Origin of the sequence: Vibrio litoralis DSM 17657 (genome assembly GCF_000426765.1) — a bacterium.
In the GTDB taxonomy this organism is placed as follows: domain Bacteria; phylum Pseudomonadota; class Gammaproteobacteria; order Enterobacterales; family Vibrionaceae; genus Vibrio; species Vibrio litoralis.
Genome location: NZ_AUFZ01000016.1, coordinates 173,015 through 230,685, shown reverse-complemented (window position 1 = coordinate 230,685; position 57,671 = coordinate 173,015). Strand labels below are relative to the sequence as shown.

The 57,671-nt window shown below is 41.9% G+C and carries 37 protein-coding genes and 2 pseudogenes (2 of these 39 running past the window's edge); 18 read left to right on the top strand and 21 right to left on the bottom strand.

Annotated features, from left to right (window positions below; all coding sequences use genetic code 11):
• The 8 genes from nirB to K358_RS0104215 form a co-directional block, all read right to left on the bottom strand.
• Positions 1–833, bottom strand: the 5' end (the start) of a protein-coding gene (gene nirB, locus K358_RS18050; protein ID WP_051241177.1) for a nitrite reductase large subunit NirB. The gene continues 1,765 nt to the left of window position 1, outside the view; the window shows 833 of its 2,598 coding nt (coding positions 1–833); its start codon is at positions 831–833; the stop codon falls past the left edge of the window.
• A 10-nt stretch (positions 834–843) separates the two neighbouring features.
• Positions 844–1,722 (bottom strand): ABC transporter ATP-binding protein, encoded by an 879-nt coding sequence (locus K358_RS0104245; RefSeq protein WP_027695650.1) that lies wholly within the window; start codon positions 1,720–1,722, stop codon positions 844–846.
• Between the two features lie 160 nt (positions 1,723–1,882).
• Positions 1,883–2,887: an ABC transporter permease gene (locus tag K358_RS0104240; protein ID WP_051241176.1), complete on the bottom strand. Its 1,005-nt coding sequence runs from the start codon at positions 2,885–2,887 to the stop codon at positions 1,883–1,885.
• 56 nt (positions 2,888–2,943) lie between these two features.
• Entirely contained in the window at positions 2,944–4,308 is a 1,365-nt protein-coding gene (locus K358_RS0104235; RefSeq protein ID WP_027695648.1) for a CmpA/NrtA family ABC transporter substrate-binding protein, read from the bottom strand.
• Positions 4,309–4,614: 306 nt separating this feature from the next.
• Complete coding sequence (locus tag K358_RS0104230) at positions 4,615–5,226, bottom strand: ANTAR domain-containing response regulator (RefSeq protein WP_051241173.1); 612 nt, start codon at positions 5,224–5,226, stop codon at positions 4,615–4,617.
• Between the two features lie 99 nt (positions 5,227–5,325).
• Positions 5,326–6,201, bottom strand: a complete 876-nt coding sequence (gene cobA / locus K358_RS18045; RefSeq protein WP_051241172.1) for a uroporphyrinogen-III C-methyltransferase — start codon at positions 6,199–6,201, stop codon at positions 5,326–5,328.
• A gap of 36 nt (positions 6,202–6,237) precedes the next feature.
• Complete coding sequence (locus K358_RS0104220) at positions 6,238–9,000, bottom strand: molybdopterin-dependent oxidoreductase (RefSeq protein WP_027695646.1); 2,763 nt, start codon at positions 8,998–9,000, stop codon at positions 6,238–6,240.
• Positions 9,001–9,354: 354 nt separating this feature from the next.
• Positions 9,355–23,349: a T1SS-143 repeat domain-containing protein gene (locus K358_RS0104215; protein ID WP_027695645.1), complete on the bottom strand. Its 13,995-nt coding sequence runs from the start codon at positions 23,347–23,349 to the stop codon at positions 9,355–9,357.
• A 453-nt stretch (positions 23,350–23,802) separates the two neighbouring features.
• Here K358_RS0104215 and K358_RS0104210 point away from each other — a divergent pair, with 453 nt between their 5' ends.
• Positions 23,803–25,191 carry an HlyD family type I secretion periplasmic adaptor subunit gene (locus K358_RS0104210; RefSeq protein WP_027695644.1) on the top strand — a complete coding sequence of 463 codons (1,389 nt, stop codon included), beginning with the start codon at positions 23,803–23,805 and terminating at the stop codon, positions 25,189–25,191.
• Positions 25,192–25,193: 2 nt separating this feature from the next.
• Entirely contained in the window at positions 25,194–27,299 is a 2,106-nt protein-coding gene (locus K358_RS0104205; protein ID WP_027695643.1) for a type I secretion system permease/ATPase, read from the top strand.
• A 12-nt stretch (positions 27,300–27,311) separates the two neighbouring features.
• On the opposite strand, the gene K358_RS0104200 is transcribed toward K358_RS0104205, so the two are convergent.
• Together K358_RS0104200 and K358_RS0104195 are read right to left on the bottom strand one after the other, a co-directional pair.
• Positions 27,312–27,710 (bottom strand): YgiW/YdeI family stress tolerance OB fold protein, encoded by a 399-nt coding sequence (locus K358_RS0104200; protein WP_027695642.1) that lies wholly within the window; start codon positions 27,708–27,710, stop codon positions 27,312–27,314.
• 123 nt (positions 27,711–27,833) lie between these two features.
• On the bottom strand, positions 27,834–29,045 hold the full coding sequence (locus K358_RS0104195; RefSeq protein WP_027695641.1) for a XylR family transcriptional regulator: 1,212 nt from the start codon (positions 29,043–29,045) through the stop codon (positions 27,834–27,836).
• 171 nt (positions 29,046–29,216) lie between these two features.
• Here K358_RS0104195 and xylB point away from each other — a divergent pair, with 171 nt between their 5' ends.
• Positions 29,217–30,668, top strand: a complete 1,452-nt coding sequence (gene xylB / locus K358_RS0104190; RefSeq protein ID WP_027695640.1) for a xylulokinase — start codon at positions 29,217–29,219, stop codon at positions 30,666–30,668.
• Between the two features lie 73 nt (positions 30,669–30,741).
• Here xylB and K358_RS0104185 read toward each other — a convergent pair whose 3' ends face one another.
• Complete coding sequence (locus tag K358_RS0104185) at positions 30,742–31,050, bottom strand: MFS transporter (RefSeq protein ID WP_083962742.1); 309 nt, start codon at positions 31,048–31,050, stop codon at positions 30,742–30,744.
• 65 nt (positions 31,051–31,115) lie between these two features.
• Between K358_RS0104185 and xylA the strand changes: the two genes are divergently transcribed.
• The 3 genes from xylA (at position 31,116) to K358_RS0104170 (ending at position 36,437) form a co-directional block, all read left to right on the top strand.
• Positions 31,116–32,435 (top strand): xylose isomerase, encoded by a 1,320-nt coding sequence (gene xylA, locus K358_RS0104180; protein ID WP_038149668.1) that lies wholly within the window; start codon positions 31,116–31,118, stop codon positions 32,433–32,435.
• 216 nt (positions 32,436–32,651) lie between these two features.
• Entirely contained in the window at positions 32,652–34,979 is a 2,328-nt protein-coding gene (yicI, locus tag K358_RS18040; RefSeq protein WP_051241170.1) for an alpha-xylosidase, read from the top strand.
• 12 nt (positions 34,980–34,991) lie between these two features.
• Entirely contained in the window at positions 34,992–36,437 is a 1,446-nt protein-coding gene (locus K358_RS0104170) for a glycoside-pentoside-hexuronide (GPH):cation symporter (RefSeq protein WP_038149666.1), read from the top strand.
• Between the two features lie 39 nt (positions 36,438–36,476).
• Here K358_RS0104170 and K358_RS19335 read toward each other — a convergent pair.
• A pseudogene (locus K358_RS19335) lies at positions 36,477–36,608 on the bottom strand (IS1595 family transposase); the annotation flags it as partial.
• Positions 36,609–36,746: 138 nt separating this feature from the next.
• On the opposite strand from K358_RS19335, the gene K358_RS0104165 reads away from it, so the two are divergent.
• From K358_RS0104165 to K358_RS0104125, 9 genes are all read left to right on the top strand, one after another.
• Positions 36,747–38,144, top strand: coding sequence for an MFS transporter (locus K358_RS0104165; protein ID WP_027695636.1), 1,398 nt, complete (start codon positions 36,747–36,749; stop codon positions 38,142–38,144).
• Between the two features lie 9 nt (positions 38,145–38,153).
• Positions 38,154–39,092 carry a glycoside hydrolase family 43 protein gene (locus tag K358_RS0104160; RefSeq protein ID WP_027695635.1) on the top strand — a complete coding sequence of 313 codons (939 nt, stop codon included), beginning with the start codon at positions 38,154–38,156 and terminating at the stop codon, positions 39,090–39,092.
• 64 nt (positions 39,093–39,156) lie between these two features.
• On the top strand, positions 39,157–40,254 hold the full coding sequence (gene galM, locus K358_RS0104155) for a galactose-1-epimerase (protein WP_038149665.1): 1,098 nt from the start codon (positions 39,157–39,159) through the stop codon (positions 40,252–40,254).
• Positions 40,254–40,808 carry a sugar O-acetyltransferase gene (locus K358_RS0104150; RefSeq protein WP_211232230.1) on the top strand — a complete coding sequence of 185 codons (555 nt, stop codon included), beginning with the start codon at positions 40,254–40,256 and terminating at the stop codon, positions 40,806–40,808. Before galM ends, K358_RS0104150 begins: the two co-directional genes overlap by 1 nt.
• 337 nt (positions 40,809–41,145) lie before the next feature.
• Entirely contained in the window at positions 41,146–42,123 is a 978-nt protein-coding gene (locus tag K358_RS0104145) for a substrate-binding domain-containing protein (protein WP_027695632.1), read from the top strand.
• Between the two features lie 66 nt (positions 42,124–42,189).
• Positions 42,190–43,668 carry a sugar ABC transporter ATP-binding protein gene (locus K358_RS0104140; RefSeq protein ID WP_027695631.1) on the top strand — a complete coding sequence of 493 codons (1,479 nt, stop codon included), beginning with the start codon at positions 42,190–42,192 and terminating at the stop codon, positions 43,666–43,668.
• A complete protein-coding gene (locus tag K358_RS0104135) occupies positions 43,661–44,662 on the top strand; it encodes an ABC transporter permease (protein ID WP_156888681.1) in 1,002 nt (333 codons plus the stop codon). Before K358_RS0104140 ends, K358_RS0104135 begins: the two co-directional genes overlap by 8 nt.
• On the top strand, positions 44,643–45,650 hold the full coding sequence (locus tag K358_RS0104130) for an ABC transporter permease (protein ID WP_027695629.1): 1,008 nt from the start codon (positions 44,643–44,645) through the stop codon (positions 45,648–45,650). The genes K358_RS0104135 and K358_RS0104130 overlap by 20 nt, the downstream gene beginning before the upstream one ends.
• A gap of 95 nt (positions 45,651–45,745) precedes the next feature.
• Positions 45,746–46,738 carry a metal-dependent hydrolase gene (locus tag K358_RS0104125; RefSeq protein ID WP_027695628.1) on the top strand — a complete coding sequence of 331 codons (993 nt, stop codon included), beginning with the start codon at positions 45,746–45,748 and terminating at the stop codon, positions 46,736–46,738.
• A 52-nt stretch (positions 46,739–46,790) separates the two neighbouring features.
• On the opposite strand, the gene K358_RS0104120 is transcribed toward K358_RS0104125, so the two are convergent.
• Positions 46,791–47,144, bottom strand: coding sequence for an MmcQ/YjbR family DNA-binding protein (locus tag K358_RS0104120; protein WP_027695627.1), 354 nt, complete (start codon positions 47,142–47,144; stop codon positions 46,791–46,793).
• 34 nt (positions 47,145–47,178) lie between these two features.
• On the opposite strand from K358_RS0104120, the pseudogene K358_RS19560 reads away from it, so the two are divergent.
• Positions 47,179–47,320: pseudogene (locus K358_RS19560) on the top strand (IS110 family transposase); the annotation flags it as partial.
• 35 nt (positions 47,321–47,355) lie between these two features.
• Here K358_RS19560 and K358_RS0104115 read toward each other — a convergent pair.
• The 8 genes from K358_RS0104115 to K358_RS0104080 all read right to left on the bottom strand — a co-directional run bounded on the left by K358_RS0104115 (position 47,356) and on the right by K358_RS0104080 (position 55,763).
• Positions 47,356–47,760: a DUF1801 domain-containing protein gene (locus K358_RS0104115; RefSeq protein WP_027695626.1), complete on the bottom strand. Its 405-nt coding sequence runs from the start codon at positions 47,758–47,760 to the stop codon at positions 47,356–47,358.
• A 29-nt stretch (positions 47,761–47,789) separates the two neighbouring features.
• Positions 47,790–48,263, bottom strand: a complete 474-nt coding sequence (locus tag K358_RS0104110; RefSeq protein ID WP_027695625.1) for a GNAT family N-acetyltransferase — start codon at positions 48,261–48,263, stop codon at positions 47,790–47,792.
• A 695-nt stretch (positions 48,264–48,958) separates the two neighbouring features.
• Positions 48,959–49,807 (bottom strand): arabinose operon transcriptional regulator AraC, encoded by an 849-nt coding sequence (araC, locus tag K358_RS0104105; protein ID WP_244875223.1) that lies wholly within the window; start codon positions 49,805–49,807, stop codon positions 48,959–48,961.
• Positions 49,808–49,833: 26 nt separating this feature from the next.
• Positions 49,834–50,664, bottom strand: a complete 831-nt coding sequence (locus tag K358_RS0104100) for a Cof-type HAD-IIB family hydrolase (protein ID WP_027695623.1) — start codon at positions 50,662–50,664, stop codon at positions 49,834–49,836.
• 83 nt (positions 50,665–50,747) lie between these two features.
• Positions 50,748–51,695: a transaldolase gene (tal, locus tag K358_RS0104095; RefSeq protein ID WP_038149663.1), complete on the bottom strand. Its 948-nt coding sequence runs from the start codon at positions 51,693–51,695 to the stop codon at positions 50,748–50,750.
• A gap of 70 nt (positions 51,696–51,765) precedes the next feature.
• On the bottom strand, positions 51,766–53,286 hold the full coding sequence (gene araA / locus K358_RS0104090) for an L-arabinose isomerase (protein ID WP_038149661.1): 1,521 nt from the start codon (positions 53,284–53,286) through the stop codon (positions 51,766–51,768).
• Between the two features lie 96 nt (positions 53,287–53,382).
• A complete protein-coding gene (locus K358_RS0104085; protein ID WP_038149660.1) occupies positions 53,383–54,084 on the bottom strand; it encodes an L-ribulose-5-phosphate 4-epimerase in 702 nt (233 codons plus the stop codon).
• Between the two features lie 2 nt (positions 54,085–54,086).
• Positions 54,087–55,763, bottom strand: a complete 1,677-nt coding sequence (locus tag K358_RS0104080) for a ribulokinase (RefSeq protein WP_027695619.1) — start codon at positions 55,761–55,763, stop codon at positions 54,087–54,089.
• Positions 55,764–56,164: 401 nt separating this feature from the next.
• On the opposite strand from K358_RS0104080, the gene K358_RS0104075 reads away from it, so the two are divergent.
• Complete coding sequence (locus K358_RS0104075; protein WP_027695618.1) at positions 56,165–57,040, top strand: pirin family protein; 876 nt, start codon at positions 56,165–56,167, stop codon at positions 57,038–57,040.
• A gap of 607 nt (positions 57,041–57,647) precedes the next feature.
• Positions 57,648–57,671, top strand: the start of a protein-coding gene (locus tag K358_RS0104070; RefSeq protein WP_027695617.1) for a PTS mannitol transporter subunit IICBA. The gene runs 1,926 nt beyond the window's last position; 24 of the gene's 1,950 nt are visible here — the first part of the coding sequence; the start codon lies at positions 57,648–57,650; its stop codon lies beyond the right edge, outside the window.

Genomic DNA, 57,671 nt, shown 5'->3' with positions numbered 1-57,671 from the left:
TGGCAATCATCATTGATCACAATGCCGCCACGCTCACCAATCGCCAATCCTGCCTGACGTGCTAAGGCATCTTGTGGACGAATACCCGCAGAGAATACCAAGACATCGACTTCAATAAATTCGCCATTTTTGAAATTCAAACGGTGCTTAGCAGTTTCACCATCAGTAATCGAAGTCGTTGCGGTATCAAGGTGCACATGCAGACCAAGTGATTTGATTTTGTCTTCCAATACCCCACTGGCACCGGCATCTAACTGTACTGGCATCAGTCTTGGCGCAAACTCAATGACATGAGTATCTACCCCTAACAAACGCAATGCATTGGCCGCTTCAAGCCCCAGTAAGCCACCACCAATTACCGCGCCAGAACTCGATTTTTCACAAGCTTGACGAATTTCAGTTAAATCATCCAGCGTTCGGTACACAAAGCATTGCTCACGATCATTGCCTTCAATCGGTGGCACAAAAGGATAAGATCCCGTTGATAGCACCAATTTGTCATAAGCTAAAACGTCTTCATCATCCATCACTAAACGTTGGTTATCGGTATCTAGTGTGGTGACTTTACTTCCTAAGATCAGGCGAATGCCATTTTGTTGATACCAATCTTCGCTGCTTAGCAATAAATCTTGATGGCTTTGACCGGAAAATACTGATGATAAATGGACTCGATCATAAGCAACAAAACGTTCTTCACCAATAACAGTAATGGAGTAATGCTCGGTAGCATTGGCTTCCACTAAACGCTCAACAAGGTGATGCCCAACCATACCGTTACCCACAATAACCAAGTTTTGTTTACTGCTTGGTGAGCTACTCATTACATTATTCATGGCATACTCCTTATGCGCGTTTAATATCAGAAGCGAAGGTCACTTTCGCACTGGTTGATTTGGAAGATGTTGATTTAGAAGAGATTGAAGCAGATGGCTCAGATTGAGGCGTTGGGTGCAATTGCTTCTCATATAAGAATTTCAATACCGACTGACGATAGCCTTGGTATTGCGGATCGTTGGCGAGCTCCACGCGATTTCTTGGGCGCTCTAACTGAATATCCAACACTTCTCCGATAGTGGCAGATGGGCCATTGGTCATCATGACAATCTTGTCAGACAGCAATACTGCTTCATCTACATCGTGAGTGATCATAATGATGGTGTTACCTAGGTCGGCTTGAATTTTCATTAATGAATCTTGCAGGTGAGCGCGAGTTAATGCATCTAACGCGCCAAAAGGTTCATCCATCAATAACACCTTAGGTTGCAACGCTAGTGCACGGGCGATCCCGACACGTTGCTTCATACCACCAGAAATCTCATCTGGCTTTTTATCTGCCGCATGGTGCATTTGAATCAATGACAAATAATGATCGGTTTGCTCTTTGATCCACGCTTTTCCTTTCTGCTGTTTTTGCGCAATTTGCTTAACCGCCAATTCCACATTTTGATAAACAGTAAGCCAAGGCAATAGTGAGTGGTTTTGAAACACCACTGCGCGTTCTGGCCCCGGACCATCGACTTCGCGGCTATCCACAATTACGCCACCATCGGTTGGCAGAGTCAGACCTGCCACTAAATTAAGCACGGTCGATTTACCGCAGCCTGAGTGCCCAATTAGTGACACGAACTCGCCTTTTTTAATCATTAAATCTACCCCTTTTAGTGCGATAAACTCGCCTTTGGGTGTTGGGAATCGCATGCCTAGTCGCGTCAGCTCTACCATTGGACGATAGTGTTTATTTTCTGGCGCAACTTGATCCTTATCCGTGACTTGCTCTTGTGATTGTGGTTGTTGTTGTGATTGCGCTTTTAGGGCTTCCATAACTGTCATAATCTTTCTCCATCCTGAGATTTTTTCGAAATCGCTATTGGTTGAACTTGTCTTATCGAAGTTCTTGTTTCTTATCCCATGAGATTTTTTTCTGTAGTAACAACATGCCTTTATCGAACAGTAGGCCGATAAAACCAATCACAATCACTGCCACCATGATGCGGCCTAATGAATCCGAACTACCATTTTGAAATTCATCCCACACAAACTTTCCTAAGCCTGGGTTTTGCGCCAACATTTCCGCCGCAATCAATACCATCCAAGCGATACCAATCGACAAACGTAAACCTGTGAAAATCATTGGTACGGCCGAAGGTAGAACGATGGTTTTCACATGTTGCCACCAAGACAAACGCAGCACTTTGCTCACATTCAGCAAGTCTTTATCTACACTGTTTACGCCAACCGTGGTGTTAATTAGTGTTGGCCAAATACAACACAGGCATACGGTCAATAATGAGTTGATGAAAGCCTTATCAAACATAGGTTCGTCACTTACATAAGTGGCACTCACCACCATAGTGATAATGGGCAGCCAAGCTAATGGTGAAACGGGCTTAAGCAATTGGATAACCGGATTAAACGCTTGATATAAAGATTGGTTCAGACCCAGCACAATCCCGACTGGAATCGCGATTACCGTTGCTAGTAAGAAGCCCGCGGCAACTGTCAGTAAACTGGTGGCGATTTGATCAAAGAACGTCGCTTTGCCGGTATAAGGTCGAATGCGCACTTCAGCACTCGGATCTTTGGCAAGCTTGGCTTCATTACGCGCTTCTTGGCGATCGTAAAAAGCCTGCTCTTTCTCACGGCTGGCAAAGTGCTCATCCACTAAACCGGAAAACTGTTGCGCGGTTTCATAAGGTCCCGGCAAGGTTCCTAGCGAGGTTTGTACTTGTTTCGCCGCTAAGCTCCACATTAAAAGGAACACCACAATTCCCACGATAGGCAGTAAACATTTTTTCGCTTGAGAAATCGAAGCCTGGCTTGAGTTGTATGGCAATAATGAAAAAACATTGTTCTTCTTTTTGGGTGATATCACTGCTGAATTCGACATAACTTTTCTTCCTTGAATTTGTTTTTAATCGTCTAGGGCCTGCTGACCTTTGATGATTAGATCGTATCTTTATCTTTCAGACCGATTGGGAACTTTTCTAAATACGCATTTGGCTGCTTACCATCGAAGATAATGTTGTCGATAAAGTGTTTTTGCGGCGCTTTAAAGCCATCACTAGAGTTAAGCTCTGGGAAATCAGAAGCTTTAAACGTGCCATCATCAATCAATGATTGAGCCGCTTGCTTATAGATATCTGGGCGGTAGACTTTTTTGGCGATGTCCATGTACCAAGAGTCCGGTTTGTATTCAGAGATTTGTCCCCAACGGCGCATTTGTGTCAGCGTCCATACGGCATCACTGTAATAGGGGTAAGTCGCGTTATGACGGAAGAAGACGTTGAAATCAGGGATGTCACGCTTGTCGCCTTTTTCGTATTCAAAGGTGCCAGTCATTGAATTCGCAATCACCGCTTTATCGGCTCCGACGTATTCACTACGCGCCAGAATACCAACTGCTTCTTGGCGGTTTTTGTTGTTTTCTTCGTCTAACCAATAGGCGGCGCGGATCATGGCGCGAACCACACGTAAGTGAGTATTTGGATATTTTTCTGCCCATTGTTTTGAAACGCCGAACACTTTCTCTGGGTTGTTCTGCCAGATCTCATAATCTGTCACAACAGGAACGCCAATGCCTTTAAATACCGCTTGTTGGTTCCAAGGTTCGCCAACGCTGTAACCATGAATCGTACCGGCTTCCATAGTGGCTGGCATTTGTGGTGGCGGCGTTACGCTAAGCAAAGCATCCGCTTGTAATGTTCCACTGTTATCACCTTTATCCGGTGCGTAGAAACCTGGGTTAATCCCACCCGCTGCTAACCAATAACGCAGTTCATAGTTGTGGGTTGAGACAGGGAAAACCATACCCATTTTGAAAGGCTTACCTTCACTGTTGTATTGCTGAATCACTGGCTTTAATGAATCGGCTTTAATCGGGTGAGCGATTTTTCCATCAGCATCTTTTGCTAAGCTTGGTTTCATTTGCTCCCAAACATCATTTGAAACTGTGATGGCATTACCGTTTAAATCCATGCTAAAAGCGGTGATGATGTCCGCTTTGGTGCCGATACCAATGGTTGCACCAATCGGTTGACCGGCAAGCATGTGTGCGCCATCAAGCTCACCATCAATCACACGATCCAGTAACACTTTCCAGTTCGCTTGAGATTGCAATGAAACATACAAGCCTTCATCTTCGAAATAGTGCTTTTCATACGCGACAGCGAGCGGCGCCATATCGGTTAACTTAATAAAACCAAAGGTAAGATCTTCTTTTTCTGGCTCTCCAATGGTCACTTTAGCTTGTGTGATTGGGCTAAAAGCCAGTGAAATTCCAACGGCAAGCAATGAAAGTGTTTTCTTCATGAGCGACTCCCTGTCTACATTTTTCCAATAAAAAAGGCGCTACCGATCCTAAGATCGCTAGCGCCTTTGCTATGTATTCGTTGATGATTGACCTACCGCCATTGATAGCTCACTTCATCGATAATTTAATTTTGCTTCTACTTATGACTAATCCAATTTCCATGCCAACTTTAAGTATCTCTATTTTTCAGTGAGTTAGCTAAACCTATAACGACGAGCAATCATTTGTGATTTTTTATGGTGCAAGTTTGCACTAGTTATATCCATACAAAAGGTAGATCTACTATTAAAGGCTAATGCTTTTCCTTAGAGACTAATGTTTTCTAAGGTGGCAATCAGATTTTTAGCCACTTGGCCTAAGGTTTGGCTATTCTTCATCGCTGAGGTTCGTAGTGCTTGATAGGCTTGCTGTTCATCTAAATGATGCAGTTTCATTAATAATCCTTTCGCTTGATCGACATATTTTCGGTCTTCTAGTTTTTGATTTAATTTTTGAATTTCTTGGGTTTGTTTGATCGCATTTAAGCGCACATTTTTGGCGTATTGAACCCATCCCAACAGACTCCCTTCCGTCGAAGTAGATAATAATGCATAGCTATTTGACCCAACAAGGTAGTGAGCATCATCGTGATTAAGTTGTTGAGTTAACAGTAAAAGAGGGATGGATTTTTTATCGGCAAATTCAATAACACATACAAGCTCAGCACAAGGCTTTTGCCAAGCCATGATCAGACAAGCATTAGGTTGGTTTAGCACTCGTTCAGGAAGCTGCTTTAAAGAGCATACCGTAATATCTTCAAAATCTTGTGCCAATTGAGCGCACAATTTCACCTGCTGCTCAGTATGATCACAGCAGATAATCAATGGTGTGTGTTTGGTGATTAATAAAGATTCGGAATCAAATAAAGATTGAGCCATGACGTTGCATCCTTGCAATAGTCTAAATATCAATCTTTAATACAAAGCAACATACATGCCCATCATATAAAAAAATGCTTATAAAACAACAAAATAACCCTAAAGTGGTAGATGCGCATTTTCTGTTAATTCAGCCATTAACTCATCACGTAAGGCGACTACTTCCCCCACAACAATCAGCGCCGGTGTTAGCCCTTTCAAACTGATAGCCTGCATAGGGAGTTCATCTAACGTTGTGATATAAGTTGTTTCTTGGGCACTGCATCCATTACCGATAATCGCGACCGGCGTGTTTGAGGCTAAACCCGAAGACAGCAAACCTTGTTGAATCGAGTTTGCTTGTTCAAGCCCCATATAAAAAACCACAGTTTGTCCTGAACTCACCAAACCTGACCATGAGTTAAATGCCCCTTCCATAATGCGCCCTGTCACTAAGGTCACACTACGAGAGACACCACGGTGAGTCAGCGGGATTTTCGCAGAAGCGGCGCAACCAATTGCGGCAGTAATACCGGGGATCACATCATATTGAATGCCTTGCGCTATTAAAGCTAAAGCCTCCTCACCGCCACGACCAAAGATAAACGGATCGCCGCCTTTCAAGCGAACCACTTGTTTACCTTGCTCGGCTTGTTCAATCAAAATCTGGTTGATTTCCTCTTGCTTCAAACTCGGCTGACCACAACGTTTACCGACATAAACTTGCTCACAATGCTCTGGGATCAAATCTAAAATTTCATGTCCAACTAAACGGTCAAACACCACCACATCTGCTTTTTGAATGGCTTGATAGGCTTTGATAGTCAACAACTCAGGATCGTTCGGCCCTGCGCCTACCAATAGTACTTTGCCCTTTTTGCTTGAAGTAGAGGCTTTCATTTTGTCGCTATTCAATTGATGTCCAGATTGACCCATATTGATGGTGCCAAGCAAATGATTTGTCTGACGAAAATTTGTCGTAATTTGATTTTTCATAACACACTTCCTTGTGTGGGAATCGTTTTAACTAGGTTATTTAATCGATACAACATCTATCGATTGAGATAAGTAGCCTTTGACTTCTGGAAGACAAGAGCCGCAGTTTTTGCCACAACTTAATATGTTTTGCAGCTCTCTTAGCCCCATATTCGGTGCTTGTTCTAACTGATCGAGAATGTCTTGCTCAGTTACTCGAAAACAGCTACACACCAACTTACTCACCTTCCCACCTTTGGCGCTGAGTACAGATAACAAGCCACCTAGGTTAAATTTTTCGCGAATAAAAGGTTGCAGTGATTCGGCTTGCAGTTCGATTGGCTGGCTTGAAATCATCACCATGCCAATCACCGTTTTAGACACTAAAATCACGACTAGCCATGAATCTTGTTGGTCTAACACCAAGTACTGACTATTGGGATATTGTTGTTGAACTAGGCGCTGAATGTCCGACTTGGTGATCGCGTGAGTATCGGCAAATCGCCATACCCCTTGCTGATACAAAGCATTAGAGCGTGTTTGGTTAAAGTCTACATGTTGCAAACTTTTATAAGGCCAAAGGGTTTGTGATAGCTCACCATCACTCAAATCTAGCCCGATTGATAAGCCATAATGACTGACTGGCAAAGCAGTAATACTCACCCGTTGCGATTTAAACGCTGGCTGTCCTGAATGCGGATCGGCTAGGCTCGCTAAACTTGCATTGACCTGGCTTTGTCCACCAAACTTTCCTGCCCAATGCATCGACATAAAGGCTTGATCTTGGGTTAACCCTGCATCAACCGCTAAACGAGCGATTAAGCTGTTTGTATTAAAATCCGTTTCATTGCTATTCGTTGCATTGTTAGCAGAACGGTTGGGATTTTGGATCTGAACCAATGTGCCCGTTTGCAATTGAGCTTGCTCTGCGGCAATCGGATTAAGGTACACCGTCGGCTCCACTTCACTGGCAGCTAAATGACTGATGTGCCCGGTACGAGTCATGGTATGCCATTGGTCTCGTTGGCGACCACTATTCATCCACCAAGTATTTTCACTGTGATGAGCGATGTTGACTTCATCGGCAAGCACCAAATTCGCTTTGCCATTGGCCGTTGGGAAAGACAATGCTTGAGTCTGATTGGCTGGGCTCTGCTTATCTTGCAATACAGGCTGCCCATTTAAAGGCCAAGCTTGTGGCTGCCAATTGGCGTATTCTTCATCACTCAGTTGGCTCAAGCTGGATAAATCGAATTTAAAAGGGCTGTCTCGGTTGATACCAGATAATGCTGCGTACTCCCTAAACACATCCGCCGCGGATTCAAACTCAAAGCCCGATGTCACTCTATGCTTTTCGAAAACACCAAGCTTTTGGCATAAAGCTTTACCCACTTCGGCTAGCATCCACCAATCGGGTTTTGCCTCTCCCGGTGGCGCAGAAAATTGTCGTTGTCTGGTCAGGCAACGCTCTGAGTTGGTCACCATGCCCTGTTTTTCTCCCCAACCGGCCGCAGGCAAAAGGACATCGGCAAATGTAGCGGTGTCGGTATGAGAGGTAATATCGGATACCACGACATAGTCACATACTTCTAAAGCGCGTCTGACTTGCTCTGAGTTCGGCATAGAAACGGCTGGATTGGTTGCAATGATCCATAAGAATTTGATCTCGCCTTGCTCAACCGCATTAAACAAATCGATGGCTTTTAGGCCGGGAGCAGTCGCAATATTCGGCGCTTGCCAAAATTGTTCAACTTGCTGAATAGATTCCTGATCAAAACCACGGTGTACAGCCAATTGATTGGCCAATCCACCAACCTCACGACCGCCCATCGCATTAGGTTGCCCCGTAATTGAAAATGGCCCACTTCCTTGCGTACCAATTTTCCCCGTCACTAAATGCGCATTAATGATGCAATTGGCTTTGTCAGTACCTGATTCTGATTGATTGACCCCTTGGCAAAAGAGCGTCATGGCAGTTGGTGATTGGGCAAACCATTGATAGAAGGTTTTAACGAATACCGGGTCTAGTTTAAGTTGCTGGCTAATCGCATCAATAGAATGACTTCTCTCGGATAAAGAGGCTTTAAGAGCGTTAAATCCATTCACATATTGTTCGATAAATGACTCTTGAGTAGCCCCATTCTGAACAAGGTAATGCAAGAGCCCATTAAATAACGGCACATCTCCGTCATTTTCAATTTGTAAGTGTAAGTCGGCTTGCTCTGCGGTAATGGTTTTTCGTGGATCGATCACCACTAGTTTCACATTTGGATTGGCTTCTCTGGCTTGTTGGATCCGACGAAATAAAATCGGATGCGTCCACGCAGTATTGGCTCCAACAATCACAATGAGATCAGTATGATCAAGATCTTCATAACTGACAGGCACGATATCTTCCCCAAAAGCGCGAACGTGAGCGGCCACCGCTGAAGACATGCATAAACGTGAGTTGGTATCGATATTGGCGCTTCCAACAAAGCCTTTCATCAGCTTATTGGCAACATAGTAATCTTCGGTTAATAACTGACCGGAGACATACATACCGACAGCTTGAGGGCAGTATTGTTCGATGGTGCGATGCAATTTGTCGGCAATGTTCTCAATCGCATTCGACCATTCGATCTGCTCATCGTTTATTCTTGGGTAGAGTAAGCGAGATGGCATGTCCAAACTTTCTGCCAATGCAGAGCCTTTAACACACAAAGCGCCTTTATTAGCAGGGTGTGCTTGGTCGCCTACAATCTGGTTTTTATTATTAATTTCTACTCCACAACCCACGCCACAATACGGACAAGCTGATTTAATGCATTCCTTTGCCATACTTTTCTTTACCATAATAGGCCCTCTCATCCAGAACCCCTGAAATAACTCGGATACAAAACGAAAAACGCCTCTTAGATCGTCATCACCAAAGTGAGTCCAAATCTAAGAGGCGTCTTTGCCTGTTGCGAATCAGGTTTTCTGAATATTAACTGTACATACTCATTGCTATAAATAATGCGAAAGTCATGCCAATTCACATCTAACATTTAACAGCTTGTTTTTAATGAAGAACTTATTATCACTCGCTGAAATAATTTTTGCAGTGCACTGCTATGGTTCATTACAGATAAAAAAATACCCCAAAGAAGGCAACTTCAATGGGGTATCGATCATTCTCTCAACTATTAACTATTAACTATTATGTTCACTCATAAAGGCATTATGTTGAGCATACAAACTTGACACTATGTCACTTGAGCTCGCACCACTATCAAGTCCCAGACTGTGTGTGCTGATATTATCTAGCACTATCACTTGCTCACCACCTTGGTCGGTATTGACGGTTAAGTTGATTTTGCCATCATCTTCGGATGCGGTAATGTGAGAAAGTATCTCCTCCATTTGAGCTTTTGAAGTATCTCTATCAGAGAACAAATCGCGAATATCAATCTTATCAAGGCTCAATTCAAAATCTTTGATGACATCAATCGCCGGTGAAGCTTGAGTGCCAATATCTTGCTCTCGCCACACAAAAGTATCTGCCGCGCCATCACCGGTACCATTACGCTCACCACCCCATAACTCATCGTTACCCGCGCCACCGATAAGAATATCGGAACCACCCGCACCAATTAGAATGTCGTTACCTAAGCCGCCAATTAATGTGTCATGACCTTCGGTACCGATAAGCGTTTCATCACTATCATCACCGACCACCACCGAGTGTTCCGCAGCATTGTTAGCTTGCAGTACATCTTGCCCGTCTGGCTCAATGGTGACATTCACAGCTACTGACTGAGACTCTGAAATGAACTCATCATTTTCAGAGTTTTGAGAAACCGCTTCTACGGTTAAGTTATGTTGCCCTTCGTATAAGTCCGATAGATAAGCATTACTTAAGTCTTGCGAAGCTATAACCCAAGAGCCATCATCTTGCTGGCTACCAAGTGTTTGGCCTGATGCATCAACGACTTTACCTGAGTCTAGGTTATCAATTTTTATGAATTCCGCTTCAAAGGCTTGAACATGTTCACTTAACAAACCTAGTAGTGGAATCAAAGCTAATTGAGCAGCGGTTGAGGACACATTTGGCATCATCATTCGTGAACTAGCAAAACTTGCCATCATGGCCGCGGCAGGAGCCACTGATACGCTAATATCATCGCTATCGGTTAATTCTCCACCAGTGCCGGTATTACCATTATCGCTAGTGGTCATGGTGATTGTTGTATCACCATCGGTTTCAGGTACATATTCAATACCACCACTTAATAAGTCATTAATTGCGTCTAATTCACCCGTTAAAATTAACTGCCCAGAATCATCACCTTCAATAGTCACACTGCCAGAGTACTCATCAGGAACCGATAATGAACCGTTACCTGTCTCCAAGGTTACCGTAAGCTGACCACCTTCTGGTGCATCCACATCGGAAATAGCAAGGCCATTAATCGTCGTCGAGACACCTTCAACCGCATCTATTACTTCTGTCGGTACGGTATTTTCAGGCGTATCATTAACTGGCGTAACATCAACAGTAATAGTTGCTTGTTCACTTAATGGATCTTCAGCTACGACACCATTATCGACCGCGCGAATATCCAGTTCGAGAGAGCCATCCCAGTTGTTATTGTTAGCATCACCAGGATTAAAAATAAGACTATCTAAAGTCCCTGAATCACTAAGAATCGTCCAAGTCCCATCCCCATTATCCGTAATAGTGCCCGTTACGCCATCAGAGAAGCTAAAACTTGCCCCCATATCAATGGGTGCATTACTAATGGTGATTTGGATATTTTCTGGATCGTTTTCTACGATACTATCTAACGTAGATGTATTAGTACTTTTATTATCCACCGTAGATATATCTAATTCGAGAAGGATATCACCATTTTCAGAGCCTGAAGCGGCAGTCACTACACCGGTATCAATTTCATCAGCGACAGGTAATATCTCAACCGTAATACTCTTATTAATAGCAGCAACATCATCAAGAGAGTCTTCTTTGGTATAAACCACTACACCAACCTCAATAGTACCGCTGAAATTTTTAGGTGATACGAGTGATAATCCAGAAAAACTATATTCTTGTAAGCCCGTCGCGTTGGTAATTGTCCATGTACCATCACCATTATTGGCCGCACCATTAACCACAAACCCTTCAGGGATACCGGTTAAAATAATTGAAACAATGCTTTCTGAACCATCAATGTCTTGTAAGGTCACCGTACCTGCCGCAAGAGAAACACCTCCCGGGGTATCCTCATAACCTTGAATATTGCCACCAGTCGTGGACTCCACTAATACGTCATCATTAACTGCAATAACATCAATACTAACCGTAGTTTCAGGAACCTCTCTAGAATCGGTTTCCGTTCTGTTTCCATCTAAATCAAAAATCGCAGTATCAGTAATGACACCACTGACCGTGAAATCAACCTGACCACTAAAATCTTCATTTGGAATAAATTTAACATCCGATAAATCATCTGGCCCTAACGTCAATTCACTGACCAAATTATCTTCACCATCGAGGAAAAAACCCATCGATGGATCAACCTGAATAGTGAGTGATTCAACGGCTTCAATACCACCTTCAGTTCCACCTTCTTCCATATTATAGGAATCACCAAAAGTAATATTTGAGAAATCTAATATGATGGTAGCATCTTCATAAGCAATACCTTCATAAGGAACCTCAGCTTCATTTGATTCAGTTATAGGTTGTTTATTACTGTCTAAACCTTGACTCTCAATTTCAAGGTTTACATTAGGCCCAGCATCTGCAACAGGTGAAACGTTTACGGTAACAGTTTGAGTAGCTTGTTTAACATCACCACTTTCGGTATCGGTGCTAACGTATTTAATATCAAACTGGAAGTCACCCGAATAATCAGCTGGTGGAGTTAAGCCAAGCCCACTTAGATTAACCGTTCCATCAGCATTCAATGTTGCTTCGTAGACATATTGGCCCGTTTCAAAGTCATATTCTGCCCCAGTAATGGTTGCACCTTCAGGTAAATCCGCAGAGTCAATAACCACTGTCATGACATCATTCGGAATTTCACTTTCTTCGTCGCCATTTTGATCATCGGTTGATACTGAAACCGCATTATTAATCACAATCTGAGAACCTAAGTTAATACCTTGATCTTCAGTACCGATTACTACCGTATCTTCCACTATAATTTCAGCGGCTAGATCTAATAAATCATTAGTATTGTTTGAAAAATCTAACGAGATTTCACCAGTAATCGAAACCTCTTGGCTAACATCACCTTCACTGTTATCCCCTTGATCAACCACTTTGGCGACAACCTTAATGTCTACAATATCGGTAAACCCCGCAGGAGCCTGAATTTGAATATTGCTAAGGTTTCCGTCTTTAACCGTCCAACTCCCATCCCCATTGTTTACGGCACCTGTCACGACAAACCCTTGACCTTCGGGTAAACTGATCCCCGAAAAATCAATAACTAACTCGGTAATGACTTCATTACTGGATAAATCATTTTCCGCAAACATGATAGTACCCACACCACCTGAACTTAAATCAACCACACCATTGGCATCACAAGACACGGTGCCAAGGTCATCGATAATCTCATCACCATCGTCGTCAAGCCCAGAACTGATAACAATTTTTCCAGCTCCGGTTTCTGATGTGTATGGATCGCCAGGAGATTCAACTTTTGCATCAACATTAACGACTAAAGTGCCTTCAATATTTTCTTTAATGGCTGGAGCTTCAGGATCGGTCGCATCAGCATCATCTTGCTGAACAGTAATATTAGTGGCCAACTCAAAGTCTTTATCTGAATTGGGTGGCATGGATATTTTTAATTCAGCACCATTATCTAGTTGCTCCAAATAAGCATCTAAATTCAGTGAACCTTCCGAATCAAAGAATAATTGAGTTTGAGCACCACCTGCTTCAACGATATAAATCGAGTAGCCATCAGCATCAGTATCTGCGTCATCGGGTAAAATAAGTGTGAAGGACGTTACATATTCTTGGGGATCCGAAAAAGTAGGTTTCCAATTCAAAGTAACTAAGTCATCTTCCACACCGTTTGAAGTCGAAGTGTAGGTATCGCCTAAATCAATAACCGGGGCGACGTGAATGATAATATCTTTTTCAAATGTGGCACTGTCACCATCAGATTCAGTTACTACAACCGTTGCCTTTAACGTAATATCTTCGGTACTGTTTAATGGCGGCTCAACTTGAATATTATTAATGCTATCAAGTTCGACCTGGTAAATAGGTTGACCATTTTCATCCTGTCCTACATAAGTAAGCTCCAAAGCTTCACCATTACTTTTAATGATCAAACCTTCAGGAATACCCGAAAGCACGACTGATAACGTTTCTGAATCATCGCCATCTAAAGCATCGTTTTCACCTGAGGTGATATCAAAGTCAAAGGTTGCTACTCCATCTTCTGGAATGGTGATTTCAACCCCATCACTGGTTTGGTCATCAGGGTTTGGATTGATTGGCGTCCAACCACTATCATAATCAATCGTAATAATAGGCTCGTCCGCCACACCTTTAACTGAAATTTTAATCTCTTTGCTAACCGTTATATATTCATCATTATCAGTTGCAGTGGTGGGGCCCTCAAAAGTAGTGTTATCTTTTACAATACCTTCAACGGTGAGTGTGAAGTCACCACTACTTTCAGGTGCAGGCAAGAACTCTAATTGAGCTAAATCACTATATGGAATTTCGTAACTACCATCAGCTTCCAATGAAACTGGTTCACCATTAAGTAGTAGTTGAGAGCTGGTAGGAAGATTACTAAAACGTACGTATAATGTTTCAGAGCCATCGGCAGCATCAGAAGGATGGTTTAGAGTAATATGACTAGCTAAGTTAATCGCCACATCTTCATCTGATTCAATTCGAGAGACTTTAAGTGTTAAGTCTTCATCTGCGTCTGGCTGAACGCGCACTACGATATCGATTGGGTCAGAGTTCGCGGTTTCTTTACCTACAACAGCGGTTCCTTTTTCTTCACTTTGCGCAATAGCTTGTAATTTGATATCACCACTAAAGTCTTTATTTGGTGTCACTTTCAAGCTAGCAATATCATCTTTTGAAATTCGATATTGCCCATTTCCAAGATCCTCTAATCCGGTTCCGGATAAGCTACCATTGATATTGCCATTCTCATCAGGCTGTATGCTGACAATGTAGAACAAATCTTCAGATCCATCCTCATCGTTTAAATCGGCCAATAAACCATCAATAGCAATCGCATTATCTTCCGTTCCAATATATTCAGTGACTGTGGCTTCATTCCAGACAGGGATATCTGCAATACCATCAACACTAATTTCTAATTCTCCGGTGACAGACTGGAGATCGGAGGTATCTGTGGTTGATACTTGAGCATCAACCGTAAATGAAATGCCATCACTAGAATAATCTTCATCCGGTACAAATGTGATGCCTGAAATAGTCACTAAACCATCGCCATCGGGGTCACTAATAGCCTCAGTTGGAATTGTCACTACACCAGCGTTAGGCGAGAGTACACCACCATTATAATAAAATTGCCCATGAGGCTCGGCAGGTATTGTAATTGTAATAGAAGTTACCGACTCGCCACGATCGACATCCCCAACATCAATCGCCATAGAGACTGGGATACCGTTTTCTAAATAGTTTGTTCCATCGGTATTATCAAAAGCATCCAAGCCATCAACCAGTCCTTGACCATCTTCTTCTTGACCATGAGACAACTCAGGAAAGACAAAAATAGGGTCTTTATCATGGATATCTAGAGTTATCCTTCCTGAATCTTGGTCGCCATCTTTATCGGTGATCGTGATATCCATATCAAGCGTAATCGATTCTTGAATATCGGCGAGATCTGGGTTACTCACAAAAGTGACCACGCCTTCGCTATCAACGCTCATTTGGCCTAATAACTGATCACCGCTATACACAGGAACTGATGTGAAAGGTGATGGATGTGGTTCGATTGCACCATTAGGCTCATCAGCAAAGAAAAGGTTGATTGTAGCAATATCATCAGCCCCTTCACTTGCTGGAAGTAATGAGCCAATGATCGTTTCACCTTCATTTACATCAAAGGTATTGCCCGCAACACTTGGCACATCATCGTTTACCGTAACGGTAATAGTATTGGATGCATTGTAATCATTAACGTCAGTTGTATTTGGTACTCTATCGCCATCTTTATCGACAGCATAGATAGGTAACTGAATATCTAACTGTGTTCCAACGGTAGGGTCTGATTCATCAGGCGTCTCATGATCGAGCGCACCAGTAATAGTAAAGGTATATTTACCATCGGCGGAGAAAGTCACAATAAAGACTTCTCTATCATTTTCACCTGCGACACCGCTAAATGTGCCGTCGGAGTTTTCTCTTAAGGTAACGTCTTGACCTAATGAGGTTAAGCCTGGGTTCAATTCATTAAATAAACTTGGGTCGATACCAAAACTAGCAATTTCATCACTACCGAGTGCGATATCAATCTGTCCTGATGCTGTTTCTGAATCACTATCTGGATTAGAGCCTTGATGATTTTCCCCACCAGCATCAATGGCTGATTCATCAACAGACACACCTGAATCGGTAGTAAATGACGCGTCAATACCATCGGTAATACTCAAATCGACATTGACGGCATTATCAAGATAATCACCATCGGTATCTTGCACTTGTACTGGTAAGTTAATATGAATTTCGGTGTCATTGACGGTTACCCAACCAGATGCATTTTCAACAGATGAGTCTTGGTTGTGATCAAGTGGTAAGTGTTGAGTCATTGTGACACTAATCTTAACGCCATTATTTCCATCATCCTCTGCACTCAATTCAATCGTGAGGGCATCAACCCCGTTCACCTTCCCAACCAATGTGGCGGTATTTGGGTCAAAGGTGAAGACGATGGGCTGACCACCAGAGGTTAAATCCGCCTGTAACTCGGTAATAAGTTGGTCAAGATCTGAAGGTTTTATCTGGACAGTGGCAGGATCTAGCTTCTCAACACCAGCAGGGACATTAATTCCAGTAACTTCTCCGCTTACAGGATACCCATCAGTGTTTGGCACACTAGGATCCATTGGTGATAAATCACCTTCTGTAATCGCAATTGCCCCGGTTTGACCACCTTGCGCATTAGCGCCATCTTCAACGGAGAACACCAGCGAACCATCCGCAGTATCACCATCGGTATCAGTGGCGATTAAGCCCAATTCAATTTGAGTTAATTCGCTATCCGATTGGTCAATTGGGCCGGAAACGGTAACGCTGTATGCTCCCGTATCATCAATAATGACTTCAATAAGCACTGTATCATCTTCAGATTCAGAATCTTCTGCATATAATATTGCTGTACTTCCGTCTATCACCCAGTAAGTAGCGCCACCATTTGAAGTTAAAGTTAAATCACTTAGATTACCGTTACCATCCAACAGGTCGTCTGCAAATCGAATAGTTTCCACATCATCAGATCCAGCAGTAACATTCACTTGGCCTTTTGAGTTGGTCACAGCACTATCTGATGACTCAATCAAGACGATATCTGATGTGTCTTCTACAAATTGAGGATCGGTACCGTCAGCAACATTAATCGTAATTGTGGCATTGTTACTTGAGTCACCATCATTATCGGTAGCAAATACATCCAGCGTGATGCTGGTAATATCATTATCGTCATTGCTTTGCTCTAACGGTTCATATTGTTCGACTTGATATGAACCATCATACACACCATCAACTTCAACTAAGGTGATCACTAGCACTTCGATTTCGTCAGTGCCTGACTCACCACCAAGATAATAATAACGAACAACACCAGATTCCGTATTATCGACCAGAACGGATTGATCGTTAGAAAGTAAACCTGTAGCAGACCCTTTTTGTCCATCTGAAACAAACTGCATTGACGCGATAGTATCACTACCAATGTCGGTCGGAACTTGGCCAGTATAAATTTGAGGATCAGCTATACCGACATCCGCTTCGGTAATATCTATGCTGGTATCGGTTAATATTGGAGCTTCACCATCGGTAAATGAAACACTAATATCAATTGGCGTCTCGGTTGAACCATCACTACCAACTAACTTATCACCATCGGTATCAGTGATTTGAATTGGCACTTCAAAGATGATTGAATCTGCATCAAGATGATCGAGTGGTTGCTTTTGATCTAGCGACATCACAACCGTCACACTACCATCGGCATTTAGTGTTGGAGTGAAGGTCAAAATAAAGATCACATCACCATCTTCTGTAGTTCCGGTAACGGTAATGACCCCTTCATCACTCACAACTAAGGTATCATCAACCCTCACGACACGACCATCTGAAGTTAGATTCAAACCATCTATGCTTGATTTAAAAGAGGCATAATCATCAATGGTGAGTGATGTTGGATCGAGATCATCATTACTTGCTGCAATGGTGAAGGTTCCCATCCCTTTTGGATTACCCGGGTATATCAGGCTTTGACCGTTATCGTTCAAATCACCTTCACTAACGGTAATACTTCCATCACCCGTCACATCAGAGGCATTAGGATTGCCACCATCATTAATGGTAAGTGTAATCTGAGACCCAGTGGTATCACCATCCATATCGGTGGCAATAACATCCAGTTCAAAAATGGAAGAATTGGTATCTTCTGGTTGATCGATAGGCTCGAATTGCTGAATGGTATAACTGCCATCTTTGGCGTTATTATCAAAAATAATTTCTAAGACTGGCACATCTTCTCCGCCAAACTCAGCAGGCACAAAGACTAAAATCCTTCCATCTACGGATTGATCAACTCGAGTACCTTTACCGTTAGAGGTAATATCAAACAAGGCCTGTGCTTGAGCGTCGGTAAGATTAAATGTGATGGCATCAATTTGGTCACTGTTTGTATCAAGATCTAAACTTTCAGAAATAACGCCCGTACTTCCAGCTTCACCTTCCGTGAGTTCTGTTGCTTGAGATGTAATATTAAATACCGGATCTTGACCGTCATTAATCGTCACCACGACATCAACAGGCTCAGGGTCACCATTTTCATCTACTAAGACATCACCATCCGCATCTTCAATTTGCACGGGAATGGTAATGTTTAAAACATCATCAACAATACTGACATAATCGCCAGAGGTATCGACGTGATCCAATGGATGATTTTGAGTAACTGAAATATCAACATCAACATTCCCGTTAGCATTTTCTGTTGGCGTCAAAACAATCGACAATACTTCCTCGGTCGTATCAACCGAAGTGGCACTAATGGTAATTTCACCAGTAGTGTCATCTTTTGAAATCGTGATTGTTAGCTCACTACCATTAGCGGTTAATGCTTCAAGTTCTATTTGCAGCGTATCAAGTACCGTTTCTTCAATCACAAAAGTCGATGCAATTAATTTATCGGTTACTTGGTTGAGCGTGAAAGTATCTGAACCTTCCGCTGGATAACCCGCGATAGGTGACAAATCTCCTTCAGTAATATCAACTGTCGTACCGGTGCCTGTTGGATCTTGTCCATCAATGATGTCAATTAACGCTTGGGCCGATTCACTTAGGTCGCCATCTTTATCAATCGCAATCACATCTAAAGCTAGGTGAATGGTATCGTCAGGATCATTGGCTTGCTCTAGAGGTGCTGTCTGCACTACATCAAACGAACCATCATTATCCATGGTGATGGTAAGTACAGGGTTAGTTGTCGTCCCTTCAATGTATAAATAGATAACATTGCCAGCGACTTCAGCGTAAGTTGCTTGGCCATTACTGGTAATGCCTTCTAACGTTTCTTGTGTGGCATTCCATTCAAAACGGTCGATTGCATCCGAGCCAACGTCTAGTGTTACATTACCAGAAGCGGTACCACCCGTTGCAGTTTCATTAATTACCGCTAAATCCCCCGCACTGATAACAGGTATATCACCATCATTAATGGTGACAGTAACATTAGCAGGTGCGGTTAAGTCATCTCCATCCGCATCGAGAATTTGTACTGGAATATCAATGGTTAGTGACTCACCATTCACATTGACGTAAGTTCCAGTACTAGCAATATGATCAAGAGGGAGGCTTTGAATCGCAGAAATGGAGACATCGACATTACCTTCACCATCTTCGGTTGGGGTAAGAGTAATTGAGAGCGCTTCTGTTTCAGTACCGGTTAACTTACCAGTAATTGTTATAACACCCGTAGCTGAGTCTACCTCTATCGTAATATCAAGCGCAGTGCCACCAGATGTTAATCCGGTAAGTTCATTTTTTAATGGTCCTTCAAGTGACCCAAAAACATAGCCCAAAGCACTCGAATCAATCGACAATGTTGAAGCAACTAATTTATCGGTCGCTTGATTTAGTGTGAAACTGGTTGCTGGAGAACTGACTGGGTAACCATTCGGAGAAAGATCAGCTTCATCAATCGTAACTGTGGTATCAACGCCGGTAGGATCAACACCATCGAGAATGTTAACTACTAATGTACCGGAGTTACTCGGGTCCCCATCTTTATCAATAGCATTTAATTCTAAATTGAGATTAATTTGATCACTTTCAGCATTATCTTGCTCTAATGGCGCGGTTTGAACAATCTCATAACTACCATTAGGATTAACAGTAATGGTTAAAATCGGATCACTTTCTGCAGTACCACTCGCGAGATAAACAATGATCTGATTACCATCAATCACATAATCCGTCGCCTGATCATTCGATGTTAACGTTTCAAGTGTGCCAGCATCAGTTCCCGCGACAAAGTCAAATCGGTCGATATAATCTGAGCCTAAATCAATCGCAATATTACCCGTTGTACCCCCACCAGATGCAGTTTCGGTATATTCAGCGGCATCACCAACAGTGATTACAGGCGCAACATTATCTTCAACGGTAACCGTGACTTCTACCGGGCTGGTTAAATAGTCACCATCGGTATCTTGAAGTTGCACGGGTGCTTTAATAACAATATCGTCAGCTGTGACGGTTACGTAGCCGTTAGAGCTTGTTGCGGCAAGATGATCTAACGGAATCGTTTGTTCCCATGTCAATGTCACGGTCGCATCATTACCATCAGCCCCACTATTGACCGCAGACAAAGAGAGAGTAACAACCACGTCACCATTTAATGTCCCTTCAATCGCGCCTGTCTCAGCATTCACTGCAAAAACAATATCATCTACGCCATTATTAGAGGTGATCACTTCATTTAAATCAGCGATTAATTCTGCTAGATAAGACGAATCTTGAGGGTCAAATGCTACAGAACTTGGATCTAAGCGGTCATCCCCCGCGGCCACATCAAAACTCGTCGCTCCTGAATTAGTACCAGCAGGATCTAAATCTGGTTCTAAGAAAGTTAGAGAAGCCGTTCCGCCTCCAATAGCATCATCACCATCTAGGATAGTGATAACCGCAGTACCATCCGCAGTATCATTATCAAAATCGGTAGCGCGAACCAATGCATCAATCGTAATGGAAGCAGAGTTATCGGTGCCGTCTGAGGTGACTTGATCAAGCGGGCCAGATAAAGTCACGGTATATTGGCCATCAAGCTCAATCACAATCGAGAGAACTTGATTACCTCCACTGTCGGTGAGCGTTAAAGTATTACCATTCACTGTAACCGTTGTGTCTAAACCATTACTGGTAATACCGTCAAAGCTTGCTTGTTGATCAGCAGGTAAGAACACTAATGTTTCAATATTATCGGAACCAACGGTAAGCGGAACCTCACCAGTCTGGGTATCGGTATTTTCTTGCAACTCAGTCCCGGCATCTTGAGCAAAGACAGGGTTAGCTCCATCAATAATATCAATATTGGCTTGGCCTAAATTACTTTGGTCACCATCTTTATCGAACGCAGTCACATCTAATTGCAGATGAATGGTGTCGTCTGGATTATTCGCTTGCTCTAATGCCGCGGTTTGCGTCACTTCAAAACTGCCATCATTTTGAATGGTGATGGTTAGGATAGGATTGGCTTGATTACCTGGAGTGTAAACAATGATTTCATTACCAGTCACAAGATATTCAGTTGCGACGCCGTTGGTCATCAAACCTTCTAACGTAGGCTGATCAGCGTTAAATTCAAATCGGTCAATGGCATCAGAACCCGCATCTAAAGTGACCGTTCCTTCGGCATACCCACCCGCTGAGGTTTCAGTAAATTCAGCTAAATCACCAACACTTAATTGCGGAGCATCGCCATCCGAAATAGTCACTTCAACATTAACGGCTGAGCCCAATAAAGTGCCATCTGATTCTTCTATTTGAATCGCAGTATTAATTTTTATCTGATCGCCATCCATCCACACTAAACCTGAACTATTACCAGTTTCAAGGTGATCGAGTGGCTGATATTGAGTTACCGTCACCACTACTAGAGTACCTTCAAATAAAACAGTACCGTTGATATCAATGGACAGCACTAAATTACCTGCTGCGTCTCTTCCTTCAATGACCGTGTCATCACCACTTTTAAATCCAAAAGTGATCGGTTCACCATTTGCTGTTGTCAACTCAGCATTCAATTCATTAATTAACGTATTAACTTGCGTAGAATCAAACTGGACGGACTCAGCAATCAATCGATCAGTACCAGGAGCAACACCAATCGTGGTTCTGCCGACCACCGGATACTCATTTGGTTGGGTATCAGCTTCAATAATCGACACCACGCCAGTTTCACCACCAGTAGGTACATCACCATCATCAACAGTGATAATTACCGTTCCTGGTGCGGTATCTCCATCACTGTCCATCGCCGTAATCGCAATACCAACGGCTGATTGATTCGTTGACCCTTGATCAAAGGGTCTAACTAGTGTGGCGCTATACGTACCATCATTGTTGACTTCTAAAGTAAACACCACTTGGCCTAACACGTTATAAACCGTTAGCGTTTGGCCATCGACCTCATAAGTTGTAGGGAAACTTTGGCTAGTCGCACCATCTAACAATGGCTGATTAGCATTAATTTTAATTGAGTGAATTTCATCAGAGCCGACATCTAAAGGTACTTGCCCATTTTTAGTTATACCTAAGTCGCTGTCTTCATCGATAAATATGCCAGGATCTGTAGCGAACTTTATATCAACCCCATCATTAATATTGACATCGACTAAAATTGGCGAATTCAGTTCATTACCACCAATATCTTGACCTTGGATTTCTAAGTTAATCGAAATTTGATCATCCACATTAGTCACCAAACCCGTTGAGTTAGCACTTGGCAGATGATCTAAAGGCTTGGCTAAATTGACTTCAATATCAATTTGAACATCACGCCCACCCGGTGACGATGCTGTTAATTGAATCGTAAGATAGGTCTCACCATCTAATTGACCAATAATCGAATTGGTCTCTTCATCAAACACAAAAGTAAGTGGTTGGCCACCAGAAGTAAGTTCAGCGTTTAATTCTTGTAATAAGGTCGCTAGGGATTGAGGTTGAAAAGTAAACGTATCCGGCTGCAGCGCGAGAGTACGTGATTCGACTAAAATCGATTGCTGTGTAATAACAGGATAACCAAGATTACTGCTGTACCCTAAAGGTTGTAAATCCGCCTCGGTTAAAGAAATCGAAGCATTGATGCCGCCGGGCGCTTTCACGATAGGGATACCATCATCGGCATCATCTTGTGACAATTCCTCATCAAGGAAGCCAACCGTATCGTAACCCGCTTTAGTTAATACCGCATCACCGTCATAATCGACTTCAACAAAACCATCAGAGGCAGTTTGAACGAGAGATGAAGCCTGATCTTGAGCGTCATTTTCAGGCTCAGTATTTTCATCTTCCGGTTCTTCATCGTCTTCTGAGTCATTAATAACGTCTTCAGTTTGTGGAGGTGGCATATGTGCACGAATAATTGCAATGTCTTCAGGAGTTAATTGAGAATTTTTTAAGTCATCAATATTGACCCCTTGAGCGGAGCTTATCTGAGCAATCGTCATCCCCCCTTCATCATTGGTGATCACGCAAGAAACACAACCAACTTCAACCACTTGAGAGCCCGAATCCGTATTCACGATATATCTCGCATTTGGATTCGCCCAAATAACATCAGAATTAGAGAGGTGATATTCGCTATTTATCTGATTTAATGGTTTAGCGTGGTTTCCGACAAAGACTTCCCCACTGACTACCTCAATTTTTGCTTTATTTGAGCTCATCATATCCATACTACCGTTCCCATTTTCAGATTAACTAACGAAGACATTACAAAACTTTGAGACATCATATTGATATATCGAATAATAAATACGCTATCCTTAATCGATATATGTACACTGCATTTACATATTAAGCCATCAAAAAACCAACCCATTCACCATAAAAATAAATTACCCGCAATCAATAGATAATAATTACAAGTAATTGATAAACTTATATGAAATGACTTTACCTGCACACCAATGAAACATAATATATACATAAAAGTACAACACAACTCACAACCTCACATTTTTCCTATTCTTTTATTCAGACAGTATAGGAAAACAAGGCAGGTTCAGTGACATTTATTGTAAGTAAAATCTAAAGAACCAGCTTTCTTACAAGAAATCAACATAGAGAATATCAAGAATAAGGTTAGTATTGCCCCTTACTTTCTAGACAAGAAAAATGGACTTTCTATGAAACAAAAATCGACATCAGTATCAAAAGAGCATATGGACTTTGTCGATGATAAATCCACCGCATTGCTACTCAATACGCCAAAAAGTGCTCGTATCATTCTGTGGATCATTGCAACTTTCTTTATCCTCGCAATCGTCTGGGTATCAATTGCCAAAATAGATAAAGTCACGACCGGTTCAGGAAAAGTCATTTCTTCTTCACAAATGCAAGTGGTACAAAACTTAGAAGGTGGCATCGTCAAAGAAATGCTGGTTAAAGAGGGGCAATCGGTAGAAAAAGGTCAAAAGCTGCTACTTATCGACGATACACTTTTCCAATCAAACTACCGTGAAAAAAGCCAAGATCTGGCGAGCTTAAAAGCCGATAGCATCCGCCTACGTCAAATTATCAAAAGCATCATCATCAGTAATGACGCAGCCAGTTGGCAGGAAAAAGTACAACTGCAAATCGGTCCTCTCACTTTCGATAAAGAGTTTTCAGAAAAGCATCCAAATTTAATTGCTCAACAACAAAATGAATATCGCGATGTGATGGCCAACTTACAAAACCAACTCAATGTGACAGGCCAGCAAATCAAGCAAAAGCAGCAGGAACGAAATGAAACCAGAACTCGTATCAGTATTCTTGCTAGCAACTATCAAATTATTCAGCGTGAATACGGAATGACAAAGCCGTTAGCCGATGAAGGGGTTGTGCCAGAAATTGAAATTTTGCAACTACAACGCTCGATGAATGACAGCCGAAGAGAGCTCACCTCGGCACGCATGAAATTACCGGTTATCGAATCAGGAATTCAAGAGATTACCTACAAATACACCAATATCGCCTCAGACTTTGTGGCGAAAAACCAGCAAGAGCTTAGCGACGTTAGCAATAAGCTATCGAGTATGGCGGAATCACAAATCGGCTTAGAAGATAAAGTGAGCCGCACGATTGTCACTTCACCAGTGAAAGGCACCATTCAGAAAATTCATATCAATACCGTTGGTGGTGTCATTCAGCCGGGGATGGATCTGATTGAAATTGTCCCAACAGAAGATACCTTATTAATTGAAACCAAAATCGCGCCGCAAGATATCGGTTTTTTATATCCCGGCCTTAAAGCGATTGTTAAATTTACCGCTTATGACTTTACCAGCTATGGTGGACTGACTGGCACATTAGAAACGATCAGTGCAGACACCATACAAGATGAAGAAGGCAATAGTTTTTACCAAGTCAGGATCCGAACCGAACAAAGCCAGCTTAAAGATGCCAATGGTGAAGATTTACCGATTATTCCCGGCATGACGGCTTCAACCGATATCATTACCGGAAAACGCACTATTTTAGATTACTTATTAAAACCGCTCCTCAAAGCACAACAAACGGCACTGAGAGAATAATCATGAAAGATCCTCTATTATCATCATTGATTTACATCAGCCACTACTATGGGCAACCTCATTCAGCGCCTTCTATTGTCAGCGATCTGCCGTTAACCGATGGCAAGTTGACTCCATCGCTGTTTATCCGTGCCGCTGAAAAAGCAGGTTTAGTCGCTAAAGCTTCGCAGCTTCCTCTATTAGACATTTCTCCAATGCTGCTACCTGTCATTGCACTACTAAAAGATGGCAGCAATTGTGTCATTCTGAGCATGGATCGCGAAACCAACGAAGCCGAAATTGTGCTTCCTCAATCAGAAGGCATTGCTCATTCCATCAGCCTTGAAGAATTACAGCAGCAGTACACTGGGCAACTTTTTCTGGTCAAAAAGCGCTTTCGTTATGATGAACGTTCTCCCGAAGTACTTAAAACCCGTGAAGGCCATTGGTTTTGGAGCACATTGTGGGAATCTAAAAATATCTATCGTGATGTATTACTTGCCTCCATTTTGATCAATATTTTTGCTATCGCCACCCCACTGTTTACTCGTTTGGTGTATGACAAAATAGTGCCGAATCTTGCTTTTGAGTCCTTATGGGTATTATCCAGCGGTGTCTTTCTGATCTTTATATTTGATCTCGCTTTAAAGCTAGTTCGTTCTTATTTCATTGATATTGCGGGTAAAAAGTCTGATCTACTGATCTCATCAAAACTGTTCAATCGCGTAGTCGGTGTGCGCATGGAAGCGAAACCTGCATCAGTCGGTGCATTTGCCCGTCACTTGCAAGAGTTTGAATCGATTCGTGAGTTTTTAACCTCTGCAACCGTCGGCGCGCTCATCGATCTGCCGTTTGCCCTACTGTTTTTATTCGTGATTTACCTAATTGCGGGGCCACTTGCCTTAGTTCCTTTAGTGGCGGTCATCATTTTGGCGATATACAGTTTCTTAATCCAAGCGCCACTGAGACGTTCCATTGAAGAAGGCTCCAAATTGTCTTCGCAAAAGCACGCTAATTTAATTGAAAGCCTCCACAAATTAGAAACACTTAAAACGTTCAACGCACAAAGCCAATTTCAATACCGCTGGGAAGAATCTGTCGCCCACATGTCTAACTGGGGTATCAAGACACGCCGCATTACTGATTCAGTTCAAAGCACCGCAGGTTTTTTGCAGCAATTTGTGTCTGTTTCGATGATTATTGCGGGGGTTTATTTAATTGCCGATGGTCAACTCACCATGGGGGGCTTAATCGCCGCAACCATGTTAAGTGGCCGAGCGGTTGGCCCGCTAGTACAACTTTCCATGTTATCGACTCGTTATAACCAAGCAAAATCAGCAATGACGATTATCGAGCAAGTGATGGATATGCCAATGGAGCAAGAACAAGGCAAGCGCTATATCCATCGTCCACAACTGCAAGGCAAAGTACAATTTGATAACGTCAGTTTTCACTACCCAAACAGCAAAACCTACGCGCTAAAAGATATTAATTTCACCATTGAACCGGGTGAGAAAGTCGCGATTATTGGCCGAATTGGCTCTGGCAAATCCAGCATTCAACGCTTGATTATGGGGCTGTATAAAGCAACCGAAGGCTCGGTAAAGCTGGATAACTTAGATATCAACCAATTGCACTACACGGATGTCCGAACCAATATTGGCTGTGTGCCACAAGACTGCGCTCTGTTCTTCGGTTCTATTCGTGAAAATATTACCCTAGGCCGCAGCCACATTACCGATGAGCAAGTGTTAACGGCAGCAGAACGTGCCGGAGTCACTGACTTTACTCAGCATGATGAATCTGGGTTAGATAAGCAGGTAGGAGAAGGTGGCGCAGCGCTGTCTGGCGGACAAAAACAAGCGATTACGATTGCTAGGGCGTGGTTAACTCAGCCGCCAGTATTACTAATGGATGAACCCACCAGCCAAATGGATAACCGCTCTGAAAGCTTGATTAAGCAACAAATCAAAAAACTTTCACCCTCAGAGACATTAATCTTGATTACACACAAAGCTGAGATGCTTGATTTGGTTGATCGATTGATCGTGCTTGATAGAGGCCACCTTGTCGCCGATGGCCCGAAAGATGAAGTATTAAAACGAATCACTGGCGCAAAAACAGCCTAGTGTTTGAAACGTTTATTGAACCACTTCTAATGAATCAGCATCAATCGACGTATTATTCCAATCTTTTTCCACTTCACCGCGAAGGATGATGGTGTTATCTGGTGTCACAGTGCGGCCAAACCAAAGGTCATCATCTATCTCAACTGAAATTTCACCAGTAGCATCTTGGAACATATAATCTTCATCGCCTAAAGACATGGTTAAGTTACCAGTTAGCTCCACTTTAGTATCATCGCTGGCATTAAGAGAGCTAATGACATCACGAATAATACGTTTTGATTGGGTTGGGCCTTGAAAGCCACCTTTGCTTTGCTGGGCCACAGGTGTTCCATCCGCCGTCACAAGATGATTGTCCGCCAGCACTGGTGTGGCGGCAAAACTCAATGCACACACTAATAATAATTTTTTCATTCAATACCCTTACTACAACTGGTTTAAGTGCTTTCGCTCTTTCAATGACACTATCTTGCATCAACAAGCGTGAAGGGAATGTGAAAATTCTTACAAGAAATAGATATTATTCAAAATAAGCGACTACTCAACAACATGCTGAATGTGCTCCATACGGTACTCTTTTGGCGTCTTCTCAAAGGTTTTCTTAAACACAGAGTACATATATTGCAATGAGGGGTAACCGCATAACTCTGCAATTTCAGCAATTGGTAGTTCTGTTGACTGAAGCAGGCTCCCTGCTCGATCTAGCTTAGAATTGTGAATCTCCTGGTGCAGTGAATGACCTCGTTCGTCTTTAAAACGAGTTTCCATATTAGAACGAGATATTCCAACATGATCTAGCACTTGTTCAACCTTAATCCCTTTGCAAGCATGCTGGCGAATAAAGTGCATAGCTTGAATGACAAAAGGATCTTTCAAAGCCTGGTAGTCGGTACTTTGCCTTTGGTAAACCTTAGTTGGCGGCACAAGCACCCGCGCATGCTTAATCACATGGCTTTTCGATGAGTCACTACTTTCTGTCTCTTGCTTTTCTAATAATCTATGCAGCATTCTTGCCGCTTTGTGTCCCATGGATTTACAGCCTTGCCCGACCGAACTTAACGATACGCGGGTTAAATAGCGCGCCAACTCTTCATTATCGATACCAATCACAGAAATACGGTCCGGCACCATGATATTTAAATGATCACAAGCTTGTAATAAATGTCTGGCTCTGGCATCGGTTACCGCAATAATTCCGGTACCAGCAGGCAGCATTTGTAGCCAGTCAGACAAACGGTTCATATCGTATTGCCAGGTCTGCGGTAACGTTTCATTGCCTAAGTAGATGGACGATGGATAACCTTCATTGGCAACGATTTTGTTAAACGCTTTACGCCGCTCATGCGCCCATCCATGAGGAGAAGTATTTGGTAAACCATAGAAAGCAAAACTTTCAATTCCTTTGCTTTTTAAATGCTGGAACGCCATATCAACGATCGCATGATTATCGGTGGCCACATAAGGCACAGCAGGATAATCTTCATCCGATTGATAGGATCCCCCGACCCCCACAACCGGAATATTAGTGTTCGATAATTGAGAAATAACCTCTAAATTATCAAAATCTGCAATAACTCCATCACCCTGCCAATTGTGAAAATTATTCATATTGGTGGTGAAATCTTCCTCAAGAAAAATATCCCAATCACATTGGCTTGCTTGAATATATTCACCAATGCCTTCAATAACCTGCCTGTCGTACACCTTGTTAGCATTAAACAAAAGTGCAATTCGATATTTCTTATCCATAAGGCTCTTTCTTAATTGATCAGTGCACTGAATTATAAATACTTAAAGGGCAGGTTCTGTGATTTAGCTTACGTTCGTGAAATCTATAAAAGAAAGAACCAAAAAACATAATTGTACAAATTTAGATAACCGTTAATGATTAAAATAACATGTTAATCAGAAGGTAAAATTATGTTTATCGGTATCGATTTAGGAACATCTGGCGTTAAAGTTATCTTACTTAACGTTGAAGGGCATATTCTCAACACTCAGCAAGAGTCACTAACCATTTCTCGCCCACAGCCACTTTGGTCGGAGCAAAACCCTGAACACTGGTGGCTAGCGACTCAAACTGCCCTAGATAAAATGAGCCAACAGCAAGACTTATCTGGCGTTAAAGCAATAGGCTTATCTGGCCAAATGCATGGGGCAACTTTGTTAGATCGTAATGGTGACATCATCCGTCCGGCTATTTTATGGAATGATGGCCGTTGTGAAAAACAATGTAAAATACTCGAAGAGATTGTGCCGAATAGCCGTCAGATCACGGGTAATATCATGATGCCCGGCTTTACTGCCCCTAAAATAAAATGGGTACAGGAGCATGAGCCAGAGAACTTTGCTCGTATTGATAAAGTGCTGCTACCAAAAGACTATCTTCGCTACAAACTATGCGGCCAATTTGCTTCTGATATGTCTGATTCGGCAGGAACCATGTGGCTTGATGTTGAAAAGCGCGATTGGGATGACAGCATCCTGGCAGCAACAGGCTTAGATCGTCAGCATATGCCAGATTTATATGAAGGTAATGAGATCACTGGAAAGCTGTACGCTGAACTTGCTAGCCAGTGGGGCATGCCAGCGGTACCGATTGTCGCAGGTGCCGGTGATAACGCCGCTGGAGCGGTGGGTGTCGGTATTACTAAGCCCGGCCAAGCCATGCTTTCTTTAGGTACTTCAGGCGTATACTTTGCCGCAAGTGATGGCTTTATCTCCAATCCAGAATCTGCACTTCATAGTTTTTGTCATGCCCTTCCGAATACTTGGCATACTATGTCGGTCATTCTCAGCGCCGCCTCTTGCCTTGATTGGGTCGCTAAACTGACCAATACCACCGATGTTCCGACTCTACTAAAAAATATTGAGCAACACCCTAACCCAGACTCCGAGGTGATCTTTTTACCTTACTTGTCCGGTGAACGTACCCCGCATAACAACCCGAATGCCAAAGGCGTATTCTTTGGTATGACTCACGAAACAACCAGTGCCGATCTAGGCTTGGCCGTTTTAGAGGGCGTAGGCTTTGCGTTTGCCGATGGCTTTGATGCGCTGCACGTAACGGAGTTCGTACCAGAGGAAGTATGCCTAATTGGTGGTGGTGCTCGCAGTGCTTACTGGCGCCAAATGCTTTCAGATATTACGGGTATGACACTAGTGTTCAGAGAAGGTGGTGATGTTGGCCCAGCTCTTGGTGCTGCTCGTTTAGCCCAGCTTGCTGTCACACCAAATGCTGATATTGACGCTATTTGCCCTGTTCCTGCATTAGTGGAAACCCACCATTCTGATTCTAAGAAGTACCAAACCTACCAAGCCAAGCGTGAGCAATTCCAGCAACTTTATTCTCAACTCAAAGGCTTATTTTAATCAACAATGATTTTAATTCGCAAAAACTTTAACTCACTAAAACATAGGGCTAAGCACAAGGATAAGCTTAGCCCTAACTATTCAGCCCATCGTTAACCTTGATTGTAGTAAGAATGACACAGCAGGCAAACATATAGCGCCAACCGACGGTATATAACCAATCATCATTACCCAATAAAGCAATGCCATAATTGCCAAAATAAACAATTAGCATACCGAAAATAATCGCAAACTGATTGCAAGAAACCAGACTACCTCGCTTGCTAGGTGGCGTAATTTCAACGATATACATTGGAGAAATTATGAAACATAGCAATATAAGTCCAACATTGAGATATAAAGCACAATAAACAAATAGGTGAATTTGATTATTAAATTTCATAATTGAGCAAATATCGATATGCAGCAATGATTAATTCACACCAACACAAACATGGAATGAAAATCATGACTGAATATTTTAAAAATGTAGCGCCAGTTAAGTTTGAAGGTAGTGAAACCACTAATCCTCTCGCTTTCCGTCATTACGACGCAGACAAAATGATTTTAGGCAAATCGATGAAAGAGCATTTACGATTTGCTGCTTGTTACTGGCATAACTTCTGCTGGCAAGGTCACGATATTTTCGGTAATCCAGCCTTTGACCGCCCTTGGCACCAAGCTGGTGATGCAATGGAAATGGCAAAAATGAAAGCTGACGCTGCTTTTGAATTCTTCAGCAAGTTAAACGTGCCTTATTACTGTTTCCACGACGTTGACGTTGCGCCAGAAGGCAACTCTCTAAAAGAATATGTGAACAACTTTGCAGAAATGGTGGATGTTCTAGAGCAAAAACAATCTGAAACGGGCCTTAAACTACTTTGGGGTACGGCTAATGCCTTCTCAAACCCTCGTTATATTGCAGGTGCAGGCACTAACCCTGATCCTAAAGTTTTCGCTTATGCGGCGACTCAAGTATTTAATGCGATGGGCGCAACGAAACGCTTGGGTGGTGAAAACTACGTACTGTGGGGTGGTCGTGAAGGTTACGAAACGCTACTCAATACTGATCTTCGTCAAGAGCGTGATCAACTAGGTCGCTTGATGCAAATGGTGGTTGAGCACAAACACAAGATTGGCTTTAAAGGCACCATTTTAATTGAGCCTAAGCCACAAGAGCCAACTAAGCACCAGTATGACTACGACACAGCGACAGTCTATGGTTTCTTAAAAGACTTCGGCCTTGAAAACGAAATTAAAGTAAACATTGAAGCAAACCACGCAACCCTTGCGGGCCATAGCTTCCAACATGAAGTTGCAACCGCCGCTTCCTTAGGTTTACTTGGTTCCATCGACGCAAACCGTGGTGACCCACAATTAGGTTGGGATACAGACCAATTCCCGAATAGCGTTGAAGAAAATACCCTCGTTATGTATGAAATCCTAAAAGCCGGTGGTTTTACCACTGGTGGCTTTAACTTCGACTCACGCGTACGTCGTCCTTCTATTGATGGTGAAGACCTATTCTACGGTCACATTGGTGGTATGGACACTATGGCGCTATCACTAGAGCGTGCTGCTACGATGATTGAAAACGACCAATTGTCTCAAAACATTGCACAGCGTTACGCGGGTTGGAATGAAGACCTAGGTAAGAAGATCTTGACTGGCGCAATGTCACTTGAAGATGTCGCTAAATATGCAACCGACAACAATATTCAACCTGTTAAACAATCAGGCAAACAAGAATATTTAGAAAACATTGTAAACAGCTACATCTTTAAATAAGCAAACGTAATATATATGGAGTTGTAGAGTCAATCTGCAGCTCTAATTGTTAAGTGTATGTTTAATATACCCAAGCCACCTCAAAATGCAGAATTATAAGCTAGAACGTAAGCCTTTAAGCAGTGAAGATTGTCGAAGGAATATGAACCTTTCAAACCAATATAACTCAGTGTAATAGCATAAGAATATTTGATTTTTTTGAAATAAGGACTACGTATGAAAATTAGTGACGGCAACTGGTTAATCCAAGAAAACTTAAATATTATTTCTCCAGTTTGCACCTTTGAATACCAACAAACCCAAGATGATGAGATTGTTGTTTATGTTTCTCCTATTGATGGCAAGGTAAGAGAAAACCAAATAGGTTCTCCGCTATTTACAATAACCATCAGTGCTCCTATCGAAAATGTTATCGGTGTCCGCTATGAGCATTTCAGAGGTAGAGTGGACAAGTATCCTCGCTTTGCACTTACCAATACTCATACCCGCTTTAATATAACTGATACAGAAGAAGAGTTTATTGCTAAAAATGGCAACTTAGAAATTCGAATTAAGAAAGATTTTTGGGGGATCAGCTTTTACCGAAATGGGATAGAAATAACTAAATCGACCACAAAATCATCAGGTTATGCGACTGATAAACAAGCAAATAAAAATTACTTTTTTGAGCGTCTAGATCTTGGTGTTGGCGAACTTGTATATGGCCTAGGCGAACGGTTTACTGCACTTGTTAAAAATGGCCAACAAGTTGAAACATGGAATAAAGATGGCGGGACTAGTACTGAACAAGCCTATAAAAGCATTCCTTTTTACATGACAAATAAAGGATATGGCGTTTTTGTCGACCATCCTGAAAATGTGTCTTTTGAAGTCGCATCTGAAAAAGTCTCCAAAGTGCAATTCAGTGTTGAGGGGGAGTACCTTAGTTACTACGTGATTGATGGTCCAACAGGTAAAGACGTCCTCAACAATTACACTAAGCTCACTGGCCGCCCAGGCCTCCCTCCAGCTTGGACCTTTGGTTTATGGCTTACAACGTCATTTACCACCAATTATGATGAGGAAACTGTCAATTCGTTTATTGACGGTATGACTGAAAGAGACCTACCTCTTCACGTGTTTCATTTTGATTGTTTTTGGATGAAACCTTATCAATGGTGTGATTTTGAATGGGATGATAAAACATTTCCAGATCCAGAAGGTATGCTTTCTCGATTAAAAGCGAAAGGCTTAAAAATCTGCGTTTGGATTAATTCTTATCTAGGCCAAAAATCGCCACTCTTTACCGAAGCTGCAAATAAAGGCTACTTACTTAAAAACTTAGAAGGTAATGTCTGGCAATGGGATCACTGGCAAGCGGGCATGGGCATTGTTGACTTTACAAACCCTGAAGCATGCAAATGGTATGAATCGCACCTTGAACGCCTGATTGATATGGGTGTTGATAGCTTTAAGACTGACTTTGGTGAGCGAATTCCTACAGACGTAAAATGGTTCAATGGTGCATGCCCTCAAAAAATGCATAACTACTATACATTTTTGTATAACGAACTGGTTTATCGGGTGTTAGAGCGTAAATTAGGTAAAAAGCAAGCCGCTTTATTTGCTCGCTCTGCAACGGTTGGAGGACAGCAATTCCCTGTTCATTGGGGTGGCGACTGTTACGCGACTTATGAATCTATGGCTGAGAGTTTGCGTGGTGGCCTTTCTCTTGGTTTATCCGGTTTTGGTTTCTGGAGCCATGATATCGGTGGTTTTGAAAACACGGCTCCATCCCACCTATACAAGCGTTGGTGTGCATTTGGATTACTTTCAAGTCATAGCCGGTTACATGGTAGTAAATCCTACCGTGTGCCATGGGCTTATGATGATGAGTCGTGTGATGTAGTAAGAAGTTTTACAAAGTTAAAAGCAAACTTAATGCCTTATTTATATTCAATGGCGTATGAAGCCCAAGAAACAGGTACGCCAATGATGCGTGCAATGTGGTTAGAGTTTGAAAATGACTTAACGACTCACACCTTAGACCTTCAATATATGCTTGGTGATAGCTTACTTGTCGCTCCAGTTTTCAGTGAGCAAGGTGATGTTAGTTTTTATGTGCCTAAAGGTAAATGGACACACTTATTAACCGGTGATGTGATTGAAGGTGGCCAGTGGCTACATGAAAAACATGACTTTATGAGTTTGCCTCTGTTAGTTCGCCCAAATTCATTATTGGCACGCAGTGTCGACCAAACTGATGTTGATTATGACTACATCGAATCATCTGAATTTCACTTATATCAGTTATCTAATGAAACGACTACTCAAGCTCGAGTCATTAACCCTGATAATCATACAGAAATAACAGTGACTATTACGCGTAGAGATATGGAACTTGATATTACTGTTGATGGGGAATTATCAGAGTTAACTTTGCATTTACATGGCCTGAAGCCATTTTCTGCCAGTGTTACACATGAAATTTTTGATGACACCGTAAGAATATCATCACTCTCTGGGGCCGATACTCATCGCTTCCTGATCCAAGTCGACGTATAAGGAGATAATACGATGACTACAGTAACCTCACATAAGCAGATTACGGAAAAAATACGTCCAGCAGAGAAGATAGGCTACGGTATGGGTGATGCCGCTAGCCATATCGTATTTGATTCATGTGTTGCAATCTTAGCCTATTTCTATACGGATATTTATGGCCTATCGCCAGCTGTAATGGGGACGATGTTCTTAGCAGTTCGTTTATTGGATGCATTCACCGATCCAATTATGGGAGCTATTGCCGATAATACTATCACTAAGTGGGGGCGCTTCCGCCCTTACCTATTAATAATCAGTATTCCATTTGCGGTTAGTACCATACTTGTCTATACCGTTCCTGATTATGGTGATACTGGTAAAATTATTTTTGCTGTCGCTACCTACATTTTCATGACTTTAATGTATACCGCGATAAATATTCCATATTGCTCATTAGGTGCCGCGATTACGGCCGATCCAAAAGAAAACATGTCATTGCAATCGTACCGCTTTGCTATTGCACCGATTGGTGGCGCTCTAGGTACTGCGGCTATTTTACCTTTAGCAGACTTTTTATCACCCGGAGACCGGGCTGCGGGTATTCAACTTGCGATGACTATATTTGGTGCGATTGGATGCTTAATGTTCTTATTTTGCTTTTTATTCACAAAAGAACGGGTTCAACCATTAAAAGAAGAAAATATTGACATCCTTCGCGATTTGAAAATATTAGTCAAAAATGACCAATGGAGAATCTTAGCCGTCTACAACTTTACTATGCTCGTATCGCTTGTTGTTCGTGCAGGTATGATCTTGTATTACGTTACTTATATCTTAAATAAAGGGGCAGATACCGCTTCTTACTTTTTATTAGGAACAACAATCTTCTCCATGTTAGGTAGCTTAATTGCAAAACCATTCACCGACAGGTTTTGTAAAATACAGTTATCCATATGGAATAATGTCTTACTAGGTTTGTCTGGGCTACTGTTCTTTATTATCCCTGGAGATTACTGGATTGTAGCTCTGGTTTTATACCTATTTTTACAAATGCTACAAGGTGCAAATGGTCCATTACAATGGTCGATGATCACCGATGCTAACAACTACGGCGAATGGAAAACCGGTCGCAGAATAACGGGAATGAACGTTGCTGCTAACATATTTACGATCAAGTTAGGCGTTGCCGTTGGTGGGGCATTAATCGGCTGGGGGCTTGCTTTATTTGGCTTCCAAAGCACTGTCGATGGCCAGCCAGTACAGCAAACTCAAGAAACGCTTGATGGTATATTGATTATATTTACAGTACTACCTGCGATTTTGTACTGTATTACTGGTTTGTATCTAAAGATAAAACATTACGATCTTACTGATGGGAAAGTTAAGAGTATTATTCATGACCTTGAGCATGGACGCTTTTCAAGTGATTCTATGAACCCTCAACCCTTAAAGATTGATCCCGAGGTAGCATTGAAATAGTAATCAAATTTAAGATTACAAACAAACCTAGGGCCAACCCTAGACATCCAACTTAACCCATTGAGTTAATTTATTTAATTGACTCAATGGGTTACTGTTGTTAAATCGCCCTTCACATTCTTTTAAATACAGATAAAAATGCTCTTTTGGAACGCTATCAAACATCTTCAATGAACACGGGTATAAACATATTTGCTAAAGGCATGTACAAAATAGCTAACTCTTAATTTCCATGAGAGCTCTAACATCACTCGGTCCTTCTCATCAGTAGTATTGCTGACAATTGAAAAATAACTGGATGAGAAAACTATGTATAAATATAAATTACCAGTGTTAGAGAAAGTTGGCTTCGGTGCCGGGGACATGGCCGTGAATGTGGTTATTTCCTCTATGATGCTGATCATCACCTTTTTCTACACCGACATCTTTGGTATCAAGCCTTCAGATTTAGCCATGCTGTTTATCGTAGTGCGATTAATTGACGCTGTGACTGATCCATTAATGGGTATGATCACCGATAAATTTACCTCTCGCTGGGGTCGATACCGTCAATACATGCTGTTTTTAGCCATTCCATTTGGCATTTCAGTTTACTTAGCATTCAGCACACCAGATGGCGATTACAACACCAAACTGGTTTACGCTTATGCAACCTATATTTTTGTGACAGTGATGTTTACCGCGGTGACCATCCCTTATATTTCACTTATCAGTGTATTAACGGATGACCCGAAAGAACGTTTGTCGGCTAACGGTTACCGTTTATTCTTCGCCAAAATTGCAGCGTTTTTAGTGACGATTATCGTACCGCAACTTTCTACCGCTTGGGGTCAAGATAACCTACAACTCGGTTACCAATATTCAATGGGTCTAATGGGCTTAATGGGTACGCTGTTATTCCTATTCTGTTTTGCAACAACCAAAGAGCGTATTGAACACGTAGTAGATAAAAAGTCATTCAAAGAACAAGTGAAAATCTTAATGAAGAATGACCAATGGCTGATTTTATGTGCAGTCTGTGTCACCGGCACCATTGGTTATGTTATCCGTGGTTCAGTAGCGGCTTACTACGCAAAATACTACCTAGGTGGTGATGCAACGACCATTTCTGCTTTCTTGGCAACTGGCGTAACTGCGGCGATTCTTGCAATGGTGGCATCAACTTGGATCACTAAGAAGTACTGTAAAATCAAACTATTCCGTTACAGCCAAGTAGCCGTATTCGCATTAAGCGCAATGTTGTACTTATTCGTTGGACAAGGTGACTTTGCTCTCGCTTTCATTTTGTATTTCTTAGTATCCTTTGTGGTTGATTTACATGCTCCAGTCTTCTGGTCGGCGATTGCTGAAGCGGTTGACTACGGCGCATACAAAACCGGTAAACGAGTTTCAGGTCTAGCATTTGGTGGTATATCATTTAGCCAAAAACTAGGTATGGGTATTGCGGGTGCAATTGTTGGTTCGTTATTAACTTTCTTCAACTACGTACCAAATGAAGCTCAATCAGACTTTACTTTAACAGGAATTGCCTTGATGCTGACTATCATTCCTGGCTTCTTCCACTTCCTAATGGGTGCCTTGATGTTCAAATACAAAGTAACAGACAAGTTCTACAACAAGATCACTGCAACCAACATTCTTGAAGTAGAAGAAAACCTAAGCACCGTTAAACCAGACAAAAAACCAGTAACTAATTTCGCGAACTAAGGTAGCAGTATGACTGATTTCGTAAACCCAATTATCGAACAACGCGCGGATCCACATATTTATAAGCACACCGATGGCTATTATTACTTCACCGCATCGGTACCAGAATATGATCGCATTGAGATCCGCCGTGCTAAAACGATTAAAGAATTGAACACCACCAGCGAGTTAATTAACGCTTGGTATAAACCGGATGTTGGCCCATACAGCGATTTAATTTGGGCACCAGAGCTGCACTTTATTGATAACGCTTGGTATGTGTATTTTGCTGCCGCTCCTTCACGTGACATCGTGGATGGTTTGTTCCAGCACCGTATGTATGCAATTTCAAACCGTAACGCTAACCCAATCACCGATGAATGGGTGTTTGAAGGACAAGTTGAAACCGGAATGGATACGTTCTGCTTAGATGCCACCTCATTTAGCCACAAAGGCGTGAATTACTATGTGTGGGCACAAAAGCAAAATGATATTCAAGGTAACTCAAACCTGTACATTGCAGAACTTGAAACGCCAACAACGCTAAAAACGCCACCACAATTACTCACCATCCCTGAGTTTGAGTGGGAACAAATTGGTTTTTGGGTCAACGAAGGACCATCGGTCATTCACCGTCATGGCAAGTTCTGGATGACTTATTCCGCCAGTGCAACCGATGAAAACTACTGCATGGGTCTGCTCTACGCAGATGAAGATAGCAACCTACTCGACCCTGCAAGCTGGCATAAAACTGAGCAGCCAGTATTTAGAACCAACTGGGATAAGAAAATCTACGGCCCCGGACATAACAGCTTTACCGTTGATGAAGAAGGCCACGATTTATTGGTGTATCACGCGCGTGATTATACCGAGATTGAAGGTGACCCATTATGGGATCCAAACCGTCATACTCGGATTAAACGCCTAGAGTGGGATAATGGCTTCCCTATCTTTGGTGATGCTATTTAACTTTCATAAGGTACTTGAGCGATCACACACTCAAGTACCTTTTCTCATTTAAAAAGGAGCCGTTATGCTCGCAACCCTTTCTTCTCCAGAAACATTGTTCTCTCCAGACGCATTACAAGAGTCACTAGAAGCGGGTCTCTTTTCCGATGGTCAACCCGCTCGCGTTCACACCTTAAAAAACAAACAAGGCATGACGGTTAGCTTTATGGATATTGGTGCCACTTGGGTAAGTTGCCAAGTGCCAACATCAGAAGGCAAACGTGAAGTACTGCTCGGTATGAAAAAGCTCGAAGACTACCAGTCTCATTCTGCTTTCTTAGGCGCGACGATTGGCCGTTTTGCTAACCGTATCGCGAAAGGGAAATTCAGCCTTAACGGGCAAGATTACCACATCACAATCAATAACAACGACAACAGCCTACACGGTGGTATCGATGGCTTTGATAAACGACGTTGGTCAGTTAAAGAACACAGTGAATCCCACATTACCTACAACCTGACTTCACCTGATGGCGACCAAGGTTTTCCAGGTAGTCTAACCGTTGAAGTGGCCTACACACTAACTGAAAATAATCAGCTCTGCATTGAATATTCAGCATTGTGCGATCAAGATTGCCCTATCAACTTGACCAATCATGCTTACTTTAATTTAGACGGTGCAGAATCAGGTAAAACCATTCTTGACCATGAACTCATGCTATTGACTAACGAGTATCTACCTACTGATGAGCAGCTTATTCCAACCGGCGAACTGCGCCCAGTTGATGGTACCAGCTTTGACTTTAAAACCGCTCGACCAATTCGCGATCGCCTACTAGAAGATGACGACCAAAAACTCGCTAAAGGTTATGATCACGCTTTAACTTTACCGAGTGAACTGACCGATGGCATCAGCCCCATCGCGCAACTGACGAGTTCAGATAAGTTGGTTACTATGTCAGTATTTACCGATAAGCCTGCGATCCAATTCTATAGTGGTAACTTCTTAGGTGGCACCCCCTCTCGTCAAGGTGAGTATAACGACTACCAAGGCATCGCACTTGAAACTCAGTTCTTACCCGATTGCCCAAACCACCCAGAATGGCCGGAAGAAAACAAAAGGTTTATTGCGAAAAAAACCTTCTACCAATACCAAACCAGCTACCAATTTGAGGCGCAATAATGACAACAGCCTTAGAGAAAATGCGGGCCGGCGAGCGCTATGATATTAATGACGCTGATTTAATTGAAATACGCGATACCACCCGCGATTTGACTGCAATCTACAATCAAACGCCTCGCCGTGAACGGGGTAAGCAACGTGAATTAATTGAGAAGATTTTTGCTAAAGTCGGCGACAATGTACACATTGAAAAAGCGATGAACATTGATTACGGCATCAATACTTATATGGGTAGCAATGTCTTTATCAACTTTAACTTCACGATTCTCGATTGCGCTCCGCTCACCATTGGAAGCAATGTGTTTATCGGGCCAAATGTGCAGCTGTATACCGCTCATCACCCGCTTGAAATTGAAGCGCGTAATCAGCACATTGGTTTTGCAGAGCCAATAACCATCGGCAATGACGTGTGGATTGGTGGCGGCTGTATCGTGATGCCCGGTGTAACCATCGGCGATGGCGCAGTGATTGGCGCAGGCAGTGTAGTGACCAAAGATATTCCTGCCAATTCAGTAGCCTTTGGTAATCCTTGCAAACCACATAAAAAAGCTTAGTTATATCCCCCTAAAAACCAAAGGTTGAATGATATTGTCGTTCAGCCTTTGCTTCCTTCACAAAATCAAACGCTTTTGACTCTAAGCACAACTTGCTTATCTATCACTATTACTATTACTCGATAGTAGTCTGATCAACAAGTAGAGAGTTCTCGCTCACAATTTTCTAGTAAATAAAAAATTTCAACATAAATAAACCTGCCCATGGAAGTATTCATTATTTATATGGACAAAACCGCTATAAAGATAACTTTGTGTACAATATATAAAACCATAAATTTCATAGCACATACACTGAAGATTCATTCGGAATATTAATAATTAAAGGACTTGAGTTATGAATAATACAAAAAAGATCATACTAGCGACACTAACTTGTATTCCACTCCTTGGCACCTCGGTTATGGCACAAGAGTTAGATATTGTAAATATCCCTAAAATTGGGGGGATGCCTTGGTTTAACAGGATGGGAGATGGAGTAAAAGAAGCAGGAAAAGAATATAACTTAAATGCATATCAAGTCGGCCCTTCTAGCACTGATGCTACTGCGCAAGTAAAAATTATCGAAGACTTAATTGCAAAAAAAGTAGATGCAATCACTATCGTGCCAAATGATGCTGAAGTACTTGAGCCTGTATTCCAGAAAGCTCGTAAGGCCGGCATTGCAATTGTGACCAATGAATCTCCTGGTCAACCAAGTGCGAATTGGGAAGTATCGATTATCGATGACAAGCAGTTTGCACAAGATTATTTAGATAAAGTCGCGGAGTTTATGGATGGTAAAGGCGGTTATGTCATCTATGTTGGAAGTTTAACTGTCCCTCAACATAATCTATGGGCTGATTACTTTGTTCAATACCAAAAAGAACAATATCCCGATATGTATGAAGTCACGACTCGTATGCCTGTAGCGGAGAACATTGATGATTCTCGACGCACAACTCTAGATCTAATGCGTGCTAATAAAGATCTTAAAGCTGTGATCTCATTTGGCTCACAAGGTCCTATTGGTGCTGGGCGAGCAGTTCAAGATCGCCGAGCTAAAAAAAGTGTAGGGGTATTTGGAATGATGATTCCTTCACAAGCAGCATCACTTATTCGTAATGGAAACATCACCATGGGTATTACCTATGATCCTGCATCTGGAGGATATGCAACGACTAAAGTAGCAGCCGATGTCATTAATGGTGTCGATATAGAACAAGGATACACTCTTAAAGGTTTCGGGGAAGCTGAAGTAAAAAAAGAAGAAAAGTTAATTAAATTCCATAAAGTATTATTTGTCACCAAAGACAATATTGACCAACTTTATTAAAAGTACTACATAAAAATAGCCTCGGGAGGCTCTCGAGGCTAAGTTTAAAATAATAAAGGACGTAATATGGAACCTTACTTGACACTTACAAGTATAAATAAAAACTTTAATGGGTTTTACGCCCTAAAGGATATTAACTTCGACATAAAACCTGGAGAAGTTCATTGTATTGCTGGACAAAATGGTTGTGGGAAGTCAACTCTAATAAAAATAATATCAGGGGTACATCAGCCTGACTCTGGAGGCGTGATTGAAATTGAAAATACTAAATTCAGCTCACTTACTCCGATAAAGTCTGTTCAAAAAGGTATTCAAGTTATTTATCAAGATCTTTCTCTATTTCCCAACCTAACCGTTGCAGAAAATATCATGATTAATATCTATCACAATACTAAGCTACGTAATTCAAAAGATATGGAGATACGAGCAAAAAAAGTTCTTGATAGTATGGATTCAGAAATCTCAGTCAATACATTAGTCAGCGAGTTAACCGTCTCTAAATGTCAACTAATAGCGATCGCTCGTGCTATTGCAGAAAATGCCAAGCTAATAATTATGGATGAACCAACCGCATCCTTAACTCACAATGAAGTTAAGCACCTTTTATCTAATGTGAAAAAGTTAAAACAAAAAGGAATAGCTATAATTTTTGTCAGCCATAAACTCGATGAAGTAATGGAAATATCAGATCGATTTACGATCCTAAAGGATGGTGAATATATAGGAACATATAATTCAGAAGATATGACAACACAGCGCTTAGGCGAATTAATGACAGGGCAAAACATTTCATTTACACCCATTGCGACTCCTTTTACTGATGAGATTGTTTTAGAATGTAAAAACCTTTCTAAGTTGAATCAATTTGAAAATATAAACCTGACTCTACATCGAGGAGAAGTTTTAGCTGTTACAGGATTATTAGGTTCAGGTCGAACCGAACTATGCCTATCTATTTTTGGCTTAAATCCTGCTGATTCAGGGGATATTTATCTTGAAGGAAAACAAGTCAAATTTAAAAGTAATAGAGATGCAATTGAAGCAGGTATCGGCTATGTATCAGAAGATAGAATGGGGACAGGTTTAGTAATGGAACAACCTATTTCTGACAATATACTTAGCAGTCAATTTAAGAAGTTCCAACCTGCACTAGGTTTGTTCCAACAATCAAAAGCTTTAAAATTAGTTGATCAACTAATAAAGCAATTAAAAATCAAAGTAGGTAGTCCATACCATGCGGTAAGTACCTTATCAGGAGGAAATGCTCAACGTGTATCCATTGCAAAGTGGTTAGCTATCAAACCAAAAGTTCTTATTCTTGATTCTCCAACTGTAGGCGTTGACATAGCTAATAAATCAGGAATTTATAATGTTATTAAAGAGTTATCATCCATGGGGGTATCTCTAATAGTTGTTACAGACGAAATAGAAGAAGCTTATAATAATAGCCACTCCATTACCGTAATATCCAATGGAAAGATTAAACAAAAAATTCAGACTAAAGATACATCACCAGAGTACTTATCGGAGGTGGTTAATGCCTAACATTCGGATACAAAAGTTAATAAAAAAGAATGAGTTCATTTTATTTTCAACTATTATTATTATTTGCATTTTAATTTCATCAATGACTCAAGAGTTCCTTACTATTGGCAATATTTATGATTTGTTAAATAATTACTCAATGTTAACTATTTTAGCTTGCGGTTTGTTTATTGTTTTAATCTCGGGGGGCATTGATATTTCTTTTCCCGCGACAACCATAATCAGCCAATACATCATGGTACTGGCAATTAATGAAATAACAAGTAATTTCTTTATTGCATTTTTTATCTCAGGTTCAATCGGACTATGCTTAGGTGTAATTAATGCTCTATTAGTTAATCGATTAAAAGTTCCATCTATAATTATTACAATTTCAACTCTTAATGTTTTCTATGGGTTATTACTTTTTTTATCCAAAGGTGAATGGTTATATAAATATCCGATGTGGTTTGAAGAAGGAGTAACCTTATTCTCCTTTACCGCGGCTGATGACTATGATTATGGCTTAACTCTACCAATGATAATAATGATTTTAGTTGTATCTCTAACTTCATTCATAATGAACAAAACCAGTATTGGTCGACAAACATTTGCCGTAGGTGGAAACTCTGAAGCGGCATCTAGAGTTGGTTTCAGTATCTTAAAAGTGCAGATTTTTGCTTATGGTTACCTAGGACTATTAGCTGGATTAGCTGGAGTAGTTCAGTCTTATACCATTTTGACTGTTGCGCCTGACTCCTTACTTGGATATGAGCTAACCGTTCTCGCTGCAGTTGTATTAGGTGGTACAAGTATCATTGGAGGAAAAGGGACCTTGCTCGGAACCATTCTTGGCGTCGTGCTTATAGCTCTCATTCAAAATGGTTTAAATTTACTCGGTGTATCTTCTTACTGGCACACCCTAATTACAGGTAGTGTTATTTTAGTGAGTATCAGTATGACCGCTTGGAGACAGAAAAAGACAGGAGACACCCATGGCTTCACAACAGTCTAAAACAAATTTAGAAAAATACTTATTCGTACTCTTAGTGCCTATGTGTATATTTTTTACACTATCCATCCCAAACCTTTTTTGGTCATTGAATAATTTTTTATCTATATCTTCCCAAATACCTTTACTGGGCTTTCTAACTTTCGCGATGGCTATAACAATGCTAACTGGTGGCATAAACCTTTCTATAATACCCATAACTAATGCTTCAGCTTTAGTTATGGGCCTCATCGCAGTAAATCTTCCTGATTCTATTATATATTTACCAATCGTATTGCTAGGCGGTTTATCTGTCGGTTTACTCACAGGGGCTTTAAATGGTTCCTTAATTGCTAAGGTAAGAGTATCTCCTATTCTTGCAACACTAGGGACTATGACATTTATTAATGGGCTTAATGTACTAATATCTGGTGGAAAGGCTGTTTCTAACTTTCCAGATTATATCCTCAACATTGAAAAAATTAGTATATTAGGCATACCATTTCCAATGGTTCTATTTTTAATCGTTGCTATCTTTTTAGGGCTTATTCTAGAAAAAACATCTTTTGGAAAATCTATATATATGGTTGGTTCCAATGAGAAAGCAGCTTATTATTCAGGTATTAATACGAATAGAATCCTCATTTTAACTTATATTTTATCTTCATTTTTATGTGTATTAGCCGCATTGATTATGATGTCAAAGTTCAATTCTGCAAAATCCTCATATGGTGAATCATTTTTACTTGTTACTATCCTAGCTTCTGTATTAGGAGGCTTAAATCCTGATGGTGGATTTGGAAAAATAATTGGAGTAGTCATAGCTTTACTGCTACTTCAAGCTATGGAAAGTGGTTTCAATATGATTGGCATAAATAGCTTTTTAACTATGGCCTTTTGGGGAGGTACACTTATTACTTTTATTTATCTAAGAAACCAGGATGAAAAGATATCACGATATTTAAAAAAGTTAATTCCTGAAAAACCTCAAAATAAGCAGCTTCATAAATAACTAAAAAATTAGCCATCAACCCCAAATGTTTGGTGGCTTTATCAGCTTTCAGGTATATTGCTGCCTTGCACCCCCCTATTCTGAAAGGACATAGAATGGATCCAATATCCCAAGGCGTACTAGGTGCGGCTGCCGCGCTACTGGTATCAAACAAACAATATCGGAGACATGCAGCGAAAGTCGGCTGTGTGGCGGGTTTAGCACCAGATTTAGATGTGCTTATCAAATCGAGCAGTGATCCATTGTTGGCACTAGAGTTTCATCGCCAATTTACCCATTCACTGTTCTTCATTCCATTTGGTGGTTTGATTATTGCGCTACTGCTTTGGGCTATCGTCTACCGCCAAATTCCCTTTAAACAAACCCTTTTGTTTGCCACCATTGGTTATGCGACTCATGGATTACTCGACGCCTTAACCACCTACGGTACTCAACTACTTTGGCCGTTTTCGAACCAACGTATTGCATGGGATGTAATTGGTATTATCGACCCACTAGTGACCATTCCCTTGCTTATCGCAATCATCGTCACCTGTATCACCAAATCAAAAAAATGGATGATCGTAGGCGCAAGTTTCTTTGCTTTCTATATCAGTTTTGGCGCACTACAACATCATAGAGCACTAGCAGCAACAAAGCAGATTACCCATCAGAATATGCACTCCGCCACTCGTATCAAAGCGATGCCTACCATAGGAAACTTATTAGTCTGGCGCACAATTTACCAAGCTAACGACCGCTATTACGTGAATGCCATTCGAGTTTCACTACTAGGTAAAACAACCGTCTACCCCGGTCAATCCATTGCAACACTCGACATTGGCAAAAGCTATTCCGCTATCGATAGTCATTCCATTCAATTTCAAGACATTGCTCGATTTAGTTGGTTTAGTGATGGCTGGCTCGTAGTCGATAAAGATAATCCATTGATGATCGGGGATATTCGCTATGCGACGCAAGTTAATGGAATCGAGCCTCTATGGGGAATAAAGCTCAACCTACAGCAACCAAACCAACATATTCAGTATCAAAGCAACACAGGAAACGGTAAGAGAGAGTTACTGCCTCTCGATATGATGTTTGATTGAATATTCTATCTGTTGATAGCTAGATGATTTTTACAGTGTAAATTACGATTATCTACCCTAACGCCTTACGCTTGGCTTTGGTTAAACCTTCAAATACCAAACGGTAGGATTCTGATAGGTAATATTTTAAATCCTCATCGAGCGCACCCGTAGTTTCAACTTGCTGGATCCATTTCATACCACGGCTGGCAAAATAAGGGGCCGGAATATAGCCCGATTCTTGGCGTAGAAACTCAAAATTAATTGGTGAGGTTTTGAATGTAAACGCTGGTTGTCCGGTTTTAGAGGTACTACCGATGGCAAACACTTTCCCTCCAACTTTCCAAACATGGGAGTGGTTCCACTGCATTACATACGTCGAAGCAGTCAGGCTGCCACAAAATTGGTTAAATTCATCATGTGTCATTGTGTTTGATACCTGCTATGCCATGTAACTCAGTTTTCAAGACACCTATCAACGTCTTTTAGTCACTGGAAACCTAAAAAATCGCTATCATTATCTGTGTTCGCAAGATGGTTGTGGTCTTAAATTCGATGCTAAGAGATGGCGTTATGTGGAATGAAAATAGAGCTAAAATTTAATTATTAACGCCATACTCGCTTTGTAGGTAAGTTTTTCACGCGCCCAAAAGAGGCAAGTTCTTACGCTGCTGATAGGTCAAAGCGAACTCTAAACAGGACCTGATTACTGTTTCTGGTAGCGGCTTCGATAAAGACAAAACTATCGCTCTGTTTCCTTGAAACACCAATTCTTCACCATACAATTCGCGGAATGTATCGACTAGTTTAGTTTGACAATTAAAGAACAGATAATAATTATTAGGAGATTTGATCTTCCAGTCCATTCTTAGCGGACTGCCTGCTTTTACACTGTAGCTTGGCTCTCCCCATTTAAGAGTTTCATCAACTTCACCCAACTCTAGCTCTGATACGATTTGAAAAACTAGACTACGCAGTTCCTCTAACCTAATACGAGCATTTCCCGGATATTCATTGAAACGTTCTTTGACGACCTTGTTCATTAGAATCTCCTATTCACACAACGGCGCAATCACGCACATGTCGTGTGTATTATTGCCTTGTTAGGTTTGATTTCCATCGGTTGGTAGATCAAGCCTGCCGACTCTCTTGTTTTACCCTTACACTCAAACCCATACTTTTCATAAGCGGAAACTGAAGATAAAGAGGCGCTGACGGTGACAGTATCAACCTTCGCATGTTTCAGGGCTAATGAAATCAACGTCTTCCCAATACCTTTTTTCTGGTGTTCCGGACTAATAAAGAGCATTGCAACATGGCGACCTTCCTTTAGCTCAATCACACCTTCTATTTTTCCATTTTTTTCAGCAACTAGCATCAAGTTGTCGCCCTTCATTCTGTCAAGAAAAGCATTACTTGCCGCAATTTTTGAGAAGGTTGAAATCCCTTCATCCGATAATGTGTCGGCAACGGACTGCCAAAACGAAGCCATGCAAATTGCGCTTACAGCTTCAATATCTTTCTCTTCCATTTTTCTGACAGTCACCTAAACCTCCCAAAAAACTTAACGCCTAGCTTTGCTGAGTTCCGGAACACAATGTAGGTATGGACAACACAATACCGAAGTTTCTGCATAACACCTTAATCACTATGTGCAACGCATAGTAAAAATGCCATGCGGGCCGAGTCACTCTCGAACAATTGTTAGCTTTGTGTCACTAGTTCCCACGAATGACACCTTTGATTTTTCACCAAACTTTACCTCCTAACTATTCTTGCCCCACTTTGCAGACTTAGCCATGCAGGGAAAACAAAAGTAGCACCAAAAATACTAACCATTTAATAGACGGAAAAATCCATCTATCATTCCACTCATGTTTCTCTACAGCAAGCTAAACATCTAAATACATTAACAAATGTCAGACTTACCCCATATCTAGCAAGTGTGGAATACGAAAACAATCCGCCCCCGTTCGCGATTAGAATTCATTTATTACTGTGCTTTGTAGCCTTTAACTACATGGTAGAGGCCTATTAGCACAAGAGCTATGACTAAGATGGTGAGGACGATATTAGAAGTGATGATGGCAGAGTGCATACCCGTCAATTCATTGGAAAGATTACTTGAGGGTTACCAGCTGGAGGAATGGTTAAGCCGCCAAACAATGACGGCGGCACCAAGATAAAAGCAGGCGTAATAAGCATGTTTTATTTGCTGTTTCAGCCGACTTTTCATCGTAATCACATGACCTTTTCACGGTACAGTTTCGGACTAAGTCCTGCTTTGTTTTTAAATACTCGTGAAAAATACAGCGGATCAGAGTAGCCAATTAAGCGTGAGATTTGGTTTATCGAGTAGTTTGATGTGACCAATAACTGCTTGGCTCGGCTAATACGTTGATCATCGCGCCATTGGGTGATGGTCATGCCAATTTCATCGCGGAATAAGTGGCCTAAACGAGACGGTGAAAGACATATTAAATCTGCCAATTGCTCATTACTGAAATCTTCACTTAAATGTTTTGCCATGTAATTAACGACTTCAGTGATACGTGGATCAATGCGCTTTTTAATTAAATTAGGCTGGTTCATTTTGCAGCGAATCAAGATCTGCTCAAGTAAGTTTAAGCTCAACTCATCAATGTAAGGTTCTTCAACTTTACTCATCTCTTCAATTTGCTGAAACAGTTGATTCAGTTTTTCTTGATCTGAGATTTGAACACCTTTGGTGATAAACACACCATTGGTGCATTCTTCCCATTTTAAGCGATTGTTCCAGTAAGCACGTGGGCGGAAATAGATCCAGCGGTGGTGCCATTCTTCTGCGCCTTCAGAACGATGATAAAAATGAGGCACTCCAGTTGGAAAAAGTAGCAAGTCCCCTTCTTGCACTTCAAACGCGTCATCACCATGAAAGACGGTACCTTGACCTTTGACCGTCAAGTTGATGATAAAACCTTTCATGCCATTTGGACGATCGATGGTGAAATCCAGATCGCCCCCCTTTTCAATCGGTGTTAAACCCGCCACTAGGTGAGCGTTAAAATCATAACCCGGCTTAAGTGGATCGGTTTGCATTGTTGAATTCATAGCAGCAATTACCCTATATATGGGTTTTAATTCTTAATCGGAAAATATTGTTTTAATAATTGTGTTAATCCGTCACCCTGATTATCAGTGGTACAGATAATTTTAGCATGTTTCTGTACATCTCTATGGGCATGCTGCATGGCAATCGAACCACCCGCGACACTCAGCATAGAAATATCATTATAATTATCCCCCGCAGCAACCGTTTGCGATGCGTCAATGTTTTGTGTTGCTAGGTAATCGAGCAAGGCTTGGCCTTTACTGTGCCCTTTCATCGCCAAATCAATTTTATTCTCACCCGACAATGAACCGGAAAAATACTCTTCAATGAGAGGTTGTTTTAAGAATGCCTGAAAATTCTCTGGCGAACCTTGAGCGACAAACTTCCACACTTTGTTGGTCTTACCGAGTTCCGCTTCAAAACTCTCAACTTGATAAATATTCGGCTGCTGATTTTCAGGGTAGCTTTGCGCCCACTGCTTTAAAGGCAACATATAAGGAATAGGATCGTGCTGTGAGAACGCCATACCCTCTTCGGTGTACATCACCAATTGCAGTTGATATTGGTACGCTAAAACTAGGAAGGATTGCGCTAAATCATGAGGGATGGCGATACCGGTTTCTACCGATTGATTCGCATAATCATAGCGATAGACGCCGTTACAGCAGATAATTGGGGTAGTTAATTCAAGCTCATCATAATAAGGTTTCGCCGCAGTATGATGACGGCCAGTGACAATCATAACTGGGTAGTGGTGTTTGATTTTCTGCACATACGCTTTTACCGTAGGGTTTAGCGTATGGTCATTTTGCAGCGTAGTGCCATCAAGATCTAATGCCAAAAATTGGTACGTCATAGACTTCCTTTTATACAACAAAGCCAGCAACTCTGTACTGGCTTAATAACGTTTTATACCCAAGTGACTTCAAGATGCAGAATTTATAGCTTATCTGCAATCATGGCTTCGAGTTTACCTTGATCGACAGCAAAATTGCGAATGCCTTCTGCCAGTTTCTCGACCGCCATTGGATCTTGGTTGTGCTCCCATAGGAATTCCGCTTCAGTCAGTGGCTGTGGCGCTGGCTTGGTTTCAGGTCCTGCTACCAATTTAGCGCTGATTTCACCTTCCGCTTGCTCAAGCTCTTGCAGTAGTTGTGGGCTAATGGTTAAGCGATCACAGCCAGCTAGCTCTAGAATCTCCCCTACGTTGCGGAAACTTGCGCCCATGACAACCGTTGGGTAAGCATGAGTTTTATAGTATTGGTAAATTTTCTGTACTGATAATACGCCCGGATCTTCATCGGCAGAGAACTCTTTGCCTTCTTTGGCTTTATACCAATCCATGATTCGACCCACGAATGGCGAAATCAAGTAAACGCCCGCTTCCGCACAAGCACGCGCTTGAGCAAAGGAAAACAACAGCGTCAGGTTACATTGAATGCCTTCTTTTTCCAGTTGCTCCGCGGCGCGAATGCCTTGCCACGTAGAAGCTAACTTAATCAAAATACGATCATTGCTCACGCCTGCATCGTTATACAGTTTGATCAGTTTACGTGCTTTTTTAATGCTGCCTTCGGTATCATAAGAAAGACACGCATCCACTTCTGTTGAAATACGGCCCGGCACCACTTTTAAGATTTCTTTACCAATATTGACTGCCAGCATATCGCACGTATCTTCGATCTGCGTTTTCTTATCTTGACTCTGACTTTTCGCATATTCAATGGCTTGTTCTATCAATGGTTGGTAGTCGGAAAGTTGTGCCGCTTTTAAAATTAGCGATGGATTGGTTGTCGCATCTTGTGGTTGATATTGCGTTATCGCCTGAATATCACCGGTATCGGCCACCACAGTGGTGAATTGGCGTAGTTGTTGTAATTGATTCATCTCGATCCCTAAAATATAAACAATATAAAAATAAAAAAGCGCCCACTTTTGAGGTGGGCGCTGAAGTTAATTAGATGCCGTTGCTTAGACGGTAGAACATGCTGTTGTGTTTAAGCGTTGTTTTAAAGTCGCGAATCGTTGTGTTGCTATCAATCACAACAAGCTCGATACCAGCAAATTCAGCAAAATCTTCTAGCATATCTAGCGTTACGTTTTGTGTGTAAACGCTGTGGTGTGCGCCACCCGCATGGATCCAAGCGGCCGCAGATACTTCAAGATTCGGTTTTGGCTCCCAAAGTGCGTGTGCAACTGGAAGGTGCGGTAGATCCGATGGCGGGTTAACCGTGTCGATTTCGTTAACAAGCATGCGGTAACGGTTACCTAGGTCAATCAGTGTTACTACTAATGCAGGACCCGCTTTAGCACTAAAGATTGCGCGTGCAACATCATCAGTTTTACCAATGGTGTGACGGTGGATTTGTACTGATGGCTTTTCAGCTGCGATGGTTGGACATACTTCTAGCATGTGCGCACCCAATACTTGGCCTTCACCGGTTAGGTTGTAAGTGTAGTCTTCCATGAAAGACGTACCGCCCGGTAGACCTTGGCCCATTGCTTTGATGATTCGAGTCATCGCGGCCGTTTTCCAGTCACCCTCACCGCCGTAGCCGTAACCTTTTTCCATCAAGCGTTGAGTCGCTAGACCAGGAAGGTTAGTTAGGCCAGTTAGGTTTTCAAAGGTATTTACAAACGCCATGCAACCGCGATCTTGTAGGAATTTTTCCATACCAAGCTCTAAACGCGCTTCGTTTTTCAATACTTCAAGTTGTTCTGCATTTTCAAAAATTTCTGATGCGATGCTGTAAGTCGAACGATATTCTTCAAGCAATGCGGTGATCGCGCTGTCTTCTACTGCGTTAACCACTTCTGTTAGCTCACCCAAGCCATAAGCGTGAACTTCAAAACCAAACTCAATTTGTGAGCTTACTTTGTTGCCTTCGGTTACCGCAACTTGACGCATGTTGTCACCGAAGCGAGCAACACGTAGTGTGTTACTTTCGTTCCAACCGATTGCGGCACGACACCAGTGATCAAGCTGCTTACGTACCGATTCTTTCTGCCAGTGACCCACGATAACGCGGCGATCTAGACCTAGACGAGTACCGATGAAACCAAATTCACGGTCACCGTGAGCACTTTGGTTTAAGTTCATGTACGCCATATCAATGCTTTCCCACGGTAGGGCTTCGCTAAATTGAGTATGTAGGTGAACGAATGGTTTATTCAGTTGTTTTAGGCCTGCAATCCACATTTTTGCAGGCGAGAAAGTGTGCATCCATAACACCACACCAAGACAGTTTTCGTCGTTGTTGGCTTCTTGGCACACTTTCAAAATTTCTTCTGGTGACTTAACCGTATCTTTGCACTCGATAGAAACACAAATATCATCACCTTGATTAAAGCCAGCAACGATTTCTTGGCTGTTGGCTGCGACTTGCTCAAGTACTTTTGGTCCATATAAATGCTGTGAACCAGTGATAAACCATACTGCCTTTTTTACTAATGAAGAGCTTGTGTTTGAAGTTGTCATAATTGCCTCTATGTTTGTCCTGTTTCGCTCCATTCAATGACTTTTCGTTAAGTACTACTCTTGAATGAAACGATAAATATTAAGTAAATGGGTATACTATTTTTGTCCGTAGTAAGCGTCTTTACCGTGCTTACGTAGATAATGCTTGTCCAATAGCGTCTGGGGAATTGGCAACGTACTTGGGTTAATCGTAATCGTGCGATAAGCCATTTTTGCCACTTCTTCTACTACCACGGCATTGTGGACAGCGTTGCTAGGATCTTTGCCCCAAGTAAATGGTGCGTGTTCGCGAACTAAAATGCCGGGAATCGCCATCGGATCAGTGTCACCGATCGTTTCTATAATCACGTTGCCAGTATTCAGTTCGTAATCGTGTTTAATTTCTTGTTCAGTCAGAGCACGAGCGCAAGGAATATTGCCGTAAAAATAATCGGCATGCGTGGTGCCAAAAGCCGGAATTGCCGCCCCTGCTTGCGCCCATGATGTTGCGTAAGAAGAATGAGTATGCACGATGCCGCCCATGTCTTTAAATGCTCGGTATAAAGCTAAGTGAGTCGCCGTATCCGAAGATGGTTTTAAGTCGCCCTGTACAATGTTGCCATCTAAATCCACCAGCACCATATTTTCAGGACTTAAATCTTCATAAGCGACACCGCTTGGTTTAATTGCCACTAAACCCGTTTCGCGATCGATGCCTGATACATTGCCCCATGTGAATGTCACTAGGTTGTGTACCTGCAAATCCATGTTGGCACGCCATACTTGCTCTCTTAATTCAGGAAGAAGTTGCTGTGACATGATTAGGCTCCTTTTTGTTCATCAGTAAAGGCTTCAACATGCTGGCCTAAATCACGATAAGATTGATGACGATTTTGGTAGAAAGCCACCGCGCCTTTTTCTGGGGTATAAACATGACGAATTGGGCTCGCCATTGCCGCTTGAGCTTCACTAACACTGGTGTGAGCATCCGCTGCCACCGCTGCAAAAATCGCCGCACCCAATGCGCAACATTGGTCAGATTCAACCACCGCAATATCACGGCCCATCACATCGGCGCAGGTTTGCATGACCAAAGATGATTTTTGTGCAATACCGCCAATCGCGAGCACACGTTTCACATCAACGCCTTGTGTGACCATGCAATCCATAATCGCTTTTGCACCATGCGCGGTTGATTCCACTAAGCTGTAGAACACATCTGGAGAGGTACTGCCTAAATTCAATCCACTGATCACACCTTTTAAGCGTTGGTTGGCCATTGGTGTTCTACGGCCATTGTGCCAATCCATACTCAGTGGAGAATGCTCCGCTTGAGGTTGATCGCTCGCGGCATCAGCCAGCATTGGGATAAGAATGTCATCAATACCATCAAGCAGGTGTTGATCTTCTGGGTGCGTTTTCACCCATTGTTGAATCGGCCACATCAGTAGACGTTTGTACCATGCGTAAATATCACCAAAAGCAGACTGGCCCGCTTCTAACGCCACCAAACTTGGCAATGCGCTACCTTTTACTTGACCACAAATGCCTTCAATGGTTTTGCCTGCCACATCTTCTGGTTTCACCATTAAAATGTCACAGGTTGAAGTGCCAATTACTTTCACTAGGTCATGCTCACCAGCACCAGCACCTACTGCGCCCATGTGACAATCAAACTCACCAATCGCAACCGCAATACCTCCTGGTAAACCAAAACGTTCCGCCCATTCCGCGCTTAATAAGCCCGCTTGTTGATCTGAGGTATACACTTCAGTGAACATACGCTCACGAATACCATCCAGAGTTGGAGAAATAGCAGAAAGAAAATCTTGAGCCGGTAGGCCGTTCCAATCATCATGCCAAAGCGCTTTATGACCAGCAGCACAGATACCACGGCGTAATTGAGTCGGCGCTTGATTGCCAGAGATTAACGCTGGGATCCAGTCACATAACTCAACCCAGGTATGAGCTTGTTGCGCCACTTTGGCATCTTGCTCACTTACCCAAGCCGCTTTTGCCCAGAACCATTCAGAAGAATAAATGCCACCGACATAGCGTGTGTAATCAGGGAAGTCACCGCTGTGAGCCAGTTGGTTAATCAGCTCAGCTTTTTGAATTGATGTGTGGTCTTTCCACAAAATGAACATTGCATTTGGATTGTGTTCAAACTCAGGTAGTAAAGCTAAAACGTTGCCATCTTTATCGACAGGCGCAGGCGTTGAGCCCGTGGTGTCAACACCAATGCCGACGACACTTTGTTTAATCTCATCAGACACTTGTTCTAGAGTTTGTTGTACCGCTGCGGTCATGGCATCTATGTAGTCTTGAGGATGATGACGGAATTGAGAAACCGCTGGTTGGCAGTATTGGCCTTCCATCCAACGAGGATAATATTGAACGCCACAAGCCACTTCTTGACCGGTTTTGGTATTGACTAATAAAGCACGAACAGAGTCGGAACCGAAATCCAAACCAATTGTAAATTTTTCAACACTCATAATGAGTCCACCAAAGTAAAATGAATCGAATCATCCAGCGTATAGTTCTAAGTTCTAGCGCTGGATATAAGCTATGTATTCATTTAATAGGATGGATCCCATTCCCGCCATTAAGATAGCCGCTAAAAATATAGACAAAACCGCTACCCCAGAATTAGTGATAGCTAGATCATGTTTATGAGATAGGCAAGAATGAAGAAAATTGCTGGAAGTATGGACAATATTGATGACGGTAAACCGCAAGATAAGTCAAAATAAATCAACAAGCACACGCCGAGAAAACAAACCCGCTCTGCCTTATTCAGTTTTTTCGAACAAGTTAATGCATTTCTCATACTCAACAACTGGTCACAGGTTCACTAAGATTAAGTCATTCCTTATTCATAAGCCCTGAGGTCACTATGTCTCAAACCCAATTTCGTGAAGTTCGCTTAATTATGCAATCTCAACCAACATCCGATGGTGATGGGGTAAAAATACAGCGTGTTGCTGGCTTTAATAACAAGCATTTTTCGCCATTTCTAATGATGGATGAATTAAAAGCCGATGATAAAAAAGACTATGTAGGCGGTTTTCCTCCTCACCCGCACCGTGGTATTGAAACGCTAACTTATATGATGAATGGTCATTTCCAGCACAAAGATCATATGGGCAATGTCGGTGAATTGCGTAGCGGTGGCGCTCAATGGATGGCGGCAGGACAAGGTGTGATCCACAGTGAAATGCCAATTATGGAAGATGGTCAATTACATGGTTTTCAGATCTGGATAAACCAACCGGCTCGCGACAAAATGCAGCCAGCGAAATACTTTGATTTTCAGCCTGAGACGATCAATGAAACGCTATTTTCTGAAGGCAACTTACTGCGCTTATTGGCAGGTGATTTAACGGTAAACAATGAAGCACTCAAAGGTCCACTCACTGATACCGGTGTACCGGCAAGCGTGGCTGACTGGAAAGCACAAAAAAACAGTGAAATATCGCTGACCATTCCAAGCCAACATAACGCTATGATCTATGTATATAAAGGCGCGGTAACGGTTTCGGGTAAAGCGCTGAAGCAATCCGATTTTGCGATGCTTCCCGCTTCTAGTGCGCAAGGTGAAGACCTAGATGAAATAAGATTGCACGCCAATAGCGATAGCGGTGTGCTGATTTTTGTCGGTCAGCCAATCAACGAACCGGTTGTGCACTACGGGCCATTTGTGATGAATACAATGGATGAAATCAACCAAGCGATTAATGACTATCAATCTGGTAAGTTTCATCAATATTAAGGTTCATTTCACATAAATTTCACGGTCATAAACCGTGATCTAGGTCTATAATTTATTCATTGTGCTTCTGATTCGCATCAGCCCGTAAGGGACATAATAAGCCACTCCCTGCTTTTCCCTAATTGCAGGGATTTTTTTGTCTTGAATATATTGATAAAAAACCAGATTTTCGCACTAAATATTATGTTACTAAATTACACACAGGTGAGGCATTCATGGGGGGAATTATTTCACACATTGAATTAATTAAATGAATGTGACACAAGTCACTCATATAATTAACTACAAGTAAGATAAGTTTAATTTAGTGATGGGCGTCACAATAAATATCACCACCACACCACTACAAAACGTGACATATATCACATTTAATTTTAATAAAAATATCTAATTTGCGTTTTGTAGGAAAATTACAACTAAATTTTGCAATATAGATCGCATAGAAATTAAAAAAACGACAGACAATAGAGATACTGATCACAAAAAACCCGTTATCAGTTCATTAATTAATTTGTGTGGTAAATTGATTGGGTACTAAGCAATCAATGCGGTTTTCGCGAACCGTTTACAACAACAAAATAATTAAGAACATCAAACGGGAGTCGTTATGATATCACCTGATGCTAAGATC

Excerpts from the sequence above, each read along its gene's own strand:
- K358_RS0104245 (WP_027695650.1), bottom strand. The coding sequence starts at position 1,722 with ATGGTAGAGCTGACGCGACTAGGCATGCGATTCCCAACACCCAAAGGC.
- K358_RS0104240 (WP_051241176.1), bottom strand. The coding sequence starts at position 2,887 with ATGTCGAATTCAGCAGTGATATCACCCAAAAAGAAGAACAATGTTTTT.
- K358_RS0104235 (WP_027695648.1), bottom strand. The coding sequence starts at position 4,308 with ATGAAGAAAACACTTTCATTGCTTGCCGTTGGAATTTCACTGGCTTTT.
- K358_RS0104230 (WP_051241173.1), bottom strand. The coding sequence starts at position 5,226 with ATGGCTCAATCTTTATTTGATTCCGAATCTTTATTAATCACCAAACAC.
- cobA (WP_051241172.1), bottom strand. The coding sequence starts at position 6,201 with ATGAAAAATCAAATTACGACAAATTTTCGTCAGACAAATCATTTGCTT.
- K358_RS0104220 (WP_027695646.1), bottom strand. The coding sequence starts at position 9,000 with ATGGCAAAGGAATGCATTAAATCAGCTTGTCCGTATTGTGGCGTGGGT.
- K358_RS0104215 (WP_027695645.1), bottom strand. The coding sequence starts at position 23,349 with ATGGATATGATGAGCTCAAATAAAGCAAAAATTGAGGTAGTCAGTGGG.
- K358_RS0104210 (WP_027695644.1), top strand. The coding sequence starts at position 23,803 with ATGAAACAAAAATCGACATCAGTATCAAAAGAGCATATGGACTTTGTC.
- K358_RS0104205 (WP_027695643.1), top strand. The coding sequence starts at position 25,194 with ATGAAAGATCCTCTATTATCATCATTGATTTACATCAGCCACTACTAT.
- K358_RS0104200 (WP_027695642.1), bottom strand. The coding sequence starts at position 27,710 with ATGAAAAAATTATTATTAGTGTGTGCATTGAGTTTTGCCGCCACACCA.
- K358_RS0104195 (WP_027695641.1), bottom strand. The coding sequence starts at position 29,045 with ATGGATAAGAAATATCGAATTGCACTTTTGTTTAATGCTAACAAGGTG.
- xylB (WP_027695640.1), top strand. The coding sequence starts at position 29,217 with ATGTTTATCGGTATCGATTTAGGAACATCTGGCGTTAAAGTTATCTTA.
- K358_RS0104185 (WP_083962742.1), bottom strand. The coding sequence starts at position 31,050 with ATGAAATTTAATAATCAAATTCACCTATTTGTTTATTGTGCTTTATAT.
- xylA (WP_038149668.1), top strand. The coding sequence starts at position 31,116 with ATGACTGAATATTTTAAAAATGTAGCGCCAGTTAAGTTTGAAGGTAGT.
- yicI (WP_051241170.1), top strand. The coding sequence starts at position 32,652 with ATGAAAATTAGTGACGGCAACTGGTTAATCCAAGAAAACTTAAATATT.
- K358_RS0104170 (WP_038149666.1), top strand. The coding sequence starts at position 34,992 with ATGACTACAGTAACCTCACATAAGCAGATTACGGAAAAAATACGTCCA.
- K358_RS0104165 (WP_027695636.1), top strand. The coding sequence starts at position 36,747 with ATGTATAAATATAAATTACCAGTGTTAGAGAAAGTTGGCTTCGGTGCC.
- K358_RS0104160 (WP_027695635.1), top strand. The coding sequence starts at position 38,154 with ATGACTGATTTCGTAAACCCAATTATCGAACAACGCGCGGATCCACAT.
- galM (WP_038149665.1), top strand. The coding sequence starts at position 39,157 with ATGCTCGCAACCCTTTCTTCTCCAGAAACATTGTTCTCTCCAGACGCA.
- K358_RS0104150 (WP_211232230.1), top strand. The coding sequence starts at position 40,254 with ATGACAACAGCCTTAGAGAAAATGCGGGCCGGCGAGCGCTATGATATT.
- K358_RS0104145 (WP_027695632.1), top strand. The coding sequence starts at position 41,146 with ATGAATAATACAAAAAAGATCATACTAGCGACACTAACTTGTATTCCA.
- K358_RS0104140 (WP_027695631.1), top strand. The coding sequence starts at position 42,190 with ATGGAACCTTACTTGACACTTACAAGTATAAATAAAAACTTTAATGGG.
- K358_RS0104135 (WP_156888681.1), top strand. The coding sequence starts at position 43,661 with ATGCCTAACATTCGGATACAAAAGTTAATAAAAAAGAATGAGTTCATT.
- K358_RS0104130 (WP_027695629.1), top strand. The coding sequence starts at position 44,643 with ATGGCTTCACAACAGTCTAAAACAAATTTAGAAAAATACTTATTCGTA.
- K358_RS0104125 (WP_027695628.1), top strand. The coding sequence starts at position 45,746 with ATGGATCCAATATCCCAAGGCGTACTAGGTGCGGCTGCCGCGCTACTG.
- K358_RS0104120 (WP_027695627.1), bottom strand. The coding sequence starts at position 47,144 with ATGACACATGATGAATTTAACCAATTTTGTGGCAGCCTGACTGCTTCG.
- K358_RS0104115 (WP_027695626.1), bottom strand. The coding sequence starts at position 47,760 with ATGAACAAGGTCGTCAAAGAACGTTTCAATGAATATCCGGGAAATGCT.
- araC (WP_244875223.1), bottom strand. The coding sequence starts at position 49,807 with ATGAATTCAACAATGCAAACCGATCCACTTAAGCCGGGTTATGATTTT.
- K358_RS0104100 (WP_027695623.1), bottom strand. The coding sequence starts at position 50,664 with ATGACGTACCAATTTTTGGCATTAGATCTTGATGGCACTACGCTGCAA.
- tal (WP_038149663.1), bottom strand. The coding sequence starts at position 51,695 with ATGAATCAATTACAACAACTACGCCAATTCACCACTGTGGTGGCCGAT.
- araA (WP_038149661.1), bottom strand. The coding sequence starts at position 53,286 with ATGACAACTTCAAACACAAGCTCTTCATTAGTAAAAAAGGCAGTATGG.
- K358_RS0104085 (WP_038149660.1), bottom strand. The coding sequence starts at position 54,084 with ATGTCACAGCAACTTCTTCCTGAATTAAGAGAGCAAGTATGGCGTGCC.
- K358_RS0104080 (WP_027695619.1), bottom strand. The coding sequence starts at position 55,763 with ATGAGTGTTGAAAAATTTACAATTGGTTTGGATTTCGGTTCCGACTCT.
- K358_RS0104075 (WP_027695618.1), top strand. The coding sequence starts at position 56,165 with ATGTCTCAAACCCAATTTCGTGAAGTTCGCTTAATTATGCAATCTCAA.